Raw genomic sequence first — 57,671 nt, 5'->3', positions numbered from 1 at the left:
CATCGGCGGGCGCGGCCTTCTTCTCATGGCCCGGCTCGTCCACGACTGGGGCGTCCGCCTGCTCAACGAAGGAGGGAAGATCACATGGGCTCGCTGCGCCCGCTGACCGCGTGGACCCGGCGCTGCCTGCTGCGGGGGCGCACCCGGCACGGACGCGCCACCGCGATCCGCTACCTGGACCTGCTCGCCGTCGCCGTCCAGGCCAAGGGCTACAAGTGCGTCAAGCTCTACCAGGCCGACGACCTGCCCACCCGTTCGCCGGTGCTGTGGGTGTTCGCCTTCAGCCCGGCCGACCACGTCCGCGTCGCCGTCACCGCCCGAGCCGTCATCGGCGGCGCCTGGGCCTACCACCGGGCCGGACGCGGCAGGCACGGGTACCTCGCGCCGTGCGGCGACACCAAGTACGCCGCCGACCAGATCGACGGGCTCCTCAAGCACCGCATGTACCCCGCCACCTGGTAGCCGCCGTGAACATCCACCACCCCGGCACCCGGCACGGCTCCGCCCGCACGTCGCCGGCGTCTCCCCTGGAACGGGACCTCGACATCGACCGGGCACTCGACGAACTGCGCCGCGCCTTCCCCGGCCTGTGCATCTGGCACGGCGAGTTCAGCGGATCCTTGTGGGCCCTGCTCCCCGACCGACTGATCGAAGCCAGGACGGCCGCCGACCTGGCCCGGCAACTGCAGGCCGCCCTCGCCCGTCCGCGCGTCCAGATCACGCGCCGCCGCGTCCCGTCCGCCCGCCGGCCGGACGGCACCTGGACCACCCGGCACCTCCCGGGACCCGCATCCCGCAGCAGGTCCAGAGGTCGTTCCCGACGCGTCCTCCACTGGCTTAGGAGGGTGATGCTGGGAACTCGAACGTTCAGGCGTCGATTCGTCCGGCCGCGCGGACGTCGGCACGGCCGGTGTGCAGGTAGCGCGCACGACCCTCGCCGTCGTCTCCCAGAAACGCGACGGGGCCGCGGCCGGGCTCCGCGGGCAGCAGGGAGTCGCCGCGCCAGCCGAGCAGCTCCGTCCGGTACGGCTCGTCGCCGGCCTCGACCGCGAGGCCCAGGGGGACCTGATCGAGCCACAGCCGTCCGCGTTCGTCCCCGCTCACGGTGGTCTCGCTCGTGCTCGACAGATAGACGCCCTCGCAGCGCCGGGCGTCCGGACGCGCCGCGGGGTCCGGGACGGGCTCGGCGGGCGACTCGACGACCCTGCCGAGGATCTCCTTCATCAGCGGCTTGCGGTCGCCGCCGTTGGTGAAGACCGCCACGGACACGTCGCGGCCGGGGTCGACCCGCAGGACGGCCGACTGCCCGATGGTGTTGCCGTTGTGGCCGAACACCGGGCCGCCCGGGAGGTCGTAGAGCTCCCAGCCCAGGCCCCAGGCCGTCCCCCAGCCGATGTCGGGCAGGACGACCTGCGGCTCCCGCATGGCCCGCAGCCCCTCGTCGGCGAGATGCGCGCGGGCGAAGGCCAGCAGGTCGCGCGGGGTCATGGCGAGCATCGACCCGGCGGGGGCGTTCGAGCGCGCCATCGCCCAGACCGGAGCGGGCGTCCCGTTGAGGTGCCCCACCGCCGCGCGATGCAGGATCGCCTCGTACGGATCACTCGCCGCGTGCGTCATACCCAGGGGCGTGAACAGGTGGTCCCGCATGCACCGGTCGAACGGCTCGCCCCGCACGACCTCGACGATCCGCCCGAGCACGCTGTAACCCGCGTTGTTGTAGGAGAACATCTCCCCGGGCTCGAAGATCTGCGGCACGTCGGCCAGCAGCTCCACGTACCTCTCCAGGCAGTCGTCGCCCTTGCCGGTGTCGGTGAAGACGTCCCCCTCGAACCCGGCCGTGTGGCAGAGCAGCTGCCGGACGGTCGCCTTCCGGAACCCGGGAACGTAGCCGTCCACCGGGGCGTCGAGCTCCACCAGCCCCTCCGTGACGAGCCCCATCACCAGCGTCGCCGTCAGCACCTTGGTGACCGACCCGATCTGGAACACCGAGTCGACCGTCGCCTCCACGCGTGTCGCCGTGCTCAGGACCCCCGCGGCCGCCTCGACCACCCGCCCCCCGGTGTCGACGGCGACCGCGACCCCCGGCACCCCGTGCTCCTCCGCCAACCCCGGCAGCCGGTCGCGCAGCCACCCCTCGATCTCATCGATCCCCATTTTCATCCGCCCCACCGTAGACGGCGCTGCGGGAACACCTGACCGGTGAGGGCAGGGTGGCGGAGCGTGGAGCCGGTCAGCCTCTGAGGAGCGGGCGCAGGTGGGCGTAAGCCCAGGCTGTGAGTGGAGTGGGGGTCGTGGTCAGCAGGTCGCGCGGTTGCTCGGGGGTCAGGTCGCGTGTTCCGGCGGTCATGCCGACGATGCCCTCCACGGCGCTGGAAGGCATACCGGCCGACAGGAGTGCGGTACGGACGTCGTCGTCGCTGACGGTTTCGAGCCGGATCGGCCGGTCCAGCGCCCCGGTGAGGATCTCCGCGATCCGCTCATAGGTGAGGTCCTCGGGCCCGTGAACGGCCTGCACCACACGGCCTTTCCACTCGTCGTTCAGCAGCCGCGCGGCCACGATGTCGCCGATGTCGCGCGGATCGACCCACGGCATGGGCATGTCGGGCCGGGCCGACGTGGTCAGCACACCGCCGGCCAGGCCGTCCAGATCCATCAGCAGGTTGGTGAAGAAGTAGCCGCAGCGCAGGTGGAGCGTGTCGGCGCCGGTGGCGTCGAGACGCTCCTCGATCCGGGCCAGTGCGTCGATGTGGCCGACGCCGCCGCGCTTCTCGGCGCCGACGCTGCTCAGCAGGACGACCCGCGCAACGTCGCCGGCGCGGGCCGCCTCGACGATGCCGGAGGCCGTCCGTTCCGAGGTCTCGATCGGGTCCTCGGCCGTGTGCGGAGTCGGATCGACCCAGAACACCGTCCGCGAGCCCGACGTCGCCTCGCGGACGAACGCGGCATCGGTCAGATCACCGCGCCGCACGTCGACGCGCTCGCGGGTCGCCTCGTCCAGCCGTGCCGGGTCGCGGACCAGCACCCTCGGCCGGACGCCGGCCTGCAGCAGCAACCGGACCACGCGGGACCCGACGTGTCCGGTCGGAGTGGTGACGACGATGGTCATCGTGGTGCCCCCTTGCTTGTGACGTTGCCTGGGCCGCCCACGCTACGAACGAAAGGGGTCAGATGATGGCCGCTTTCCCGGCGGGTGCACTCCAAGCAGCACGCCGATGTGAGCGTGCCTGATGTCCGGAGCTAGCTCAGGGGCGAAAGGCCGGAGAGGTCTCGGGGGACGACGGTGTTGCGGTCTGTGTGGCGGTTGCCCAGGGAGAGTTGGGGCCATTGACCGGCCAGTTCCTGGCGGCTGCGTTCGCTCCACGCGCGGGCTTCATCGCTGCGCGTCTTGTAGAAGTTCAGGGCGTAGCCGCCGGTGTGGACGCGGAGAAGGGTGAAGCCGCCCGGGTACTCCTTGACGGCGCCTATTTCCTGCTGGACGACGCGCGGCGCCAAGGGAAATACCGAGCGTTGGTTGCGGTGGGTGTGGCCCGCGTGGTGGAGGAAGACTCCGGGCGCTCGGTTGTAGGCCGTGAGGATGTTCAGGGATTGGCCCGCGTCCAGGGAGCGGGTTCCGGTTATGGCGAGCGGGTCGTTCTCCACGAAGAGGGGGTGGTGGCCGAAGACGAGGGTGGGACGGTCCGGGTCCTTCTTGAGTTCGGCCTCGAACCATGCCTGCTGGGAGGCGGACAGCCCGCCTGCATCGCCGCCGTTTCCGGGCTTGTCGTAGGTGTCGAGGCCGATGACGCGGAGGCCGTTGAGGTCGCGGGTGAAGTACGTCTCGTCGGACGTGGAGAAGGCGTCCTTGAAGCAGTCGTTCCCCTGGTGCTCGCCCGGGGTGCAGGAGGCGTAGGGATCGCCGGAGTGGGCTCGGTCGTGGTTGCCCCGGGCCACCAGATAGTCGGTCCCCAGGGTGCCGAATGTGTCGAGGATGTTCTTGGCGCTCTGCAGGTCGGCGGGTGCCGCTTCGCTTGTCACGTCACCCGCGGCCAGGAGGTAGTGCACGCCTCGGGCTCGGGCGTCGGCGATCAGGGCCTTCGCCATGACTTCGGGGTAGGGCGGGTGGCCCGGAAGTTGCTCGATGCCTTCGATCCAGGGGAGCTGGCCGACCAGTCCGGCGACCGTTTCCCCAAGGTGGAGGTCGTTGCATAGGGCGACTGAGAAAAGGTGGCGGCCCGGGGGCGGCTGCGGGGTCGTGAAAGCGAAGACGTCGCCGTGGGGGGCGCCTGCCGATTGGCCGAAGGCGAGGAACGTGGGAGTGGCCGCTCGGCCTCTGGAAAGGGCTTTGTAGTAGTACGTCCGGCCCGGTTCCAGGCCGGTCAGTTCCACGTAGTGGTACGGGGTGCCCGAGAGGCCGTGGGCCGTGGACGTCAGGCGGGACGGGTGCGTCCCGTAGACCACCTCGGCGTCGGACGGGGCGGGTTTCATGCGGCCCAGGCCGTCGTCCGTGCCGGGAACGCCGGTGTACCAGGTGAGGACGGCCGTCGTCTCGGTGACGGTGACCAGTTCCAGGTTCACCGGCCGGACGTCGTCGGCCGCGCGGGCGGACGTCCCGTCGAGGGCGGGCACGAGGGAGGCGCTCGCGACGATGGCGCTCCAGCGCATGACGTCTCGGCGGCTGGGCCGGCAGCAGATCATGGCCGTTACGGTGGCACCGGCACGGCCGGACGGCCAGACCCAAAGAAAACTGTCGCCGAGGACGAATCCCCGGCGACCGGTCCTGCGCGTCGGCTACGACAAGCCGGCCACCACGAGCCGGCCACCACGAGCCGGCCACCACGAGCCGGCCACCACGAGCCGGCCACCACGAGCCGGCCACCACGAGCCGGCTGCGGCGGATCAGCCCGCGACGGCCTTGAGGCGTTCGTCGCGGAGGCGGCCCGCCCAGGAGTCGTCCAGCGGCTGCAGTTCCGTGCCGGTGGCCCAGCGGAGCAGGAGGTCGGCGAGGCCCGGGTTCCGGACGAGGGCCGGGCCGTGCATGTACGTCCCGAGGACGCGGCCGCTGTAGGCGCCCTCGAAGCCGTCGCCGTTGCCGACGCCGTGCACGACCTGCGCGAACGGCTGGGCGTTCGGGCCGAGGCGGGTGACGCCCTGGTGGTTCTCGAAACCGGTGATGCGGGGGACGTTCAGCTCGCCCGCGACGTCGCCGACGATCTCGCCGACGGCACGCTGCTCGCCGCGCCCGGAGCGGATGTCGAGGAGGCCGAGGCCGGGGAGGAGCTGGCCCTCCTCGCCGCCGAACTCCCGGCCGAGGATCTGGTAGCCCGCGCAGACGCCGAACACGACGGCACCGGACTCGACCGCGCGGGCGAGGCCGCCGTCGCCCGCGAGGCGCTGCGCCGCGAGGATCTGCGGACGGTCCTCGCCGCCGCCGAGCAGGTAGATGTCGCCGTCGGCGGGGACGGGCTCGTCCGAGCGGAGGTTCACGGTCTCGGTCGGGATGCCGCGCAGGGCGGCGCGGCGCTGCAGGACGATCGTGTTGCCCTGGTCGCCGTAGGTGCTGAGGAGGTCCGGGTAGATCCAGACGATCTTGATCCGGTTCTCTGCTTTGCGGTCAGACGACACGGCCGTACCTCGTTCGGATGTTCTGGAAGGCGGTGTAGTTGGAGATCACGTCCAGGTGTCCGGGCGGGACGGCCATGACCGCCTCGTCGATGTCGTCCACGACGGTGAAGGACACCTCGGCGGCCTCCAGGCGGGCGGCGAGGTCGATGCGGCGTTCGCCGGTGACCCACACGGGACGGCCCTGCAGGATGCGGTAGTCGACGTCCCACAGCCACGACGTGTCGCGGCCGTCCGGGCCCTGCGCGTTGATCGACAGCGCGACGGGGCCGGGCTTGGGCTGCAGGACGTCGAACGCCTCCAGCCAGCCGGCGGGGTTCTTCGACAGCAGCAGCCGGATCTGCCGGCCCTCGTGCTCGACCGTGGTGTAGCGGCCGGCGACGGAGGTGACCTGCGACAGCAGCGGGAGCGCCTGCTCGGGCGGGACGCCGAACTGGGCGGTGACGGCGAGCGCGACCAGGGCGTTCGAGCGGTTCGCGCGGCCGGGCAGGGACAGGCCCGTCAGTGAGAACGTCCGGCCGTCCGGGGCGGTGACCGTGTCGCCCTTCAGCGTCCAGTCGGGACGGGGGCGGGCGAAGGTGCACTGGCGGCACCGCCAGTCGCTGTCCTCGTCGGTGTCCTCGCGGTCGAGGGGGCCGCCGCATTCGGGGCAGCACCAGGAGTCCTCGCGCCAGTGCTGGCCCGCGGCGACCCACGTGACGCTCTTGGCGCTGGACGCGCCCCAGGTGACGAGCGGGTCGTCGCAGTTGGCGATGACGTGGCTCTGCGGGGACGCCTCCAGGGCGCGGCGCCACTTGCCGGCCAGCAGCCAGATCTCGGCGGCACGGTCCATCTGGTCGCGGCTGAGGTTCATCAGCGCGACGACGTTCGCGCCCGTCTCGGCCAGCACCATCGGGACGTATTTCTCGTCACATTCGAGGACGCCGTACCGGGCGGTGGGCGCCGAGGCGAGGGCCGACACGTGGCCGGTGGGCATGTTCGCGCCGAACGCGTTGGTGGCGATCTCTCCCAGCGGCGTCATCGCCGAGGTGATCAGCCGGGTCGTCGTCGTCTTGCCGTTGGTGGCGCTGACGAGGACGAGCTTGCGGTCCTTGGCGAGTCTGGTCAGCAGTTCGGGGTCGAGGCGGAGGCCGACCCGTCCACCGATCACCGAGCCGTCCCCGCGGCCCGCCATGCGGGACATCTTGGCGGCCGTACGACCGAGCGCGACGGCCAGCTGCGAACGCAGCGGAAGATCGCTCATGGACTCCGTCTTCTCTGGATGCGCCGGGAAACCGACTTGAGCCTAGCCGTTCGGCGCGTCGCTCGCGGCGCACCGGCGGCGGGGTTGCGGGCGTTCCGCCGCCCGAGGGACCTTGATGTGATAAGCATCACAGCAGTTCGGGTAAACCGGCATGGTGAATCTTGACCAGTACCGACATGTCGTGATTCGGTGCGACCTCCGACTGCGGTGTGCCAGATTGCCAACCACGCGTCTGAGAACGGCGTCACCCACTACTTTTGTCGGGAGCCCTGCGGATTTGCGGGGAAGCGAGGGCCGCCCGGTTCGGCGGCCCCGATCGCAAGCGTGGGCAAAGCGGCTATAAGGCGAGGTCTGAGCGATGCAGTGTCCGACGTGCGGGAATGACACGCCCGGGACGCTCGGCAAGTGTTCGCACTGCGAGGCCCCGATCGACGTGTACTCGGTCGGGCCCGCCGTCCCGCTGTCGGCCCCTGTCGCGGACGCCCCCGCGGCCGGCTCCGCCGACGCGCTCGGCGACCGGACGATGATGGTGCCGCCGCCCACGCCCTCCTGGGCCTCCACCGCGAGGCCGCCCGTGACGCCCGACTTCGGGATGCCGTCGCAGCCCTCGCAGCCCTCGCAGACGGCCCCCGAACCCCCGGCCGGCATGCCCCCGACTCCGTCGGCGCCATCGCCCGGGGCAGGGCAGGCGCCCGGAGCAGGACACCTGCCCGGGGCAGGGCAGGCGCCCGCGTCGACGCAGTTGCCGGGGGCGGGGCAGCCGCCGCTTCGGCTGTCCGCGGAGCCGCCCGAGCCGCCCGTGCACCAGTCCGCGGCCCCCTTCGAGACCGCGGCGTCCTTCGAGGCCTCGGCGCCCGTCCAGCCCGCGGCGCCCGTCCAGCCCGCGGCGCCCGTCCAGCCCGCGGCGCCCGTCCAGCCGTCGCCGTTCGGCCTGCCGTCCGAGCCGCTCGGCGGGCCGCAGGCCGCCATGCCGACACCGCAGTCGGGTACCCCGACGCCGCCCGCGTCGCCGCTTCCGCCCGCCGACCCCGAAGACACCGCCGCGTGGACGTTCAACCCCTATGAGGACGACGACGAGCCGGAGGCGTCCGCCCCGTCCGGCGGCTTCGGCGCTCCGCCGTCGCCCGGGTGGGGAGGCGGGCTTCCGGCGCTGCCCGCGAACGAGCAGCCCGCGCTGCCGGCCTCCGGCTCTTCGGAGCACATGCCGAACGCGTTCGGGCTGGAACCGCTGCCCGAACCCGCGGAGTCGATCGTCCCGGAGTCGTGGTTCGCGCAGCCGCGCAAGCCCGACGGCCCGGACGCCGAAGCGACCCAGATGTGGGGGCGGCAGCAGCCGGGCGCGGACGCCCAGCCGCCCACGATGCTCGACGCGGACGCGACGCAGATCGCCCCCGGCCAAGGGATGCACAGTCCCGGCATGCCCGGCGGCCAAGGCTCGCCCATGGGCTTCGGCGGCGACTTCGACCAGACGCGCATGGACCCGGGCCAAGGCATGGCCGCACCCCCGATGGGCCAGGGCCCCATGGCCCAGGGGCCGCCGATGGGCGGCCCGGCCGGTGGCCCGATGGGCGGCCCGATGGGCGGCCAGGGAATGCCCATGGGTCCGATGGGGCAGGGCGGGCCGGGCGACCCCGCGTACGGCGGCTACCCGCCGAACCAGGGCGGACGTCCCGGCGGCGGGACGAGCAAGCCGCTCATCGCAGCCGTCGCCGCCCTCGTCACGGTCGCGGTCGGCGCCGTGGTGTTCGTCGTGTGGCCGTCCGGCGGCGACTCGTCCGCCGGTGCCGACCCCACGACGTCGCCGTCCAACAAGCAGGTCGCGCAGAAGAACGAGATCCCGACCGAGACCAAGCAGCAGGCCCAGGTCGTGAACAAGGTCCTGGACGACAGCGTCGCCACCCGCCGCGTCCTCGCCGGCGCGCTCGGCCGGGCGGGCAAGTGCCAGACGCTGCCGCAGGCGATCCAGGGGTTCGAGAAGGTCGCCCGGCAGCGCCAGAACCAGCTGGCCCGCACCAAGAACCTCCAGGTCGACAAGCTCGCGAACGGCGAGCGCCTGCGCGGGTCGCTCGCTCAGGCGCTGACGGCGTCGCTGCAGGTCGACCAAATCCTGCTGCGGTGGGCGCAGCAGAACCAGGCCAACTGCCGGGGCAAGCCTCGCCCGGCCGCGGCGAAGGTTCCCGGACGCGCGGCCGGTGAGCGGCGTGCGACGACGGCCAAGCAGAAGTTCGTCGTCCTGTGGAACCCCGTCGCCAAGAAGACGGGCCAGCCGACGCGCAGTTGGAAGCGGGTCTGACGGCCCGGTCACGACCCGGTTGCGATCTTCGGCCGAGCCGGTCGGGCCGTGTGACGGCGCAGTATCTTGTCCCCGTTCGGGACGTCACGGGGTAGGGGGACCTCATGCGGTGTCCGGGCTGCGGAAACGACACCAACCCGGCGTTGCCCCAATGCACGCACTGCGACGCGCCCCTCGGCACCCCACCTGACGTCGCCCCGCCGGGCGTTGCCCCACCGGGCTTCGGCGCGATGGCCTCCGACCCACGCGGCGACGACGACGCGACCTCTCATGATCCGCCGGCGGGCGACGCGACGTCCCATGACCCGCCGGCGGGCGACGCGACGTCCCATGACCCGCCGGCCGGCGACGCGGCCAGCCGTGACCCGCTGGGCGGCGCGCCGCGCCCCGATGACCCGATGCCGCCGCCGTGGACCGTGTCGCCGCAGGAGCCCGCCCAGTGGGAATCCCCGCCACCCGGACCCCCGCCCGACCACACGACGCACATGCCTCCGTCGGGCGAGACGTTCACGCAGCTCTCCCCCGAACCGTGGGCCGACCCGGTCTCCCCGGAGCCGTGGGCCGAACCCGCGATCTGGCAGCCGCCCGCGCCACCGAAAAGGAGCACGGTCCCGTACTTCCTGGCCGCGGCGGGTGTCGTCCTGCTCCTCGGGGTGGCTCTCGGCATCGTGTTCTGGCCGAGCGGGTCGGAGACGCCCGCGCAGCCCGGTGGCGGCGTCCCGTCCGCGCAGGGGCAGGGCACCGGGCCCGCGACCGAGGAGTCCGGCGACGGCGGCGACAGCGACAGCGGCGACGTCGAAGCACAGGCCAAGGCGGTGGACGACCTCCTTGAGGACATGGGCACCACCCGTTCCGAACTCGGCGGCGTGGTCGTCGACGGCTGCCCCACCAACGGCCTGCGACGCATCTTGGAAATGCGCATGGGCCAACTGGAGAGGGCCCGCGAACTGGACGTCAGCGCGCTCGACAACGGCGTCCCGATGAAGGACGCGCTCGTCCGCGCGCTGGAGGCGTCGACCGAGTCGAACCAGCGCTACGTGGACATCGCGCCCGGCTGCCCGACCGAGGAAGAGGTCTCGGACGTCAACCAGCGTGCGAGCAACGCCAAGAGCGAGTTCATCGGCTACTGGGCTCCCGTCGCCGAACAGGCCGGCCTCCCGGCCCGCACCGAAAGCGACATCTGACGCGGCGTCACTCCGCGTCGCGGGACTGGCCGAGGAAAGGGAGCCCCTTTGAGGGGTCCTCGAACGGGGCGACGAAACGATCGAACCAGCTCAGGACGGGTTCCAACCACTGCGTGACGCGCATCGTCTCGGCGACGTGATCGACCTGCTCGTCCTCCTCGAAGCCGATCGCGACGAGCATGAGGTCCTGGTAGAAGCCCGCCTGGTCGTCGGCGCCGTAGAGGGCGGTGAGGGCGATGGGCCGGTTGCGTTCCAGTTCCATCGACAGCGGGTGGCGGCGCAGGGCGCGGAGGCGGTGGCCGAGCTTCGGGTCCGGCGGCTGTTTCAGGCCGGGGAGCTGGTAATCGAGGGGCGGCGCGGCGGCGTGCTTGTCGGGGACGCCCTCACCGTAGGGGAAGAGGCGGTCGAGTTCGTGCAGCCACCTGACCTGGGGGATGACCCAGTTCGGGCCGGGGGCGGTGCCCGGGGAGCCGCCGTCGAGGAGGCGTCCGGCGACGTCGGCGACGGCGGCGGTCAAATCGGACGGCGGGTAGGCGGTGCGCAGCGACCGTGAGCGCCGCGTCACCGACCTTTCCACGACGGTCGCCAGGGCGCATTCGCGCAGCCGAGGCGTGAGCCGCGACCAGGCACGGCGCAGCTCGGGCGGAACCGCCGGCATCGGGCGGTTCACGACATGGGAGAGGACCAGCGTGTCGGCCCACAGCCGGAGCCACGCCCAGTCGGTGTGACCGGCGATGAGATCGGCCTCGCGCAACTCGTAGAGGGTGCAGGCCCGCCCGGAACGGCACTCGCAGCCGCAGGCGGCCGAGCGGCGGCCGTCCACCGGCGGCGGTGGCCCCGGCAGCTCCGCCTCCCGGCCCTCCCCCAGCGGCACCCGCACCCGCAGCGGACGGTCCATGCCGTCCGCGAACACGGCCGCGACACCCGGGCGCAGCGACACGACCTCCCGGGACTGGTCGACGTCCAGGTTCATCGCCGCACCGACCTGGTGCCGGTCGTCGTAGGCGGGCAGCCGGTGCACGACCTTCAGCGCCGTGTTCTTGATGACGTCCGGGACGAGCTTCGTCGGGATCTGCTCCGCGACGATGATCCCCTCCCCGTACGCGCGGATCTCGGCGAGCATCCCGGCGAACAGCTCGACGGCGTGCGAACTGGTGCGCTCAGGCCCCCGGTTGCGCAGCAGCCGGTGCGCCTCCTCGATCACGATGACGTGCCGGAGCGCGGGCCCGTCGCCCCGGTCGCGGCGCCGCTCCCGCATCCGCAGATGCTCGACGATGCGGATGATGAGCGTCCCCATGAGGAATGCCTTGTCCTCGTCGTTCGCGACGTCCTCGATGGCGAGGACGATGTTGTCGCGGAGCATGCCGCCGATGTCGGCCGGGTGACCGCCCTCGAAGAACCGTCCCGCCGACCCGATGCGCAGCGAACGCAACCGCACGTCCACGAAACCCTGCACGTCGGCCATCAGCTCACGTCCGTAGCCGACGTCCGAGATGACTTGAAGCGCAGCGTTCTGCAACTGCTCCAACGTCGGAACGGCGGGCTCGATGAGCGAACCGGGAACACCCCCGCCCGTCACCACGTCCCACCCGTTGTTCTCGTAGACCCGCTGCAGGGCCTGCGCCATGATCTGCGGGAACGGCTCCTCAGCATCGAAAGCCGCCTGGAACAGCGCCCGCACCATGTCAATATGCGCCTGCACCGGGTAGCCGGGCTCGGGCGCAAGCGGATTCACCGACAGCGGCACCGACCCCGGATCGGACGGATTCACCACCGTCACCGGCCCACCGAGATCCCGGATACGCCCCGCCATCGCCGCGTACTCCGACTTCGCCGGCTCGATCGCCAGCCAAGGAATGCCCGCACGCGTCAACTGCTCCAGCAGATGCCGGACGGTCTGCGACTTGCCCGCCCCCGTCGCGCCCGTCACGAACACATGCCGGTTGATCGTCGAACGCGGCACGGTGAGCCGCCCCACCCGCCGGTCCTGCCCGTCCAGGATCGCGCCCAGCTCGATCTGCGCCTCGCCCTGCCCATCGGTCTCGGACGTGACGTCGAAGTACCCGGCGTCCAGCACCCGCAGCCCCGGAACCTCCCGCCGCGGCAACCCGGCCAGCGCCGCAAGCGCCCCAGCCGTCGCCACGAACGGAAACCGCTGCTCCGGCTCGGACATCCCGCGCACCGGGACAGGCGCCGCACCGGGGCTCAACATCTCCCCGAACGAGCCACTCCCCTGCCCCGACCGAAGCCGGTACGGGTGATGCCCCAGTTCCATCGACCCGACCAGCACCGGCGCGATCTGGCTCAACTCGTCCTGCGTGGCGGCCCCCGCCACCACCCGGACCTGCCACAGCCCCGCCTCGCGGAACGCGTCCAACTCGGCAAGCCGCTGATCCGCCCGAGCGACAGCAAGCCGCGCCTGCTCGTCCTCCCCCCGCCGCAGCATCCGCAACTCGTGATGCAGCTCCCGCATCTCCGAATCGATCAGCCGCTCGTCACCCGGCTCCGCGACGACGAACCACCCGAACGGCCGCTCCATCAACGTGACGAGCGTCGCCTCGAACAGCCCAGGCCCGCCGTCCACCCCCGCCCCCTGCGGCGCGAGCCGCCCGGGACACCGCGTCCACGCCATCCGTCCGGCCTGCCGCAACCACCCGTCCCCTACGGGAACCCCACGGGCACCACTCGGAAACAACAGCCCGTACGACTCCGCCCCAGGCTCCGGCGCCCCGATCGGCCCCGCATTAGTGATCAGCTCCAGCGGAGCCCCACCGCCCGCCGACAACCACCCGACAACGAACGGCCGCCCCAACCGCGCCGCCGACAACGCCGCAGGCAGCACACTGACAAAATCCCACTCAGCAGACGCGTCCCGCTGCGGCGCGGGGATGGCCAAAATCCGATACCAGGGCCCCGGCAGCACGAACTCCCCCACCTCACGGCGCCCCCGCGCCTCCGGCACACTCCGCGAGCCGCCCGCCTGCATCCCCGCAGGCGGCCCTCCCGGCGGCGGTGCTCCCGGAGGCAGCCCAGCCCCCCTCCGGTAGGGCGGCATCCCAGGCGACGGCGAACCAGGGGAAGAAGTCACCCCAGCATCCTGACGCCCCACCCCACCCCAAGCCAATGCCCCACCAGGAAGAGCACTCCACCGCGGCATGACCTACGACCGTTGACGATGATCGTCACCGCCACAAGCGCAACGGCCACCGGTCGTGGAATCACCACCACGGAAGCGCAAGCCCGGTTTCCGAGACGAACGCAGGCGGAACTATTGAAGTTCATACATATTTCCGGTGATCGTGGCGATGAGTCCGTTGTGATGCACGACCACCATGCGACCGGCGCGAGGCGAAATGATGACGACATCGCCCGCGGTTATCACGTCCTCAAATACCTCGGCATAGGAATGCACAAATTCCGAAAAGCCTGTGCCATGGACGAAAAATGGCCCGTAATTCGACTGGAAACTGTGCATCGTTGTTACGATCAGGATACCGGTCGAAACGGGCCGGCAGTAGTCGACCAGCCTCTCGGCGACATCTCGCGGATCGCGATCGTCGGTCGGGAACTCCGTCCAGGCCGCCGGTGAGAGCCCGACGATCTGATCGGGCTCGAACCCACCCGAGCCTGGATTGACCCCTTCCAGTACACGTTCGGCGAGCCTCCAGTTCGGATGGACGAACAAGTTCACCTTCACCCCCATTCCCCCATTCTTCTTGACCTTCGATGAAGGCCTTCTTGATGACCTTCCAGCCACTCTTGGGGCCCACCGATGGATCCTTGGGAACTCGCACCGTAACATGCGGGCCCTCATTCGTCGTGGGATGCCCGCGCGTCTCCCATTCGATCTTCACGGTCGTACCATCTGGCCGTTCGCCTTGCCACCACCCGGGCTTGATCTCTCTCAGGTTGTCAAGGTCACCACCGGCGGCTTCCATGGCTATTTCAAATGAGACCCAAGGACTCCGGGAGGTCGAGTGCGGTCGTCCTTCGCTCGGGCAGAGTCTCCTCCTCAGCGCAGGCCAGGAGCAGATCAGCCAAATGTCGGCGGTCTGCACTGGGCATCTCTTGCAGGAGAGCCGCTACCGGTTCCAGAAGGTCGGTAGCCACATCCGGGTCGATATCATCGTCGTCGGTCAGATCGATGGCGATGGCGATCTCCATGAAAGCCTTCACCAAGGTGCGTTCCACGTTACCCATCTTGCCTCACCTATACTGTAGCCACGGGATTTCCTTGCCGTCATCACCGGCTACGCGCGAATTGGCCAGATTCCCATGTGAGATGCGCGCTCAGTCGAGCAAGTTCAGTTTGGCTGCAGTCCAGCCGACAGAATGAGGGGAATTCCAGGCCGGCTTCCTACCCTGCTCTGCAAGGAAGCGGCCTTCGTTAAGAATTTCCTCTGCGAATGCGAGATTCCGTGCACGATCGAGAATAGACCGTGCCTGGCCTGGAAGGTCCTTCGAGACCGCATACTCCATGAGATCGGAGGCCGAATCAAGAATCATTTCGTCCCAGACGCTGTCCGCCAGCGATCCCGGCTCCGCCGTGGCTTGAAACCACGGCAGGGCGATCCTTCGGACATGATCGGCCAGCACGGACAGTCGGGCTGGGCGCTCATCGTACACAGTCAGGTTTACCTGATATTCTTCAAGCTGATCGCAAAAATCAATATAACTGCTTGCACAGACGAGATCATCCATGCCACCCGGGCGTTCTAGGGTGAAGTCGGGATGGCGGCGACGCCACAGCAGGAGATCCCTTTCTCTTACCTCGAGCGCCTCAATCCAGATCTGAATATCCTTGTCCGGTCTGTTTCTATAGGATGAACTCAGGGCGATCGACTCCTGCCTCCCGTCCGCCTTGCGCTCAAGACATTTCTTTGACTGGATCCAGGTGAACCCTTCTGGGAGCGCCGTGGCTGCGATCCAACTGGCGGCGGCCCGCATGACGTCTTTGGACTTATAAGCCCGAACAAGATCGCCGTCCGCGCTGCCGTATCCGAGTGCGTGCCGTCCACCGTCTTCACTCATGATTCCACTCTAGTGGCCGCTACCACAGGCCGGGCAAGTCCAGAGATCGATGTGCACATCCATCCTGATGGTCATTCCCTTTGTCAACCCGAAACGCTTCAGCTTATGGGTATCCAGGACGACTCCACTGCCATTCAGTTCCGGGTATCCCAGTTCCTGATTTGGACTGATGACCGAACCCCTTCCGGTCTTGGCGTCGACTGCGATCCAGTTTCCACTGCCATCCCTTGCAACAAAGTCAGCACGGAAGGGCTTTCCTTTGCTGTTCTTGAATTGAACCTCCTTCACAATGTGCCGGTACCCGTTATCGCGCAGCCACGTCCGGGTAGCACTCTCGCCCAGTTTTGAATGCGGGTTACCACTGACAGCACAGTTGTCGTTGTGGACGAGGATCGGCGTGGCGTCCGCCAGCACATGATAGGTGTGGAGGTTGGCGATGGTGAGGTTGTGGACGCGTTGGTGGTGGGCGGTGCGGTGTTCGGTGGCGGTGACCTGGACGTAGGTGCCGGCGCTGGTGCGGAGCCACATGCCGGGCATCAGGTCGGCAGCCTCGACCCAGGCGTTGATGTCGCCGACGACCCAGAAGGGGTGGTTGGCGGTGGTGATGACCACCCCGTTCTGTGCGGCCCGATAGAGCTGACTTGAGGCGCTTTGCTGCGGCTCGTCACCGGTCACACGGAGCCTGCGGGGAGCGTCGGAGTTGATCGTGATCTGGACGAGGTGCTTGTCGCCCTTGGTGGTGATGGTACCGAGCACGGACTGGGAACTGGTTTCACCAGTATCCGGATCGGTGGCCAAGACCTTGTCACCGACCTTGACGTCTTCGATGGGTTTGCGGCTCCCGTCGGCCATGACGACGAACGTTTCTGGGACGAAACTGCTACAGGATCCCAGGTTGGTCGGTCGGCCTGGCTGACCACCTGTCGTCCAGCGGCCGCCTCTGATGCCGGTGATGCCCCCGTCCTTACCGAAGCCGCCGTTCATCGGGAAGCTGCGCATTCCTGCTCCGAAGAACTCCAGCCCGGACATACGGTCACATCTGAATCCGCCGATTTTGCAGAGCAGTTTGGCGAAGTTGCCGAGTCTCCCCAGGTCCCCTGGGAAACAGGCACTGCCGTCAGTGGCACAGGTCGGCATGATTTGCGGGTCCAGCGGCCCCAGAGTGCCTGCGTACTTCATGTACACGTGCTGCATCATCTTCTGCAGGGCGGCTGTGTAGGCAATGGAATTGGGGGCGTGGACCGTAGTGTCGCCCCAGCGCGCATGGACTGGCCGATCCAGCGATGCCAGGAAACCTGCGGGCGGGTTGCCGCAGTCGTGACCGCAGCCGCCGGTCATCAGTGGCTTCTTGTGGCCGACAGGGACGTAACCTTTACCACAGATATCTGGTGGGCACAGGCCGTCGGGGTCGGCGTGCGTGACGGGGCTGTTGTTGGCGTAGGTATACCCGTTCATCTGCTGGGGGTCGGCCTGGTCCATGACCGGGTCGACGGAGACGAAGCGTCCGGTGTCGGGGTCGTATTCGCGGGCGCCGAGGTGGGTGAGGCCGGTGGGGTCTTGGGTGCCGCCGACGAAACCCTTGTCATTCGGCCATGTCGCGTCCTCGTCCATGCCGCGGATGGAGCCGAAGGGGGTGAAGCGGCGGACGGTGACCTGCTGGGTCGACGCATTGATGGCAATCTGGTCCGTGCCCTGATGATCACCGGTGAGGTGGGTGACAGTGCCGTCAGAAGTACGCATCGCGATTGTCTGGCCGGCGAAAGTGTAGTAGCGAATCCCGGTCGCAGTGGAGGCACCGTTGAAGGCGCGCAGTTCGGTACCGGGGAGGTACAGAGTCGAACCGGACGGGTCCCGGCGAATCAGGCGGTTGCCGTCAGCGTCGTAGATGAACGTAGCGTCATTGCCGTTTTCGGTGACCTTGGTCAGCTCGCCCGCAGCGCCCCACTCCAAAGTCTGGCCGACGGCCGGGCCGGAGCCGATGGCACGGGTGGTGACGTTGCCGGTGGCGTCGTAGGTGTAGGTGTCGGTGCGCTGACCGGCGGGCCCGCTCTGGGTGACCTGGTTGAGGCGGTTGCCCTGTCCGGGGGTGGCGTAGGTGTAGGTACGGACGGTGTCGGCGACAGCGCCGATTCCGTGCCGGGTTTCGCCGGTGCGATTGCCGGCCTTGTCGTAGGTAAAGGTCTGCCAGTAGGGCGCGGGACCACCGATCAGCGCATCAGTGGGTTCGGTGGCGCAGGCGTCGGTGGTCCCTTGCGTCCAAGCCTCGGTGAGGCGCTGCAGGTGGTCGTAGGTGAAGCACTGGTTGTCGATGCCGTCACGGGAGGTGTCGGTGATGGAGGTGATGGTGCCGTCGTCGGTGTAGTGGTAAGTGGCGTTGCGGTCGTTGCCGTTAATGCCCTCGCGGAGCGTTTTGGCGGTGTCGAGACGTTGGGTGCCGTACTGGTAGGTGAAGGTCTGCCAGGCGCGGGTCCCGCCTGTGCCGAGTTCCAGGATGGTGGGTTTACCGGTGGGGGTGTAGACGGTGTCGTTGACGTAGGTGGCTTTGTTGCTGGTCAGCCGGATGGGCCGCATCCAGGCGTCGTAGCTGTTGACGGTGCTTTCAACGGGCAGTCCGCCAGCCGCGGGCAGGCCGTTGCCCTGCACGGTGCCATCGAGGTTGTAGCTGGTGGTGAACAGGTAGGTTCCGGCGAGCGGGCCCTGTTGTGCGGGGATGGTGATATTGGTGGCCTCGACGCGCCCCAGGTCGTCGTAGCCGAGGACTCGCTTGGTGTAGGCGGCGCCGTCATGGTGGCGGGTGGCGGTGGCGAGTTTGCCCTTGCCGTCGGTGACGGTGTCGTAGGTGAACGAGGTCAGCAGCGGCCCGCCGGCGGCGCCGTCGTGGGTGGCGGTCTTGCGCCCGATGCCGTCGTAGGTGGTGAAGATCTGCTTGCCGCGGGCGTCGGTGGTGGAGACCATGCGGTCGAGGTCGTCGTAGGTGAAGGTGGTGGTGCCCTTGTCGGGGTCGGTGGTGCGGGTCTTGCGGCCTCGTAGGTCGTAGGTGGTGGTGAAGGTGTTGCCGGACGGGTCGGTGACCGAGGCGATCTCGCCGGCGGGGGTGTAGGTGTAGGTGGTGGCGTCGTAGGCGCCGGTGGGGGTGTCGGCGTGGTACTGGCGGCGTTCGATCACCTGCCCGCGGGCGTTGGTGATTTCGGCGGTGGGGGTGCCGCCGTCGGGTGGGGTGACCGAGACGCGGTTGCCGCCGCCGTAGGTGTAGGTGGTGCGCCACAGTTCCTGCTCGGGCTGCGACCCGTTGCCCTGGGTGAGCTTCTCGACAATCTTGCGGCCCAGCCCGTCATACTCGGCGCGGGTCTGGGTCTCGATGTTGCCGGGGGTGCCGACACCGAACAGGGTGGTTTCGGGGGCGCCGGTGGCGGTGTAGGGGGCATAAGTCTTGATGGGCTGGCCGCGGTCGTCGTAGAAGGTGTCGCTGATCAGCCGGCCGTCCGGACCGGGGGCTTGGGTCTGGCGGGACCGCAGCCACCCGTCCAGCAACTCGATCTTCGCCACCCGCTGCCCACCCGTGGCGGTCAGCGTTTTGGTGGTGACCGCGACGATCTGTCCCTCGGTCACCCGGTAGGCGAACTCGCGGTTGGGGTTCTGGCCATTGACCTTGGACCGGTTGGGCAGCCACACCTTCCGTAGCCGGCCCAGCCCGTCGTACACCAGATCGGTGTGGTTGCCGTTGGCGTCGGTGGTACGGGTCGGCTGCTCCCACGCCGGATCCAGTACCTGGGTGGTGGTCAGCGCCGTGGCCCCATCACCAGGCGTGGCCGGAGGGGTGGTGGTTTGTGTCTGGGTGGTCAGGCCCTGGGTGTCGGTGTAGGCAGTCGTGGTGGCCTGCCCCAGTACGTCCTTCGCCTGCGTGACCCGTCCGTACGAGTCGTAGGTGGTGGTGGCCTGTGTCACGTACTGCGGGGTGCCACCGTTGTACCCGGAGACCTTCTCGACCTTGGTGATGTTGCCCTTGGACGGACCGTCACCGAAGCCGCCATTGTCGTAGTACGTACGCGCGTCCGAGACGACTTGCGCAGGACGGTCGGGGGTGACGGTGCAGGCGGCCGAGACGGTCTCCACCCGGGATGGGAAAGACACCATCCATGCGCCGGTGTTGTCGGCGTAACTGGTCCGGGTGCATCTGTCGTCGGTGGCGGTGGCGAGGTCGCCCAGGTCACTGATGGACGTGACGCGGCCGACACCCGCGCCGGAGCCGGCGTAGTCGGTTTGGGTCTTGGTCTCGGTCCAGCCGCCGCCGTCCTTGGCCGTCCACGTGTGGGACGAGTCGGTGTGGACGGCGTTTGCGGTAGTGGTGCCCCATGAACGGGTGCGGGAGGCGGTTTGCACCCGCCACGGGGTGTTGACCGTCTTGACGTGGATACTCCCGCCCGGTTCGGTGTACTGGACGGTTTTGAGGGTGAAACCGGCGAACGCGTCGTGGTCGGTGTGGGTGCCGCCCTCACCGTCGGGGACGGTGACGCTCTTGGTGCCGCCGGACTCGTTCTGGCGGTCGCCGTGCATGCCGCGCAGGTAGTAGGTGTCGGCCTGGGTGGCCGGGTCGGCGGGGTCGCCGGTGACGGTGCGGACGTGGCCGTAGCCGCGCCACTGCGACCAAGTCTTGTTCTTCTCCTTGGTCAGCCCGTCATCGTCGTCGAAATGCCAGGCCGCATCCCCCAGGTATTGGTAGGTGGTGGCCATGTCGGGGGCCAGGCCGGTGCGGTCGGTCTGGATGACGGAGGTGACCACGTATTTGTGGAACCAGTCGGTGATCGGATCCTCGCGGCCCGGCGGCGTCCAGATCACCGGCATGCAGCGGGTGGTGTTGGTCTCCGGGGTCGGCAGATTCGCCAGGGTGCAGTCGGTGTTGGAGTAGGCGATGTCGATCTGCCCGCCGGACTCGTCGTAGATCGCGCCGAGCCGGTACCGGATGTAGGGCAGGATGTCGTCGCCGGTCTTGTCCAGCCGGTTCGGCAGCTGCACGTGGTTGAACGTCACCTTCGGCAACGTCACCGCCCCGCCGCCGTCGGTGGCGGCGTGCCCAGTGTGGACGATCTCCTCCAGCAGCAGATCCCGCTCGACATCGGCCAAACCCCACTCGTGATCCATCGACCACGAATCCACCGGCCGATAGGCCGAGCCGTCCGGCTGGAGGATCTGGGTGGTGACCTTGGTCAGCCGTTTACGGGACCAGAACGTGGGCGCGATGGTGCCGTGGGTGTCCTTGCATTCCTGGCCGGAGTTGCAGTTCAGGTCCCAGGGAACGTCCCACCATTTGTCGGGGTTGGCGCCGATCTTGGACGGAGCGCAGTCGAAGGACGCGTCCGGGATGCAGCGCTCGGAGGTGGTGAAGGTGACCTGCGCCGGCGGCTTGGCGAACAACGCGTCCGCGCGCAGCCCGTAGGAGATCGTCTTCAGATACCCGCCACGCACATACGGGGTCTCGTCCTCCGGCTTGAGGTTGCGGCCGTAGTGGTTGGTCTCCTGGCCGTAGGTGTAGTTGATGGCGTTGCCATTGGGGTCGACGACGTAGTCCAGGTTCCAGCGGTAGGCCTGCTGGCACCACGAGCTCGCGAACGACGAGGCGTGGCAGGGTTCACCGGAGTCGTCGCCGAACACCGGGGCCGTCCAGGCCGAGTTGGTCTCCGGTTTGCCCGACGTCCAGCCGGGGAGGCGGTTGAGGCCGAAGAAGTACTGGGTGCCGTCGGTGGTGGTGACCTTCCAGTACTCGCCGTTGTCGTCACCGTTGTGGTTCGACGAACTGGTGAGCTTCTCGTACTTGGTGCCGTCGTCGCCCTTGGCCCGCCACGTCCCGTCGGACGCCTTGATCAGCTCTCCGCCCTTGCCGTTCCAGGTGACCGTGGCGTTGTCGTACCCCCAGCACTGGTCACCCGGCGAGTTGCCCCACTCGTCCTTGGGGGCGCCGTCGTCCTCACATGACTTGTAGCGCCGCTCGATGTAGCCGGGCCACAGATCAAAACCTTCACCGACCCAGGACGGCTGCCCATTGGTGTTGGCCGTCCGGCCGTCCACACTGGCAGACGAATAGGACAACTCGACCTTCGGGGCCAGTTCGCCGGGGACGGGTGGGACCCGCATCGGGTACGACCAGGTGAAGTCACCGGAGTTGCCGCCGGCCTTCCACGTCGCCGACGCCTTCAACGAGGTGGCCTTGTAGTCGCCCTGCGAACTATCGGAGGCGGCGGTGGCGACCAGCAGCGTCGCGTTCTGCCCCGCTGCGGCCACCGCAGGCGAACCAGACGCCGCCGCGGGGGCGGCCTGGATCTCGGCGGTCAACGTCTTGGCCGCCGCATCATTGCTGACCGTCACTGGCTCACCGGTCCGGCATTCCGGCTTGGCCGGTGTGGTCAGCGCGCAGGGCGGCAACTGCGTCAGCCGCAGCCGCGCACCATAAGCACCACCGAACGCCTGCGCAAACTTGGCATAGTCCAGCCGTACCTTCACCCGGCCCGGCGCCGCGGTGTCGGTGCGGGCCACGGTGAACGCCAGCCCGTCCACTCCGGCCGCGCGGCTGGCCCGCTGGTCCAGCACCTGGACACGGACCCGGCCCGCCGCCGGCACTGCTCGGGCCGAACGCGGCTGTTTGCCGGGCGGCAACACCCGTACTGGCAGTCCGCCCGCACGCACCGCCTTCTTGCCGGACGGCACCTGCACCTCAGCGGTCCCCGCATCCGGCCAATCCGCCTTCGCCGCAGGGCCCTGCTCGGCGGCCGGGTCGGCCTTGCGCGGCCGGACCTTCAAATCACGCCCCGCAACCGGGTCCTCGTGGTCGGCGACCTGCGGGCGCGTGGAGTTGGGCGGATCGGCCAACGCCGCCGGAGCCGACAGCAACCCGGCCGGCATCACGAGTGCGGTCGCGGCCGCGGCCACCGTCACCGCGCGGCCCGATCCCAGCACCAGCCTCTTGCGGCCTGCGTTCACAACATCCTCCATCGCCACCACCCCAGCGGGGAGCCGGGGTGCATCACGAGATCAGCAGAAGAGAAGGGACACGGGGTCGAACCGGATAGAAGGGGGTCAGGGGCCGTCGGCGGTGGGCAACTCCACCCCGCCGGCCAGCATCTGGATCTGTTCGGTGGTCAACGCGCCCTGATAGGCCCAGATGTCATCGACGGCGTCGGTCCAGAATTCGGTGCCGCCAGGTGCGCCGAGCTTGGTGCGGCCCACCTGCAGACCGCCGTTCCCGGCCGCCTTGAACCCCAGCACCTGGTCCTCCTGCGACACCCCGCTGGAGGTCTCCTCCAGTTGCCCGTTGACGTACAGGCTGACCCGGTCGCGCAACGCGTCGTACACCACCGCCAGATGCGACCACTCCTGCGGCGAGAACCCCGAATGCGCCGCCGTCAACGGCGCCGCCGACCCGTCATCGGCATTACGCATCGTCACCTGCCAGCCACCCTGCAACTCAGAATCAGCGCCCGGCACATACCGCAACACCAACGCATCAGTGTTCACACCCGGCTGGGACCACACCGTCGCCGGCTGCAACGGCCGGCCGCTGTTACGCACCCACCCGGTCAGGGTGAAGCTCTCATCGGTGTCCACCACCGGCTGCGCGGTCTCGGCGAACGCCGACTGCGCGGGGTCGAGTTTCAGACCCGCCGGCGACGCCCACTCCCGGAAACCCGCCGCCGGGTCGATGGCCGCACCGTTGTGCAGCACCAGTGGTGAGGCACCCGCGGGCTCACCCGAACCGTCCTGGTTCAAGATCCACCGCGCCTTCAGCGCCGGATGCTGGGTGACCATCTCCTCGACCTCGCGGTCACCCACGATCCGGTCGTACACGCGGACGTCGTCGATCAGGCCGGCCCAGTGGTCGACCGGGTTGCCTCCCCACTGGGAGCGTCCGATCTCCAGGCCGCCGGTGGCCAGCCAGCGCGAGTCCACCACCGGGCTGTCGGTGCCTCGCTCACCGTTGACGTAGATCCGCAACCGCTGGGCCACCGCGTCCCACACCCCGACCACATGCGTCCACTCATCGGTCTGCGCCGGATCCTTCGATGTGGCCTGATACCAGCCCGGATCGTCGCTGTCCTGCGCGGTTCGCGCGAAAACCCACCTGCCCGTGGCCTCCACATACTTGAGGTAGAAGCCGCTCTTGCTGTCGCCGCGCGCCGACACCGCCGTGAAGTTCTGGGTGGGTGAGGTGGCCGGCCCGTCGGCCTTCAGCCACGCCGACACGGCGAAGCTGCGCAGAGTGTTGACCACCGGGCGGTCGGTGGCGGCGTACTGCTGGGCGGTGTTGTCCAGTTGCAGCGCACCGTCCACCTGCCCCTCGGCGCCCAGGACGGCCCCATTGTGCACAGTGGCCGTGAACGGCGCGACCGGGCTGTACACCCGGGACTTGCCCGCCGCCTCATCCATGTTCCAATGCGCCACCAGGCCCGTTCCCGACGGAACGGTTCCACCCGCCAGCTGCTGGGCCTGCGCGTCCGACAACGGCTGGGTGAACACCCGCACATCGTCGATCGACCCCGGCCAGTGGTTCACGAACCAGCCGTTGTAGAGACTCCGGCCGATCTGCAGCGCACCGTGGGCTTCCAGGGGCGTGACTCCACTGGCGGTCGCTTGCAGTTGCCCGTTCACGTACAGCCGCATCTGACCTGCGGCCTTGTCGTACACACCGGTCAGATGACTCCACTGGCCGAGCGGAAGCGGCGCATCATCCACAGCCCACTGCCAAGTACCTCCGCCATTGTTGTCGTCAACGGTTGGCCACTCGAAAATCGCTGCTCCATTAGCGTGCATCCCCAAGACGAAACCACTTTGGGACGTCCCTGATTGGGCCAGCAGTTCCCCCTGCCGGTGCTGAGTCGGTTTGGCCCAGGCCGACACCGTGAAACTCCCGGTGGTGTCGACGATCGGCAGCGTGCTCTCGGCGTACCCATCGACGCCGTCCAACGTCAACGCCGTGCCGTTCTTACCGGCATCACCCAACGTCGCCGACCCGCGTACCGACGCCGACCGCCCCGGACCCGTGGACGTCACCGCCGTCGAACCGGCACCCTCGTCCAACTTGAATTTGGCGACCGGATCCGCGCCGGCATTGGCGCGGAACTCATACGACACCGCCGGGCCATTCTGGTCAGACGGCGCGAACGCCTGCACTGTCAGCACATTGGGGCCCGAGCGGGTCGGCGGGATCTGTACCTGCCGGGCCGCGCCGGCGGTGGTGGCCACCGTGGTCACCGGCTCGCCGTTCATCGCGATCTCGTACCGGTCGGCCACCCCCTCGGAGTCGGAGATGGTGAACGTCCCGGGCTCGCCCACCCCGCCGTGCCATGCGCCGTCCTGGGGGTAGTCGGCCGAGGTGATGGCCGGCTCTCCCGGTACCGCGGGGTCGTAGTAGAAGTAGCAGCCGGTCTGCGCGCCGTCGTAGCTCCACGGGCCCCATTGCTCACCGTCCCAGGCCCGCACACCCCACCCGATCAACGTCCCCTCCGGGATCGTCGAGGGGAGCGGCTGCTGGAACTGGCTGCCCGAGGTCTTGGCCGGAGTCAGCGCCGAGGTCCACTTCGCACCCCAGTCCGACCCGTCGGCGTTGTCGGCCCAGTACAACGTGAACTGGCCGCGCACCTTGTTGCGGTCCTCGGTGTCGGGATCCCACAGGTAGGAGTACACCGTGGGAATGTCGTTGACCGTCTTGGCCTGACTCGCGGTCACGCACTTGGTGCCGGGGTTGGCGTACATCGAGTCGGTGTTGGGCTGATACGGCGGGTTGTTGTACTGCACCTTCAGGTACGCGTCATCGGCGAACCGCTTCCACCAGTCCATCGTCGACTCGCTGTAGGCCTTCAACCCGAACGTGATCGACCCGTGCCCCTTGTTGACCGCGTCCTGCACATGCGCGCGCAGCTTCGACCCGCCGAACTCCACCGGCGTCTTGGAGCAGTACGCCACATCACGCGAGGTCAGATGCTCATCCCACACCGAGGAACTGTTGGTGTTGTTCCACGTCGCATACGACCGCAGCGTGTTCGTCCGCCACAACTGCACCGACGTCGGATTGGAGCAGTTGTAGGCGTAGGTCTCGAACGCGGTGAACTCCACACTCTGGATATAGCGGCCCTTCACCGCCGGCAACGGCATCCGGAAGAACAACCGCTTGGTCTGGTTCTTCACACAGTTGGGGTCCTTGGCCACCTCACAGCGGCCCATCCCCTCGGTCGACTTACCATCGAACTTGTAATACGACTCATCCGGCCACCCCGACGACACCATCCCCCAGCTCGACGCCTTGTTCGTCGTCCACACCGGATCGATGTACACCGGGAACCGGGTCCCGGGATCCGACAGCAACCCCTCGTCCGGAGTCAGGATGATCTTCCCGCCGCCGACCGCCACATCGATCGACGCGGTCCTGGCACCGTCCACCGGTCCTTCCGCCGGATCCTCGGCCGGGCCGGCGGGCGCGGCGGCACGGGACTGCTTGTCCGGCGCCGGCTCAGCACGGGAGGAATCCCACATCTTCGGCGACGGCGCCTCGAACACCACCCGTCCCGACCCCCGATCAGCGGCTTTCAACACCCCGCTGCCCGCCTCTTCGGCCACCGCCAGGCGGGTGGTCGACAACCCCAGCGCCAGCCTGGCCACCCGCGGGTTCCTGGCGGCCTGCGCGGTCTTGACCACCAGCACATGCGCGAACCCGTCCGCCCGCGCCCGCAACCGCAAATCCACATCCGGGCCCGCCACACCCCGGTAGACGGCGGTGTCGCCGTCCAGCACCGGCTCAGGCAACGACCCCGGCCACGACAACGCCAACCGGCGCCCGGCCCGGGTCATCCGCACCATCGGGCCGTCCCCGCCACCGGAGAACTCCAGCCCCACCGTCGAGGCGCCCGGCACCACCGCCCCACCCGCCGAGCGCCGCAACGTGGTGTCGATGTCCACCCACTTACCGTTCCGGCGTGCACGCACCGGCTGCACACGCTCCTCGACCTCGATACGGCCGTTCGGCAACGCCCGCACCGTCCGGGTCTCCCCCCGCCGGGAAGTGATCTCCACCGGCTCACCCGACCGCTTAGCCTGCGCCACCGCCTGCTGCTCAGTCGCCGCCGCCGTCTTGGGTTCATCGGCCAGCGCCGTCACCGGCGCGACCGCTGCCGGGACCTGCAACAGACCGGCGGCCAGCACCAACGACACAACCCGCGCCGACCACACCGGACGCCGCCACACCAACGACCGCACAGCACCCGCACAACGCGACACGGCACCAAAACCCATGAAAACCCCAACGCGGAAGGGTCACCAAAACGGCCATAACGTAACTCGGCGTCCAGAAACGGGAAAGAGCCAATATCGAACTTCTGAATGTGATCTAGATCACTGCACTTCCCGGGATGGTCACGTGATAACGTGAACGGCTTTTCGCCGCCTTCTCCCGAAAAGCGCGACGATCAGTGACGACGCATACCCGAAACGAGATCAGACGACTGACCAGATGTGGCCTCAGAACTTCTGAAACGCCGACGCTAGGAGCACATCTGCCCCCGCGGACAGATAAGACGGGCTTGACGCGACACATGAAGCCGACATATGACCTCGGCTCTCCGCTGTCACGAAGAGGACGGAGGGTCCGCCTTGTGCCTGCCGTTCGGCTTCAGCGGGGGAACGATCCGGACGGGGCGCGTCCCCGCGCCTCGCGGCAACGCATGGCGGGCGCGGGACGGCTGGGGGAAGCGCGGGGCGGGGACGTCCGGCGGGGCGGGCTCGGGCGCCGCGGCTTCCGGCCCGTCCTGATGGGCAGCGTCGCTCGCCTCGTCCAGAACCTCCCTGTCCCGGCGTTCCTGTTCGCGCAAGTACTCCTCGAACTCCATCGAGTGCGCGGTCGGCAGGGTGATGATGCCGGGGTTGGCGTCGACGAGCAGTGTGCGGCGGCCGGTGGTGCCGGAATGGGTGAAGACCATGGCGGTCGGCGGCAGCTCCTGAAGCTGCGGCGGCTCGACCAGCAGTTCGCGGAACCGCTGTTTGGCCGGGGTGTCGCGGGCGCGGTGGCGGCCTTCGACGGTGCGGCCCCACGCGGTCGCGGAGCTGATGCCCTCCACGAGGGCGGAGTCGTCGGCGGCGGGTGCGGGCAGCGGCGACCAGACCGGGTCGGTGAGGCCGTCGCCGCGTGGGCGCGCGAACGCGACCGTGCTGGCGTAGGTCTCCCCCGCGACGTCGAACAGCGTCTCGCCTGCGGAGTCGGTGATCTCGGCGACGAGGAGGGGCTGGCCGGCGCCGATGTGCTCGGCGGCGACGCGGGCGTCCTCGGGGTTGCCGAGCCGCATGAACCCGACGGCGGCGTGGCCGCGGCGCCCGAGCCTCTCGCGGACGTGGCCGGGGATCGACCGGTACATCAGGACGAGCCCGGTCCCGGTGGCCTCGCAGGCGTCGATGAGGCGGTCCAGGACGTCCCCGCGGAGCTTCTCCGAACCGCACAGGAAGAGGGTGTGGTCCCAGCGGCCGCCGGGCGGGGCCTCCCTGATCCGGTGGGTCAGCGCGGTCGTGACGTAGGTGCCGAGGATGCGGTTGGTGAGGACGCCGGCGCGCCGGTCCATCGACACCACGTGCAGCCGGGACGGCGGTAGCCGCACCGGCTCGGTGGCGAGTTTCTCCAGTTTGCGGAGCTGGGCTTCGAGGGCCCAGGCGCGCCGGACGACGATCCGGTCGGTGGCGTCCCGGCCGAACAGCGTCGCGATCCGCTCGACCTGCTCGTCGGTGAGGAGGCCCTTGCGGAGGTCGTCGCGGGGGTCGCCGACCTGGGCGAGGACGCGCAGCGCCGCGGTGATCCGCGGGATCGTCGCGTCCGGGCCGAGGACCTCGATGAGCCGTTCCAGGATCGAGTTGTCGAACGACAGGTCGCGGGTTCCGCCCTCCTCCTCGCCCGCGCCGACGACCAGGGACAGCACGTCGGCGAGCGCCTCGGGGTTCAGGCCGCGGGTGACGTCGAGGCGCGGCAGGTCGGCGGGCAGCACCCAGACGAGCGGGTCGTCGCCGCGGTCGGCGGCGAGCCGCAGCAGGTCGTGCGCGATCGCGCCCTCGGACAGGTCGATGACGGTGAGGCGCGCGCCCACGGCGAGCCGCGCCGCGCCCATGGTGGTGACTGCCGCGGACCATCCGGCGAGCGTCCCGCCGACGACGTCCACCCGGTCGACGCCGGGCGGGACGGCGACCGGATACCACTCGCGCTGGCCCTCGTACGCCGACTGGCGGCGCTCCCACTCGGACCTCGCCTCGGCGTAAGCCCTCTCCGCCGCGTCACGCTCCCGGTCGCTCTCGGCGCGCCTGCGCTCCTCCGCGTCGCGCTCGTGCGCGAGCCTCTCGCGGACGCCGCGCTCGTCGCGCCACAGCGTCCCGCCGGTGATGCCGATGATGAGCGCGCAGGCCAGCATCGCCACCCCGGCGAACGGCCAGGGAACCACGCCGACGACACCGCAGAGCAGGAACAGCACGATGCCGCAGAGCGCGCCGCCGAAGACGATCCGCAGGGGCAGGGCCGCCATGTGCTCGCCCGGTTGCCGCGCCGGCTGCGGGGCCGGGGCGCGGTCGGGCTGTGCGGGCCTGTCCGGTGGCGGCCCCGGGTCGGGGTGCACCTGCGCGTAGCGCCAGCCCACATAGACGCGGTCGGCCTGTGTGAGCCGCGCCATCGCGGACTCGCGCGCCATGTCCGTCACGTCGAGAGACCCCTGGGAGTTGCGGGAATGATTGGAACGCCTGGGGGTTGCCGGGTTGGTCTCCTACACCACACAGAGTAAAGAGCTTGCCGCGTTCGTGCGCCACGTTCAACGGAACAGGACCACAGATGACCGACTGACCCCGCCAATTCGGTCACCAAGTCCACCTGCGGTAAAGATCGGACACCCCCCTTTCCGGCCCCTGACCGCATCCGGCCACTCCTGTACGGCGCGTCCCGGCTCCGGTTGGGTCTCACCCGCCGCCCGGTCAGAACGGTAATGTCCGATGCCGGGGGGGACGTCCACCAAAGGTGAGGAGCCTGTGTGTCGTTGACCGGCCGGCCGGCGAGACGCGGGCGGCCGTCTCGGGGACGCGGGCGGATCGCGCGCGCCGCCGGCCCACCACTCGCCGCCGTCCTCGCGCTCACCGGCTGCATGGCGGCCGAGGACGGCACCTGGAGCGGCGGTGGCGCGGCGGCGGGACACCCGGGCGGCCCCGCCCGTTCCCCCGCCTTCGCGCCCTTCGGCGAACGGCGGGTGGACGATCGCCAGGCCATGTACCCGAGGCTCGTCCGGCTGCGGGACGGCCGGATCATCCTCGGGGTCGCGACGTCCACGGGCGACGGCGTCACCGACATGGCGCGGTTCTACGAGAGCACTGACGGGGGCCGCACGTTCCGGACGCTGTCGGAGATCCTCGACCCGGCCGCCGCCGGGGAACGCGGCGGCTGCTGCGGCAGCCTGCTCGAACTCCCCCGGAGGCTCGGTGCCCAGCCCGCCGGGACGCTGCTGTGGGCGGGAACCGTCGGCATGAAGAACCACGCGCCCGGGCGCCGCCCCGAGCTGCGCGTATGGAGCAGCGCCGACGGCGGACGGCACTGGAACTACCTGTCGAGCTGCGCGACCGCCGACGAGGGGACACCCTGGAACCGGGGCCTGTGGGAACCTGAACTGGCCGTCGACGCGCGAGGCCGCCTGGTCTGCTACTACGCCGACGAGACGCACCACGGCCACGACCAGGTCATCGCCGAGGTGGTCTCCACCGACGGCGGCGTCACCTGGGGATCGAGAACGGTGATCGTGGCTCCCGGCGGGCACGACCGGCCGGGCATGCCCGTGGTGCGGCGCCTGCCGGACGGCACCTACTTCATGGCATACGAGGTGTGCGGCCCGTCCGCGTCCTGCAAGGTGCACTACCGCCGCTCACCCGACGGCTGGACGTGGGGCGACGCCGCCGGACGCGGCACTGCCGCCCGCACCGCGGACGGCCTGAGCCTTTACCACGCGCCGACGGTCACCTGGATTCCCGGCGGCGGCCCGCACGGGACGATCCTGCTCATCGGCGGGCTCGTCCGGGACGCCGAGGGCGGGCTCTCACACGAGGCCAGCGGCGCCACCATCTTCGCCAACACCGCGAACGGCGACGGCGTGTGGCACACGGAACCCGCGCCGGTCCATGTTCCGTTCCCAGCCCACCCGGAGCATTCGGACGTCGTCTGCGCCAACTACAGTTCGTCGCTGCTCCCGATGGACGGCGGACGGGGGCTGCTGGAGGTGGCGACCAAACGCGGCGAGGACGGGACGTGCCGGGCCTACGTGGGCGCATCGTTCCGTGCTCAGGCTCCGGCTCCCGCCGCGCCCAAGACCGGCGCGTAGGCCACGCAAGACGGGGCCGCCGGGCGATTCGCGCGGCCGGGATGCCGATACGGCCGGGAGAGCTCACGTGGCCGGGACGTTCACAGGTCGCGGCATTCGGCGCCGGAGCAGGTGCGGTATGAGGTCACCAGCGACTTCAGCTCGGCCTTCCGCGCCTCGGGCGCCTGCCCCCACATGTTCCCCAGCTCCCAGGGGTCCCGCGCGAGATCGTAATACTCGCGGTCGCCGTTCTCATACTCGACGTACAGCTCGTTCGCCGTACGGACGGCCTGGTAGGTCGGCGGATTGCCCCCGTACTTCTTCGGCAGGTCCGGGTCGTCGTCGCTGTAGTTGGGGCCGAGATGCTCGATGAACGCGGTCGTCCGCCAGCTGGAAACCTGCCGTCCGTGCAGCAGCGGCACCAGGGACCGCCCGTCCACCGGCTCCGGCGGCTTGAGCCCCGCGAGTTCCTCGAACGTCGGGCAGATGTCGGTGTTCTGCGCGAACCTCTTCTCGGTCTTCCCGGCCGGGACGCCGGGGCCCGCGACGATCAGCGGTACCCGGATGTCGGTGTCGTAGGCGGTCAGCTTTCCCTCAACGAGCCGGTGCTGTCCCAGGTGGTAGCCGTTGTCGGAGTTGAAGACGAAGTAGGTGTCGCCCCCCTCTCCCTTGGCGTTGACGGCTGCCTCCAGCGCGCCGACCATCCGGTCGATCGACTGGACGGCCCTGACCCGCTTGCGGAACGCCTCGTCGATGGCGCGGATCTTCTGTGGCCGCAGCCTGGGATATTTGCGCAGCCAACCCGGCTTGTCGGAGATATCCGGCTCATTGAATCCGGGTGTGCGGGGCGCCTTGACCGTGGGGAACTTGCGGGCGTCCTCCGGCGCGGGCGTCGCCGGGGCGTGCGGCGTGAAGGTCGACATCTGCAGCATGAACGGCTGCTCGGCGTCGGCGGACCGGTTGATGAAGTCGACGCCCTTGGCGCTGATCACGTTGGTGAGATAGTCCTTCGGCGACCGCCCATGGTGGGTGAGCGTGCCGTTGCTGTTCAGGTAGTAGTTGTAGTTCGCGTACCCCAGCCCGGTGACCTGCCATTCCGTCCAGCCTGGCGGCACGTAGGTCCGAGAGGAGCCCTGCTGCTTCGTGGTCTCGTAGCCGTTGAGGTACTTGCCCATGAGCGCCGTGCGGTAGCCGGCCTTCTGCATCGCCACGGCGAACGTGTTCTGCTCGTTGCCCCGGTCACGGAAGACCTTGAATCCGCCCTTGGGCGGGTCGTTGCTGCGAACCCCCGTGTTGTGCGGGTACTTGCCGGTCAGGATCGTGGCCCGGGACGGACAGCAAAGCGTGTCGGCGACGAAATAGTTGGAGAACGTCATCCCGCGTTTCTGGAGCCGCTTGACGTTCGGCATGTAGTCGACCAGATCCCACGACAGGTCGTCGGTGAGGATGTAGACGATGTTGGGCCGGTCAGCCTGCTTCCCGCCGGTGGGCGACACCTGTCCGCCCTTGCCGTCATTGGCGTCGCCGGGGCTCCCGCCGGGCGCGCATCCGGCGAGCACCAGCGCACCCGCCAGCAGTACCGCCGGCGGCGATGCGGCCCGCCATCGTCGTCGCGGCTTGGCGCCGAGCATCACAGTCCCTTCAGGCCGGCGGCATGTCGATCAGCGGTACGTCGATCACCGAACGGGTTGATCAATGACCTGATCGATGATGATCAGGCTAAGGCACGGACGCACGCGGAGCCTGCGCGGCATCGTGGCGGACGCCCGGGGCGTCGGCGTCATCCGAGGGATCCGCGTTGGACGGGGCATCCGGCGGCGCGGCGGGCGGCGGCGGTGCTCCGTTGCGGCGGATCTGCGCCATCGCGGACGCGAGCCGCGGACGCATCATCGACTGGAGCGGACGTTCCACGAACCGGTGGACGACGAACGCCGACACCAGCACGGAGACCGTGATGACCGGCAGGATCGTCAGCCGGTCGAGGATCGGATGCGGGAAGAACACCTTGACGATCGTCCGCGCGACCGTTTCGTGCATCAGGAACAGCGGGTAGGCGATGGCGCCGAGGAAGGTGAAGCCGCGCCAGTTCACCCTGGAGAGCTTCCGCGACGCGACCAGGGCCATGGTCATGTAGAACACGGTGACGACGACCGGGATCACGATCTCGTGGACGCCCTTCCACGCGTTCAGCGGATTGATGTCCGCCACGAGGTAGTGCACCGACAGCGCCCAGGACGCCGCGATGATCAGCCAGAGCGCGAGGTTGGACCCGAACTTGTAGATCAGGAAGAACGCCATCCCGGCGATGAAGAACGGCGCCGTCTCCGGCAGGAACACGGCGCGCATCAGGTCGTTGCCGGCCTCTTTGGCGTAGGCGCCGACGATCAGCCAGGAGACCATGAAGGTGACACAGCGCCCATAGGTGATGCCGACGCAGGCGAAGAGCGCGATGAGCACGTAGAAGTGCAACTCCACCCACAGCGCCCAGTAGACGACCTCCAGCGGAGCGACGTGCATCCCCTGCTGGAGCATCGTGAGGTTGGGCAGGAGTCGCTGGACGGGGTCGTCGCCGTCACCGTAGGGCACCGCCGAGCCGCAGACCAGGAAGAGCACCAGGCTGAGCAGGACACTGAACCAGTACGCAGGATAGAGCCGGACGACTCTCGCGATGGCGAAGTCGCCGGCGCCCCGACCCCACACGGCCATCAGGATGACGAATCCGCTGATCATGAAGACCAGGTCGACGCCGAGGTAGCCGAAGTGGGCGACCGGGGCCAGCTCGGGATAGATCTTCTGGGCGTCCCGCCCGGCCCAGATCGTGCTGCGCACCCCGGCGAAGTGGTGCAGCACGAGTGCGCCCACGGCGAGGAAACGCAGCAGATCCAACTCGCGCAGCCGCGACGGCACCGGGCGGGCGAGCACGTCGTCGGCGGGCGGCGGGCCGGCTGATCCGGAAGGGGCGGGAGGACGGGTCATCGGATGGCCTCCGCAGGGCTGCGGGACGGGGTCTGGTTCCGGGTGAGCGGGAGACGGTCCTGACGCAGCCTGGCGAGCGCGGTCTTCAGCCTCGACCGCATCCAGCGCTGCGCGGGCTCCTCGACGAGCCGTTGTACCAGGTACGCGAAGCCGAACGCCACGGCGCAGGACACGCCGAGGAGCGTCCATCGGCCGAGCTGGGAACCGATCAGCTCGTACAGCACCCGCCCGACGGTCTCGTGGACGAGGTAGAGCGGGTAGGTGAGCGCGCCGAGGACGGTGAAGCCCCGCCAGCGCACCACCTCGAACTGGTGATTGGCCACCATCGCCATGATCAGGAAGCAAAGCGTGACACCGCCGGTGATGGCGGCTTCCCACATGAGCGGCCATGCCAGATCGTCGTTCACGGTCGCGATCCGGTAGGGGACGACAAGCGCCCAGCACCCGGCCACGATCAGCCACAGGAGAAGGTTCGGGCCGAACCTGTGGATGAGGTAGAAGGCCATGCCGGCAACGAAATAAGGCGCCCACGGCGGCATCAGGATCGCGGCTAGCGGCGCGAAGTCGGCCTCCTGCGCGAAGAGGCCGAGCACGATCCAGAGAACCATGAACGCCACGCAGCGCCCGTAAGTGATGCCACGCCAGACGAGCAGGGAGATCAGCACGTAGAAATGCAGCTCGACCCAGAGCGTCCAGTAGACGTTCTCCATACCCGGCACGCCAATGCCCATCTGCAGCATCGTCAGGTTCGGCAGGAACGGTACGAGCGGGCTGTGCCCCGCCATCGGCGTCTGACCGATGGCGAGGAAGCCGACGAGGGCGAATACGACGCCGGCCCAATAGCCCGGGAAGATGCGCACCGTCCGCGAGACCGCGAAGTCGCCGACCTTCCGCCCCCAGGCGCTCATCAGGATCACGAAGCCGCTGATCAGGAAGAACAGGTCGACGCCGAGATTCCCGAAGTGGGTGACCGGCGCGAGGAACGGCATGTTGTGGTGATTCTCCACGCCCCATCCGCCGATGCGGCCCACGTAGTGGTGCAACACCACAAGGACGGCGGCCAGGAACCGGAGCAGGTCCAGTTCACGCAGCCGTGGCCGGTCGACGGGTGGTGCCGATGTCATCGGCCCGCCTCGGCCGCCTTCGCCGGACGCGCGGCGGCGCGATGGCGTTCCTGCCGCTTCTTCAGCAGCAGGTCGGCGGCGGTGTCGATGTCGCCGTCCCACAGCACACGGCCGCTCTCAAGGAAGACCCCGCGCGTGCAGAGCTGCCGCAGCAGCTTCGCGTCGTGCGCGACGATCACCATGGTGCGGCCGCTGTCGCGGTACTCGTGGAGACGGTCGATGCACTTGCGGCGGAACAACGGGTCCCCGACGGCCAGAACCTCGTCAATGAGGAAGACGTCGGGTTCGGTGTGCACGGCGATGGAGAACGCCAGCCGCATGAACATTCCGGAGGAGTAGAACCGGACGGGCTGGTCGAGGAACTGGCCGATGTCGGCGAACTCCACGATCGAGTCGAACTTGCGGACCGTCTCGGCACGGTCCATGCCGAGGATGGCGCCGTTCAGGAAGACGTTCTCCCGACCGGTGAGGTCCGGGTGCAGGCCGGCGCCCACCTCGATCAGCCCGGCGACGCGCCCGCGGATCCGGACCGAGCCCTCGTCCGGCGGCATCACCCCCGAAATGATTTTCAAGAGGGTGCTCTTGCCCGAGCCGTTCACCCCGACCAGCGCGACGGCCTCGCCGACCCCGATGGTGACCGAGACGTCCTCCAGCGCGGTGAACCGGTCGCGCAGACTCTCCCGGCGCAGCGCCCGCACGGTCATGTTCTTGATCGAGCGGGCGTGCCGCAGCGTGAACCGCTTGGTCACCGCGTCGACGACGACCGCGCGCCGCGTCCCGTCCATCGGAGCCGTCCCGTCCATCAGAGTTCCTCCGCGAAACGGCGCTGGAGCCGGGAGAACACGAACTGGCCCGCCCCGAGCAGCAGCACCGCCAGCGCCAGCAGGACGAGCGCGTCACGGGTGAGGTGAGCGGGGAACTCGAACGTACCGTCGGTCGTCGGCCACCAGAAGGCCCGTTCGAACAGCAGGACCCCGACAGCCATGGGGTTGGCCAGGTAGAGGTCCAGCGCCCAGCCCGGCAGGGTGTCGCGCACCATCGTCCACGGGTAGATCATCGGGACCGACCAGGTGACGAACAACGTCGTGATGTCGACGACCTTGTCGGTGTCGCGGTAGAAGACGTGCAGCGCCGAGCAGATCAGCCCGAGCCCCATCCCGAGCACGGCGACGAGTGCGAACCCGAGCAGCGCCGAGGCGAGCGCCGCGGCCGACGGCGTCCATCCCCAGAGCACCGCGACGGTCAGGACGATGCCCAGTCCCGGCAGCAGGTGCACACACGACACCAGCAGCGACGCGACGGGGAACAGTTCTCGCGGCAGGTACACCTTCCGGACGAGCGGGGCGTTCCCGAGCACCGAGTGAGTCGTGTTGATCAGGGTTTCGTTGAAGAACGAGACCAGGACCAGCGCCGAGAACATGAAGATCGGGAAGTGCTGGATGTACTCGCTCATCCCGAGGAAGACGCCGGCGACGAAGTAGAAGACGGAGAAGTGCGCGGCGGGCCGCACGTACGACCACCCGAGGCCGAGCAGCGACCCCTGGTAGCGGGCGCGCAGTTCCCGCCGCACTATGAGCCTCAGCAGGTAGCGGCGCCGGAAGACCTCGCCGAGCCCTCCTCCGCGTCCCGGCTCGACCAGTTCGGGATCGACCGGGCCGGCCGGCGCCCCGGATACCGCGGTCATTACTGCCGCCGCGCCTTTTCGAAGGTCTCCAGCCACTCCTCCTGCGACGTGAGGCCCGGCAGCGCGTCCCGGTACCGCTGGCTCAGCGGCGCCCAGTCCTTGCCGAGGCGGGCGTGCAGTGCCGACGCGCGCCGGATCAGCGACCAGAACCGCTGCGGGTCGCGCTGGTACCAGGAGACCTTGGTGCCGTCCGCGGACGAGACCAGTGCGCTGTTGAACTTGGTCAGCAGCCACCAGGTCTGGTCGACGTGCGGGACGACGGCTTCAGGGTGGATCTTCGGGTACGGGCCGATCGGCTTGATCTGCCGGGCCGCGCCCATCAGCGCCGTCTGGAACATCGCCCGCCTGTTCTTCGGCGGGACGACGTCGCGGCCCTTGCGCGGCGGCTTGCGCCGCCGGACGGCGGGGAACTCGTCCAGGTCCGCCTTTGCCTGGGCGTCCACGAACTCGGCACGCAGTTCCCGCAGCTCACCCATCTTCGTGACGATCGACGGATGCAGGTCCTCGGGCCCCTTGAGCGCGTCCTCGATCGCCAGCAGCATCAGTTCGGCCGTGGAGTACTGCATGGCCAGTGCGTGCTTGACGGTGATGAACAGGCTTTCCTTCAGCATGTTGCCACCGCGCTCGTACGGGGAGTACAGCAGAGCGGTGACGACCCTGTTCCGTTCGGTGAAGTACGCCTGCCAGTCGGTCATGACGTCCTTGGAGTGCCACGGCACATGCCACACCGCGGCGCCCGGGAGCGACACGGTCGGATACCCGGCCGCCTTGGCACGGAGCCCGTACTCGATGTCGTCCCACTTGATGAAGAACGGCAGCGACAGCCCGATCTTCTGGATGACCTCGACCGGGATCAGGCACATCCACCACGCGTTGTACTCCACGTCGGCGCGGCGGTGAAGCCAGGGGGTGTGGCGGAGCGGATGGGCGGCCAGATCGTGCGAGAGCTCGGTGTGCGGTGCCGGGACCATCCACCAGCGGTACCGGGCGATGGTCTCGCCGAACACGTGCAGCACCGACCGGTTGTACAGATCGAGCATGTGCCCGCCGACGAGAATCGGGCCGCGCGCCAGGTCGGCGAACGTCACCGCGCGCAGAATGCCCTCCGGCTCGAGGATGACGTCGTCGTCCAGCAGAAGCGCGTAGGTGCTGCGCCCGGCCTCGACGGTCTCGTGCATGACCCGGGAGAAGCCGCCGGAGCCGCCGAGATTGGCCTGGTCGATGACGCGCAGCCGGTCACCGAGCGCCTCCGCCGCCGCGGCGAAGTCCGGGTGGTCCTCGACCCGGTCGGTGCCCTGGTCGACGACGAGGATCTCGTCGACGGCGTCCAGCACGTCGCCGGCCGCGGCCAGCGCGGTGAGCTGCTCGACGCAGAATTTCGGCCGGTTGAAGGTCGTGATGCCGAGGGTGGCGGTGCCCGGCTCGGTCCGCTCGGTGACCGCGCACCAGTCCGCGCTGTCGAGCACGGCGGTGCGGCCGTCGGCGACGATGTCGAACCAGTACCAGCCGCCGTCGATGAACGGGGCGAGCGGCAGGTCGACGGTCTCCTCGACGGAGGAGTCGGAGTCGATGTGCAGCGACTTGATTCGTTCCAGGTGGCCCTTGCCGGTGGACCGGTAGATGAGGATCGTCGCCTCGCCGCGGACCCGGACGCGCAGCCGGACGTCCTCGACCGTGCTCCAGCGGCGCCAGTATCCGGCGGGGAAGGCGTTGAAGTAGCTGCAGAACGACACCCGCGTGCCGGACGGCACGACGATGCTGCGGCGGCCGACGATCTCGGCGCTGTCGTCCTGGGATGCGGGCCTGAACGCCGCCGCCGCGCGGGCCGCGTCACCGTCCTGCTCGGCCAGCACCCGCTCGGCGGCGCTCTTGAGGTCGGCGGTGCGGCGGCCGAACACCGCGTTCCCGTCCACGTACAGCTTCAGGACGTCGAAATCGCGCTCGCCGGGCATCACGACCCGGTGCAGGATGCGCAGTCCCTCGCCCGGCACGGCCGGCCGGAGCTGTTCTGCGGGCTCCGTGGGGAGCTCTGGCTGGGTGGCCCGCTCGGTCATCGGTCAACTCCTCCGCTGATCAGCCGCTCGCCCCGTTCGAAATGGGGCCGCAGCCGGTTGTCGACCATGCCCAGGGCGCTGGCGATCGCCATGTGCATGTCCAGGTACTGGTAGGTGCCGAGCCGCCCGCCGAACAGGACGCCGTCCTCGCACCGGGACATCTCCCGGTAGCGCAGCAGGCGCTCGCGGTCCTCGGCGGTGTTGATCGGGTAGTACGGCTCGTCACCGCGTTCGGCGAACCGCGAGAACTCCCGCATGATCACCGTGCGGTCGTCCGGGTAGTGCCGCCGCTCCGGGTGGAAGTGCCGGAACTCGTGGATGCGGGTGTACTGGACGTCCTCGTCGGCGTAGTTCATCACGGCGGTTCCCTGGAAGTCGCCCGTCGGCATGATCTCCGTCTCGAAGTCCAGCGTCCGCCAGCCCAGCTCGCCCTCCGCGAAACCGAAGTAGCGGTCGAGCGGCCCGGTGTAGACGACGGGGACCCGTCCGACGAGATCGTCGCGCAGGTCGAAGAAGTCGGTGCCGAGCCGGACCTCGATGTTCGGATGGTCGGCCATACGCTCCAGCCACGCGGTGTAGCCGTCGACCGGCAGCCCCTCGTGGGTGTCGCTGAAGTACCGGTTGTCGAAGGTGTACCGCACCGGCAGCCGGGTGATGATCTCTGCGGGCAGGTCAAGGGGGTCGGTCTGCCACTGTTTCGCTGTGTAGCCCCGGATGAACGCCTCGTACAGCGGCCGTCCGATGAGGGACACCGCCTTCTCCTCCAGGTTGCGCGGCTCGTGCCCGGCGGCGATCTCCGCGGCCTGCTCGGCGATCAGCGCGCGGGCCTCGTCCGGGGTGAAGGCTCGGCCGAAGTACGCGCAGATCGTTCCGAGGTTGATGGGCAGCGGGTAGACGCGACCCTTGAAGGTCGAGTGGACGCGGTGCTGGTAGCCGGTGAACCGCGTGAACCGGTTGGCGTACTCCCACACTCGCTCGTTGGACGTGTGGAACAGGTGCGCGCCGTACCGGTGGATTTCGATGCCGGTCTCGGGCTCATCCTCGCTGTAGGCGTTGCCGCCGATGTGGTCGCGCCGGTCGAGGACCAGTACCCGCAGCCCCAGTTCCGCCGCGCAGCGTTCCGCGACGGTGAGCCCGAAGAAACCGGAGCCCACCACTACAAGATCAACGTTCACGGTTCATCTTCCTGCGACGCCCCCCGCGTCGTACGCGCGATCCGTCCCCGGCGACCGGCCGCGGGCCCGCTCTGTCCGCAAGGGGATTGACTGAGGATCGACACTGGATCGACAATGCTGCGCGGCCAACATACCGACACATTGATCCCGGTTGTGGAGATTGACCCTCGTTGGCCGGTTGTACTCTGCCTGTGATCCGGAACGGCGTCTTGCGCGTCCCACCCCGCGACCGGCAGAGGAGAACCTGGTGGCAGCGGACCCCGGCGGCCCCCCGCCCACCGTTTTCCTCCATATCGGCGCGCCCAAGAGCGGGACGACGTTCCTGCAGGGCCTGCTGTGGGACAACGCCGAGGCGCTGTCCGAGGCCGGCGTCCACCTGCCAGGCGGGTCTTTCAGCGCGCAGGTACGGGCCACCCGCGACCTCCGCCGGCTGGAACCGGAGCCGGACGAGCCCGAACCGGGCTGGGACGGCGCCTGGGACCTGCTGGCCGACAGCGTCAAGACGTCCGGCCATCACACCGCCGTGGTCTCACACGAAGTGCTGTGCGCGGTGGACGCGGAGGGCGCCGGACGGGCGGTGCGGTCCCTCGCCCCCTGCGAGGTCCACATCGTCTACTCCGCCCGTGATCTCGCCGGGCTGCTGCCCTCGGAATGGCAGGAGTACGTCAAGCACCGGTTCCACCACGACTTCGGTCACTGGCTGCGCGAGGTGATCGACGGTCCTCCCGACGGCGGCGCCGCCTCCTGGTTCTGGCGCGTGCACGACATCCCCGAGGTGCTCGGACGGTGGGCCCCGCACGTCCCGCCGGAGCACGTGCACGTGCTGACCGTGCCCGGCCCGGACGCCCCCCGCGAGCGGCTCTGGGAGCGCTTCACCGGGCTGCTCGGCATCGACCCGGCTGTGGCGGACCTGTCGGCGGCCCGCGCGAACGCGTCGCTGAGCTGGACGGAGACCGAGCTGCTGCGCAGGCTGAACGCGGCCGTCGACGAAGACGCCCCGATGTGGCTGTACCACCGGCTGGTCACCGACGTCCTCGCGCTCAAAGTCCTGCCTGGCCGGGGTGAGCCCGGCAGGGTACCGCTGCCTCCGGACCGCCGCGCATGGGCGGGAGGCAAGGCCCGGGAACTGGTCGAAGGGGTCCGTTCCGCCGGCTACGACATCGTCGGCGACCTCACCGAACTGCTGCCCCGCGAGCGGCCGCCGGAGAACGGTACCGCCGCCGCGCCAGGGGACACGGAGTTGCTCGACACGGCCGCCCACACCATCCTCGGACTCCTCGATCGCGTCTCGATGCTCCGCGAGGAGATAGCCGAGCTGCGTGACGAACGCCGGGAGCAGCGGCACACCGCACTGCCCAAACTGATGGCCCGCCATCTCAGTGAACGCAACGAGGCCGTCTGGAAGATGCGGGTCGGGTACTGGCACCTGGTGGAGCGGCTGAAGGGCATCGAGCCGCCGCCCGAACCCGCGGCGGAGGCCGAGGACGAGGCGGCCGGCGGAGCCGGCGAACCCGGTGGGCCCGGTACCGTCCTGTCCCGCCGGGCCGACGCGCGATGAGCTCCGGCGCTGCGGACGCGCTGGTCACCGCCGTCGTCGTCACCTACAACAGGCGCGACCTCCTGACCGAGGCGCTCGACGCGCTCGCCGCCCAGACGCGGCGGCCGGACGTCGTGATCGTCGTGGACAATGCCTCCACCGATGGCACCCCCGCCCTTGTCCGCGAGCGGTTCCCGGACGTCGACCTGGTCGAGCTCGGCACCAACACCGGCGGCGCGGGGGGTTTCGCGGCCGGGATCGCCCGCGCGCTGGACACGTCCGTCCCGGAGACCGCCAGTGCGGGCGGTGTCGCGGGCGGGCGGACCCCGCTGATCTGGCTGATGGACGACGACACCGTCCCCGAGCCCGGGGCCCTCGCAGCGCTTCTGGATGCCCGGGAACGGGCACCCGGCGATCCTGTCCTCGTCGCCAGCCGCGTCCTGTGGACCGACGGCGGCGATCATCCGATGAACACCCCGCGCGTCAAACCCGGCGTGTCCCGGGCCGAGCTTGCGGCCGCGGCAGAAGCCGGCTGCATCCCCGTCCGGTCCGCGTCGTTCGTGTCCGTGCTCGTCGATGCGGCGGCCGTGCTGGACCGAGGGCTGCCGGTGGCGGACTACTTCCTGTGGAACGACGACTTCGAGTTCACCACTCGGCTGCTTCGGGGGCGGACCGGGCTGTACTGTCCCGCAAGCATCGTCGTCCACAAGACCAGGACGTTCGGCGGCACCGACGCCGACCCCGGGGAGCGTTTCTACTATGAGGTTCGCAACAAGCTCTGGCTGTTCACACGCAGCCGCGGGCTCGCACCGGCCGAACGCGTCCTCTACGCCGGATCGTCCGTTCGGCGCTGGACGCGCACCTATGCCCGCTCGCGGGACCGGGCCACTCTGCGCCGCGGGTTGCGGGCCGGTGTACGCGACGGCCTGCGGCGGCGTCCACGCCCGACCGAGGAGGTCATTTCGGCTGCCATGCGTCGATATGATCCCTGACAACGCAAACGACGCAGGGCCAAGGGGAGGGCGGGTGTGACTCCGAAGGGGACGCCGGACGACGAGCACGGGGACGGCCTGCCCGAGGAGGGCTCGCCGTCCCAGCACCTGCCGGGGCCGCCTCCGCCGCCGCAGTGGCTCAACGAGGTCGACGACGAGGACGACGAGCAAAGCGGCACGGGCGACCGGGGCAGCCAAGGCGAGGACGACCTGGCCGGGCGAACCGAGGTCTTCCGGCGAGACGCGGCGCCGGCAGCGCCGCCGCCGACCGAGTCGGCCGGCAACATCGCCGACCTCACCATGACCGACTTCTCCCGCGGCACAGCGACCGGCGCCCCGGACACCGGCGAGCCGGAGGCCGACGAGGACGAAGGGCAGGACCGCACCCGGGTGGAGCGCCTCCCAGGGGCTGCGCAGCAGGACGCGCAGGCTCCGCCGGCTCCCCCTCCGTTCCCGTGGGCGCAGCAGATCCCGGGCGAATCGCCAGCACCACCGGCACCAGAACCTCCACAGCCTCCCGCGGCGCAGTATCCCGCGCCCGTACCCCAGCCACCGGCACCTCAGCCGCCCCTACCTCAACCACCGGTACCTCAACCACCGGCATCCCCCGCCCAGGCGGCGCCACCGCCGTTCCCATGGGCGCAGCAGATCCCTGGCACGCCGAGCCCTCCGTCCCCCGGGCCGTTCCCATACGCCCAGGAGATCCCCGGGCAGTCACCGGCGCCCGCGCCCCAGCCGTTCCCATGGGCGCAGGATGTCCCCGCCCCTGGAGCGTCCGGCAACCCGGTCTCCGGTACACCCGTCGCACCGCCGCCTCAGGTCGAGGAGCCCTGGCGGACGACGCCCGGGCCCAGCCGTAAGGGGATCAACAAGAAGATCCTCTTCGGCGTGATCGGCGGCGTGGCCGCCGCCGCACTCGTCGCGGGCGGAGTGGTCGTGCTGCTCGGCATGGGTGACGGCCCCGCCGGGAGCGGCGAGGACGCACGGCTCGCCGGCAAAGTGTTCGCGGCGGATCCGGCCGCCCGTTCCGATGGCCGCGACCAGGAGCTCACCGGTGTCGCGGCCTCCGGCACCACCGTGGTCGCCGTCGGCGGCGAGGCCGACCCCGGCAACTACCGGGGCGTGTTCTTGGTGTCCGCCGACGGCGGCCGCACCTTCGAGGCCGCCCGGGTCGAGGGCCTGGACGGCGGCGAGCCCGGCTCGACGGAGATCCCGAGGGTGGTCGGCGGCGGCCCCGGCGGCTGGGTCGCGATCGGCACCCGGCCGGGCGGCGGCGCCGTGTGGACGAGCGAGGACGGTCGGACGTGGCGACGCCAGCCCGACGCGGCGGGCGACGTCTTCGGCCCCGGCAACCGTGTGTCGCAGGTCATCCGTACTGACAAGGGTTTCCTCGCCATCGGCGAACACTCCCGCAAGCGCGACTTCTCCGACTCCGTTCCCGCCATCTGGCTGTCGGCCGACGGACGGAACTGGGACGCGCTGACCGGCAAGCAAACCGGACTGCCGCTGCGCGGGAAGGTCGTGGTGGAGGAGGTCGCGTTCAGCGGCGGGGTAGTGCTGATGGAGAGCCTGCACGCCCCGGATCCGGACAAAGCCACGTTCCACCGCGCATGGCGATCGACCGACGGTGGCCGCACCTGGTCACCCGCCAAGATTCCCGCCCCGAAAGGCACCCGCGGACTGAAGATCGGCGGCGGTCCGACGGGGCTGGTGGCGGTCCGCGAGGTCAAGTCCGGGAAGTCGTCCTACGGGCAGGTCTACACCTCCAAGGACGCCGACGACTGGACCGAGGGCGGGAAGCTGGAGTCGGCCGACTACAAGCGCGTCCACCAACTGCTGGCCACCGGCACCGGCTTCACGGGCATCCTGCAACGCGAGCGCGACCTGCTGATCTCCCGCTCGGCGGACGGCGAATCCTGGCAGGAGGCGGGGACGCTGCCTTCGGCCTCGGGCCGCATCCTGCTCGGGGCGTCGGCCACCGGCGAGCACACCGTCCTGGTCGGCCGTGACCCCGGCAACGGCGACCTGAACGCTTTGCTGGCGGTGCGGGGCGCGAACGGCACCGAGATCCCCGTCGACCCGCTCAAGATTCCCGGCGCGTTCCGCAACGACCGGGCCGTCACCGCGGTCGCCGCGGAGGGCGCTCAGGCGGTCGCGGTCGGCAGCACCGGCGGCGACGCCGCGATCTGGACGTCGGCGGACGGTTCGGCGTGGAAGCGCGCCCGTTTCTCCGGCGGCATCTCCCGCCCGGCCCTGCAGCGGCTGCTCGGCGTGACGCGCGGCGGCGCGGGCTGGCTCGCAGTCGGCGACGGGGGCGGCGCACCGCGCGAGCCCCTGGTGCTGACATCGGCGGACGGCAACATCTGGAAGCCCGCCGACACCGATCCGGTGTTCGAGCAGAAGGGTGAGCTCCACCTCGCCACCCATGGCGTCGCAGCCGGCCCGTCCGGCTATGTCGTCGTCGGCGACGACGGGCTGTCCGGCGCGATCTGGTTCTCTCCCGACCTGAAGACCTGGCAGCGCGGCAGCGGTGCCGGGCGCAACGACCTCACCGCGGAGAAGAACGGCAACCGCTGGATACGTTCGGCCGCCGGAGGCGACTTCGGCTTCGTCGCGGTCGGCGGCATGCGGAACCCGGACACGCCCGGTCCCGGCCTCCCGGCCGTGTGGACGTCGCCGGACGGCAAGAAGTGGAAGCTGCAGGAGCTCAAGCTTTCCTCCGGCCTGTCGCAGGGATGGCTCACGCATGTCGCGGTCAAGGGCAACGTCCTGGTCGCAGCAGGCGACGCGGCGGGTACGTCCGGGACGACGGCCCTCGCCTTCATCTCCAACGACGGCGGTACAACCTGGCGCGAGAGCCGGCCGCCGATGCCCGACTCGACGGAGTCCGTCCGGGTGACGGCCGTGACGACCACGCCGCAGGGCTTCACCATCTCCGGCGCCGCCGGAAGCACGGGCGCGTCCAACGTCGTCACGTGGACGTCGGCGGACGGGTCGTCGTGGGAGCTGCAGACACCCGGCGGGGACGTTCTCGCCGGGACGGGCCGGCAGGAGATCACGGGCCTGACGCCGTTCAAGGGCGCTCTGCTCGGCGTGGGACGTAGCGTCTCCCGCTCCGGCGAGCAGCCCGTCCTCTGGAGCCGCCCGCTTTCGTGACCGTTCCCGGCGCGGCGGCTCAGCCCTCCTGGCGCGGACGGGCGGGGTCGCGGCCGGGAATGCTCTCGTGGCCGTCGGCGGCGCCGGTCGCCGGGCGGGCATGGCGGGGTATGTATCCGGGCTGTACGGCCACCGTCACCCGGCGCGCGTCCTCGCGGTCGCGGGACCGGTTGCGGCGCGCGCCATAGGGGGCCACGACGCGGCGGTAGAACGGCTTGCGGATCATGGTCGGGACCAACCGGTAGCCGCCGCGCACCATCACGTTCCGCAGGTACTGCGGCTGTGAGATGAAGCCCTCGCGCAGCATCTGGCGTTGCAGCCGCAGTTCCGAGCGCAGCAGGTCGCGGCCGCCGCGCCGCTCGTACGCCCCGTCCCCCACCCGGTAGTAGACGAGAGGCTCGGCGATGTTCACCACCCGTGCGCCGTTCACGATCATCCGGACGAACAGCCAGTAGTCCTCCATCAGCGGCAGGTCGCCGTAGCCGCCGGCGGCCACCACGGCGCTGCGGCGGTAGACGACCGTCGGGTGGTTGAACGGGTCGTGCAGCCGCGAGTAGCGGGCGATGTCGTCGGGGTCGCTCGGCGGGGTGCGCTGACCGACGATGTCGGAGATGTCGGTACTGAATTCCAGCAGGCCGGCGCCCACGAGGTCGGCGCCCGCGCGCACCAGCGGGACCTGGGTCTGGAAGCGGTGGGGCATGGCGACGTCGTCGGCGTCCATCCGGGCGACGATGTCGTGGCGGGCGGCCTTGAGGCCGGCGTCCAGGGCGGGTCCGAGGCCGCGGTTGCGCTCCAGGCGGACGAACGACACCTCGACGGGGCTTTCGGTGACCAGTTCCCGCAGGCAGTCCGCCAGTTCGGTCGGGACGGGGCCGTCCTGGACCAGGACCACCTGGTCGGGCCGGAGCGTCTGCTCGTGCACCGCACTGCGGAAGGCGCCCCGTGCGTGCTCCGCGCGATCACCGCCGTAGACGGTCATCAACAGGGTGAAGGCTTCGGGCTGCATGCGTCCGTTCCGGGGGGGGCGTGGGCGCCCGGCAGAGCCCTGTGCGGGGGCGGCTCCTGGGGGCAGAGGGTCGGAGGGATCGAGTGCGCTGTCTTACATGTGACGCTTTAAGGCGGTTGCTGGGTTACCCGCCGACACGATACCGATCGGCGGTGCCGGGTGTGGCCCCGGTGGCCCGGATGCGGCCTCGGTGGCCGGGGTGCGGCCCCGGTGGCCGGGATGCGGCGCGTCAGGTTCGGGCGCAGGCGTCGCGGTCGGCGCGGATCTCGCCGGCGACCTTGGGGACCGCCTTGTTCACGCCGCGCAGGTCGGCGCCGTCCTTGCCGATGACGAGGTAGACGTAGCCGGGTTTGGCGGACTGCCAGGCGCGCGGTTTGTGGCCGGGCACCGCGATGGCCATGCGGGCGGCCTGGCGCTCGGCGCCCGCGCCGTACAGGATCCGGGTGCGGGCGTACTGCTTGCGGCTGGTGCCGACCTTGACGACCTGGAAGCCGCGCTCGGTGAGCTGGTCCGCCGTCCGCTGCGCGAGGCCGTGGACGCCGGCCGCGTTGTAGACGCCGACCCTGACCTGGGCCGGAGGGACGGGCTTGACCTGGTTCTGCGCCGCCACGGGCGTCGGCGGGGCCGGCTCGGGGAGCTTGTTGTCCTCCCGGACGGCCCGGAACAGCGGCTCGGCGCGCGCCCGGTCGAACTGGACGCGGTTCCTGTCCTGCGGGTACGCCTGCACGGGGACGGTGACGAACCGGACCTTCCCGGCGCTCATGCCGCGCAGGCTGCCCGCGAGCTTCTGCATCACCGAGAGGGTGAGGTCGTCGTCCGCCTTGATCGAGCTCGCGGCGGCGGAGAGGAAGTCGTAGGTGCGTCCGGGGTCGGTGAGCATGCCCTTGTCGGTGGCCTTCTTGACCACCGACGCCATGAACGCCTGCTGCCGCTTGATCCGGTCGAGGTCGGAGCCGTTGCCGAGCACGTAGCGGGTGCGGACGTAGCCGAGGGCCTGCTCGCCGCGGACGACCTGGCGGCCCGCCTTGAGATGCAGTTCGGCCTTAGGGTCGTCGACGCGCCGCGGGACGCAGATCTCCACGCCGCCGAGCGCGTCCACGACGCGTTTGAAGCCGGCGAAGTCCACCTCGACGTAGTGATCGATGTGGATCTTGGTGAGGGACTCGATCGTCCGCCAGGTGCAGGCGGGGCCGCCGTTGGAGAAGGCCGCGTTGATCATCCCGAACTGGGCGGGGACGGTGCTGCCGTCCTTCTTCTTGCAGGGCGGCATCTGCACCATCGAGTCGCGCGGGAAGCTGATGCCGATGGCGCTCTCGCCGCCGGGCGAGATGTGCAGCAGGATCGTGGTGTCGGAGCGCTGCCCCGCCTCGACGCCGTAGCGGGCGTTCTCCCCCTGCCGGCTGTCGGAGCCCATCAGCAGGATGTTCAGCGAGTTGTTGAGTTTCTCCGGACGGTCGTCGCCGAGCCGGCCGTCGACGTTCTCGCGGTCGATCTGTCCGTCCAGCCGCCGCCAGAACCCGTACGCGGTGAGGCTGCCGGCCACCAGCACCACCGACATCACGATCGACAGCCCGCCGAGCACACGCCACAGACGCCCCCGCACCGGCGTTTCCGGTGACGGCGGGGCGGTGTCCGCGTAGTAGACGGAAGACGGCGCGGCGGCTCGCTGCATCCGTAACATTTCAGCACAGATTGGACACAGGCCACCCTCGTCACAGGAAAGTCGGCCCCCCCACCGGGCCGTCCGCCCCGGCGGCCCCTGGCACTAGACTCCGGTGAAGATGAGCACAGTAGACGCGCTGACCGACCAGGCCATGGTCGTTCTGCAGGACCGCCCCCTGGTGGCGCTGAGCGCCTGGCTGAACAAGACCCTCGGCGACTGCACCGCGAGCGGCCGCACCCTGCAGCTGATCACGCCGCTGGACTCCCGGCTGTCGCTCCCGCTGCGCACCGCCGCGTCGGGCGACGACGTGCAGTGGGTCGTCCGCAACGGCGACGCCTACTACGAGGGCCTGACCGGACGGCCGCTGAAGTGGAACGGCACGACGTTCGTGCCCATCCCCGAGGCCCGCGACTACGCGCCCGGATTCACCACCCGTCCCACCGCCCCGGTCGGCTCGCAGCTCACCCTCGTCTACCGCACCAGGCACGGCGCGGAGGGCGACCTCGGCGGGCCCGTCGAGCGACTGCTGCAGCTGCTCACCGGCAAACCGCCCGGCGCGCTCGGACCGGCCGAGCCGCTGGAGCACCCCTGGCGCAGCGACCGGTTCACCGAGTACGCGCGGGGACGCGCCACCGCGCGGCTCCTCGTCGGCGGCGATGGGCCCCGCCCCGCCCAGGCGATCTGCGACTTCACCTCCAGCGAAGGCGGCGCCGTCGCCGAGGTCAGCACCGTCACCATCGGCTACATGCCCGCGGACCCGCCGCCCCTCCAGCACCTGCCGACCCTCGTCGGCGCGCTGGCCGCCGAGCAGACCATCGCCTCCCTGTTCGTCCAGCTCACACCCGGCCGCGCCGACCTCACCACCGAGCCCCGCTGGACCGGCGCGCCCGCACCCGTCGCGCTGGCCGTCGCGGGGACCGTCACCGGGCCGAACGGCATCCCCGGCCAGCAGGTCGGGCCCCCTCGCGCGCCGCTGACGTTCTTCCCCCTCGGGGACGGGCGCTCCCCGGACGGCTGGCAGCGGCACAGCCACCTCATGCAGCACCTCCAGTCGGGCTGAAACGCCCGCGCCGGCCGCCCCTCCCGTACCCGCCGCGACAAACGGCACAAAGAGCCGATGATCTACCGGTAAGGGATGATGTACGGTCCTGCCCATGGGACAGGCCGCTCAGCTCGACGCGCTTGAGCGGGCCGTCGAGGGGACCCTCGCCGAGGGGTCGTTCGAGTTCGACGGCGACAGGGCGGTGCTCCGCATCGAGGGGTCCCTCGTCCTGACGGCGACCTGGTTCCTCTCCCTCGGTACCGGCGGCGTCGCGCTGCTGCTCGCCGGGGCCGTGCTGTCCCTCACCGGCCTGCAGGACGAGGCGCGGTGGGCGCTGGCACCCGGCGCCGGGCTGCTCGGCTGCGCGCTCGGCTTCGTCCTGCTGCGCTTCACCCCGCTGTTCGACCTCAAGGCGATCTACCCGCCCCCGGCGCTGGAACTGCGGTTCGCCGAGCAGGCGATGGTGCACCGGCGGACACGCGTCCCCTTCGGCGAGCTGCGGCCCGAACACCTGGTGTGGAAGAACGGGCGGTTCTTCCGGCGGCTCTACGTCCGGCACCCGTCCCTGCGCAAACAGCTCGCCGGGTTCTTCGGCAGCGAGGAGCGCCAGGCCGAGGAGTTCCGGCGGCGGCTGTGGGAGCTGATCTCCGCGCCCGATCCGGCCGGCGCCCTCGCCCGCGGCGACCTCACCCCCGTACAGCACTGGATCATCGCGGCCGGCGCACCCTACGGCGCGATCAACGGGTTCCGGCTGGACCGCCTCGGCGCCGCCCCCGGCGAAGCCGCCGCGGCCGCCGACCGCCGCACCGCCCAGGAGCTCCTCCAGGACCCCTGGGGCGCCTACGACCTCGAACAGCTCCTCGGCGCCGTCAACTGGCTCGTCCAGGACGGGCACCGCGCCGACTTCACCCAGGACGCCGTCCTCGCCGCCCGGCCCCCCGCCGCGCAGGAGGAGTACGGGACGCTGCTGCGCGAGGTCGACGACCTCATCGCCCGCGACATGCTCGAACCCCCGTTCGTCGAGCGGCTGATCGAGCTGGTGCGCGTCCGCTACGGCGACGAGGGCGCTTCGTACGCGCGGCTCGTCCCGCGGCTGCTGCGCGACGAGCCCGGCGCGGACGTCAGCGAGGAGGGCGCCGAACTCTCCCAGTTCCTCCACCGCCTCTTCAACGACCGCAACCACGTGCAGGAGGAGCTGCACCGCCTGAAGGCCCTCGCCGACCCGGCGCTGCGCGCCAACGTGGGACGGTTCCTGATCTGGGACTACGGGCGGGCCCTGATGCTCTACCGCTGGGGCCACATGATCGGGTGGCTCACGGAGGAGTACTGCTGGGAGCGAATGCTGCCGCTGGCGATCGACGTCCAGCGGCGCTACTCGTCCTGGCGGGACATGGCCACCTGCTACCTGCAGGGGCGGCTGCTCTGGTCGGGCGGCGGCGGGAAGGCGCAGGACGAATACGAACGGCTCATCGAGGAGCTCGCCACCGAGCCTCGCAGCCCCTGGAACCTCGTCCCCTGGGACCTCGATCTGACGCGCGACTGGGCCTGAGCGCCCGGCGGCGCGCCCTGCGTCCGGCGGGGCTCAGCCTCCGATGACGCCGCCGTGGTACGCGGCGCCGTCCTGGCCCGGGGCCCCCGCCGCCTGGCCTCCGCCCTGGCCGGACGCCCTCCAGCTGCGCGCCGGGGCCTCGCTCGCCCCGTCCGGGTAGACGACGCCGCCGGCCCAGTGCACGAGCGACTCGGCGAACCTGCGTGCCACGCGCATCGCGTCGGGCAGGTCGGCGACGGCGCGGATGTCCACCCACCACACCGGCGCGCTGACCCGGTCGGCGAACTCGGCGCCGAGGAGCCGCCGGATCTCGCTCTGCGCCGACACCTGCACCGCGTCCTCGATCGAGACGAGCAGCCGGCCCTCGGCGTCGTACATCAGGGTCGGCTCCGGTTCCCCGCCGCGCAGTTCCAGCGGCTCGCCCATGGCGATCATGCCGTCGGCCACGGCGTGCACGTCCGGACGGCGGCGCACCAGCGCCACCAGGTCACTGCTCATCGGGTCACCCCGGCATCGGGTGGACTGAGCGGGCCGTCGCCGTGCGCGGCGACCGGTCGCCGGCTTGTGTCAGACACGTGCCTCCCCTCTCCATCGCAACCCTATGAGACATCCGCACGCGCCGCCGCCGTCCCTGGCACGCGCCATCACGAGACATACCTACCATCCCCTGCGAAACCGCCAACGTCTGCCCGCTACTCTGGTCCGATCTCACCCGGCACCCCGCACGGATCAGCTCGGAGCGTTCCATGAACTCCCCCCAATGGCCCGGCCAGCCGCCCGGCGGGCCGGGATTCCCGCCACCACCGGCGCCGCACGGCCCCCCGCCGATGCCCGGCGGTCCCGGTTTCCCGCCACCCCGGCGCGGCGGCGGCGGACCACTCGTCCCGCTGCTGATCTTCGGGCTGGTCGGGGTCCTCGCCCTGCTGGGCCTCGGAGCGTTCGTCGTCCTGGAAAGCAACGACGACGACCCCGACGGGACGACCACGTTTCCGACCTACACCCCCGCCACCCCGTCCTACTCCCCCGAGCCCAGGCCCACGGAGTCCAGGACCAGCGAGACGCCGTCGACCCCGGCCTCGGTCCTGTCCACGACGATCCGGACCGCGAAGGGCAACACCTTCACCCGGGCGGGCACCCGCACCTCGTCGTGCACGAGCCGCGCCAACACCAAGCTCCGTGCCGCACTGCACTCACACCCGTGCGTCGGGGTGATGCACTCTGCGGTCTACGCGAACCCGACCAAGAAGATCATCACCGCGGTGTCGATCGCGAAGTTCTCCAGCCCGTCGGCGGCGAGCAGCGTCAGCCGCGTCACGTCCGACAAGGGCTGGCCGAAGCTGCTCACCCCGTCCGACGCCAGCGGCCTGCGGCAGCCCCGGCCCGACCCCGCCTACTGGACGCGGTCGTGGACGCAGGGCTCCAACGTGATCTACGCCCAGTCGTACTGGTCGACCGGTGCCGCCACCGGCGGCCGCACCAGCAGCGTCTTCGCCACCGCCGGTGAACTCGGCGTCGAAATCACCAACACCCTCGTCTGGACCGACTGACCCCGCGGCCGCCTCGCCTCGCCTCGCCGGACCGCCGGGGGCGCCGAGGTCGGCTCAGCGGACGCCGCCCGCGGCCAGCGACCGCGAGAACACCTCGTGCACGATGCGGGTGATCGCGGTCCGGGCGGCGGCGGAGACCTTGGACAGGTCCACCGAACTGCCGGTCGCCAGGTGCCGGTCGTAGGGGACGAAGATGACGGGCAGTCCCCACGCGGCCAGCATCTGGTGCGCCCGCTGCAGGTCGGCGCCCACCTGGGGGGCGTGCGACACCATCGCGATCACGGTGCGGCTCAGCGGGCCCCCCTGATCGTTGTTCGCGTACCACTCCAGCGCTCCACGCGCGCTCAGGGCACCGTCGACCGTGCCCGGGGTGACGAGCACCAGGCCGTGTGAACTCGACACGACGCCGCGGTTCACCTCGGTGAGGATCCCCGCGCCGCAGTCGACGACCGTCGCGGCGACATAGCGGCTCACCGAACTGAGCGCGGTCTGGAACATCTCCAGCGTGAACTCCCCGGCGATGCGCCCGCCGCGCGTGGACGACAGGACGTACAGGCCGTCGGGGGTCCGCGTCAGGAAGTGCTCCGCCTCCTGGAACGTGTTCGGGTTGTGCGCCGCCAGGTCGAACAGCGACAGCTGGGGGCGGACTCCGAGGCGCAGCGGCAGCGACCCCAGCTCCGCGTCCGCGTCCGCGGCCAGCACACGGTCGGGCCGGTTCCGGGCCAGCTCCGTCGCCAGCAGCGCGGCCATCGTCGTCTTGCCCGCGCCTCCGCGGACGCTCGCGACCGCGATCTGCCGGGCGCTCGGCACCGACCGCTGCATCAGGTCGGCGAACGCGGCCCGCTCCCTGGCCTCCCGAGCTCCGCCGCCCATCGCGTTGCGGACGCCGCGTCCCATGCGACGGGCGAGAGGGTCGCCGTGCTGGTTCTTGCGGACGAGGTCGTCCGCCGGGACCGGCTGCCCGGGCCCCGCCTGCTCGGGCGCGGCGGGATGGGCGGGCGCCGGCGGCACGGGCATGCCGGACGAGGCGTCCGCCGGCCCCTGCTCCGGCTGGACGGCGTCACCGGAGGGCACCGCGCCGAGCACGGGATTGACCGCCGCCGCCCAGTCGAACTCGGAATGAACGAACGGCTCGGCCTGCTGCGGCTCGGCGGGGGCGTCCGCCCCTCGCTGCGGCGCCGCCGGCTGCGGGGCGGGCTGCTGGGGGGCGGGTTGCTGCGGGGCAGGCTGCTGGGGGGCGGGCTGCTGGGGGGCGGCCTGCTGGGCCGCCGGCTGAGCGGCATCCGGCTGAACCGCCGGCGGGGGCGGCTCCGGCGACTGCGGGAGCAGCGGCTGCGGCTGCGGGGCGCCGGACGAGGACTGCGCGAACTCCGCGGGCGGAGCGAACGGGGGCGCCTCGGGGGACGCCGACGCCGCTTCCGGGGACGGCAGCTGTGCGGGGGCGGCCGGGGGCGGCGGCTCGGGCGCCGGGCGCGGCGGAGCCTCGGCACCCCACGACCCTTGCGCCACGCTGGTCGGGGCCCCGTCGAGCGACTGGAATCCACGCCCCGAGACGCCGATGTCGCGCAGGACGGCCTGCTGCCAACTCGAGTCGGTCACCTGCCTCCCCTCTCACCGGTCAGCCTACGAGAGGACCCGCCGCCCCATGTACCGGGACCGGGCGCGGACCCGCCCTCAAGGCGCAGAAACATCACCGCACAAGGATCTCACCGAACCGAAAGTCCCATAGTGGCGTCTAAACCTGAAACCGCCAGGAGCCTCCAGCTAATCTGTCCTCAGCACCGACCGCGCCCCGCCGCGAAACCTCCCCGGAGCGACCATGCCCCCCACCTCGGCCCGGCGAAGGACGCACCGTCCCCACCGGCCGGGACGCGCACCGAGCCCGGCGTCGGCCACACGGACTTCCCGCCTGCCTCGTGCTTCCCGCCTGCCTCGCGCTCGGCCGGCCCGGCGGCGGGGAGGGAACGGATCAGCCGCCCTGGCCCGGCCCGGCGTTCTGCGCGTCCTGTACGCCCTGCCGCCGGGCGATCGACGCCTCGTACGCGGCCAGCGCCCGCTCGCCGCCGGGACGCAACTCGAACCGGATGCCCCGGTCGCCCTCGAACGGGTTCCGGTGGTCGAACCCCGCACGGTAGATCTCGTTGGGCACCCGCTCCGGGAAGGCGTCGCAGTAGGGGATCCAGCGGTCGAGCGACGACTCCGCCCCCGGGTTGGACCTCTTGTGCAACCGCACGCAGGCGTCACAGATGTTCGGCTTCCTGCGCATCGTCCATCCGCCCCTTCCCGGTCTTCGGCTCGGACCGTGCGGCGCACCGCGCGGTCCTCGCAGTGTTCCACAACGTCAGCGGGATTCCCCACACGTCGCGGACACTCCGGAACAGGTTGCGGAAGAGCCGCGAAAACCTCTATAAACGGTCAATCTATGCATACCTGTGATCGTGCGCGGTCGCGGGCTCTCCAAGCTCCCGACGAACAGAGGGGTGCCTGTGCGCGCTGAATGGCGGGCGCATATCGACGAACTCCTGCAGACCTATCAGGAGAAGCGCCAGCAGATCCAGGAGATGCAGTCCAAGCTCGAGGCCATCGAGGCCGAAGGGGAGGCCGCCGACGGCATGGTGCGGGTCAAGGTCGACCGGCAGGGCCGGACGACCTCGCTGGAACTCGATCCGCGGGTCCAGCGCAGGCTCGGCATCACGGAACTCGCCGAAGCGATCATGGAGGCGACCAAGGACGCGCAGTCCCAGGTCACCGACCAGATGCGCGAGGCGATGCGGGGGCTCGCCCCCGAAGGCGCGGCGGATGAGGGCTTCGACATCGCCAAGCTGCTGCCCGAACGCCCCGACGACATCAACGCCGTGCGTGAGCGACTCGGGATCCTGCCGCCATGACCTACGAACACCTGGAAGTCGACACAGAGGAACTCAAGCGCGCCGGCCAGGGATTCCAAACGGGCGCCGTCCAGCTCAAGGGAATCCACGACCGGCTCACCGCCGCGCTCAGCAGCGAAGGCGAGTGCTGGGGTTCGGACGAGACCGGCAAGACGTTCGCCGAGGGCTACAAGGAGCCCAGCACGAGCGTCGAGGAGTCGTTCCCCAAGCTCAAGGACGGCCTGGAAGGCATCAAAAAGGGCGTGGACCAGATGGCCAAGACCTACAAGGCCGCCGAGGACGCCTCAGAGCTGAAGTGAGCTGATCCGTGGGTCTCGAAATACCTGAACCGGTCCAGTGGCTGGGCTGGATCATCGGTGCCGACTGGCCGGAGGGCGACGAGACGGCGATGCGCCGCTGCGCCGAGGCGTGGCGGACCGCCGGCACCGAGGTCACCGAGCTGATCGAGGAGCTGAACCAGACGGCGGCCGACGTGCGCGCCGCCCTCGACAGCGGCGCCGCCGAGGCGTTCAGCCTGAAATGGGAGCAGTGGGTCTCCACCGACCCCCAGATCCTGACCAAGCTCGTCGAGTCGTGCGGCCAGCTCGCCGAGACGCTCGACGGCGGCGCACTCGACATCGAGTACGCCAAGTACATGTTCATCGCCCTGCTGATCATCACGGCGATCGAGATCGCCTATCTGATCGCGGCGGCGTTCGCGACGTTCGGCGCGTCGACGGCGGCCATCCCGGCCGTGGAGGCCGCGGCACAGGTCACGGCGAGAACCATTGCCAAGGAACTGCTGGAGCGGCTGAGCCAGCGGTTCCTCGGCGCTGTGCTGAGGGGCGCCTTGGTCGGCGCCGTCGAGGGCGGCGGTCTCGACCTGCTCGTCCAGGGAATCCAGGTCGCGCAGGGCAACCGTGACGGCATCGACTGGGCGAAGACCGGCGCGGCCACCCTGGACGGCGCGATCGGCGGCGCCATCTCCGGCGGCGTCTCGCACGGCATGGGCAAGATCCCCGGCCTGGGCGACGGCGCCGACACCGCGCTCGGCAGTATGACCAAAGGCATGGTGCGGGAGGGCGCGTCCGAGGCCATCGCCGGCGTGGCCAGCACGGTCGCCACGGCCGCGGTCCATGGCGACCCGCTGACCTGGGAGGCCATCGCCAAGGGAGCCACTTCGGGCGCCTTCGGCGGTGCCGTCGGCGGCGGCAGGGACGGCCTTGAGGGCTACAACTCGTCTGTCCCCGGCGCGGACCCGCCGACCCCCAACCCGACACCGGTCGGCGACCCGAGCCCCTCGCCTTCCCCTTCGCCTTCGCCTTCGCCCTCACCCTCGCCCTCCGGTGACGGTGAAGGCGGCGGCTCCCCCTCCGGCGGCGGAGGAGGAGGCGTCGGTTCCTCCTCCGGCGGCGGGGGAGGCGGCGGAGGAGGCTCGTACTCCGGCGGCGATGGCGGCGGTGGCTCATCGTCCGGCGGCGGCGGCTCATCCGGCGGCGGCGGTGGCGGCGGCGGCTCGTACTCCGGCGGCGATGGCGGCGGTGGCGGCAACCGCATCTCCACACTTCTGGGCGACACCGGCGGCGGTGGCGGCGGATCCTCTCTGGCCGGCTCGGGTTCCGCCGGCGGGTCCGCTTCCGGCGGAAGCCTCGGCGGCAACCCGTCCGGGTTCGGCGGCGGAGGCTCGCCCGCCGGCCCGTCCGGGGCCGGTTCTTTCGGCGGCCCCACCCCGTCAGGCGGCGGTGCCGCCCCCGCGGGCGGCGGCGTCGTCGGCGGCGGAGGAGGCGTCGTCGGCGGCGGAGGCGTCGGCGGCGGAGGCGCGGCTCCAGTGGCCGGTGGCGGCGCCCCGGCCGCGGGCGGAGGCTCCCCGTCTTCGTCTTCCGGCGGTAGCTCCCCCTCGTCGTCGTCCTCGTCTTCTTCCTCCTCATCTTCTTCAGCTTCTTCCTCGGCGGGTACCGGATCCGGCACCCGAGGCGGCTCCCCGAGCGGCAGCTCGTCCTCCGGCGGCTCCTCCACTCCCGGCACGCACACTCCCAGTGGCGGAACCCACTCGCCGGGCGGCGAGGCGCCACCCCCCGGCGGCGCCACACCTGGCTCCGGTACCCCGTCCCCCGACGCCGCCTCCCCCACTCCGGGGTCCACGGACAGCGGCACGCCGCCGGGCACCACCCAGACTCCCGGCGCCACCCAGACCCCCGGCGCCACCCAGACTCCCGGCGCCACCCAGGCTCCCGGTGACGGAAGCACGTCCCCGGGCGGCGGCAGCTCTCCACAACCCGCTGGCGCCTCTCCCACACCCGGAACCGGCACCGGTTCACCCACGCCCGGGAGCGGGAGCAGCGGGGGCTCGCCGACACGCGACAGCAGCCCGTCCTCCGGCAGCGGCACGCCCTCCCCCGGTGGCGGCACGCCCTCCTCCGGCAGCGGCACGGACGGCGCCACGCCCGGCGGTGACGCGCCCGCCCCGAGGACCGACCCCTCCTCCGGTTCCACACCCGCCGACGGGACCAGCGAGACCGCCGGCGACCCGAATCAGCGCAGTTCGGACGGAGCCTCCGAGGCTCAGGACGCCATGCAGCGGCCCGAGGGCGCCGGCTCCAGCGGCCCGT

At 70.3% G+C, this 57,671-nt stretch carries 38 protein-coding genes (2 of these 38 cut by a window edge); 14 read left to right on the top strand and 24 right to left on the bottom strand.

Features of this window, described 5'->3' with window-relative positions:
* Together ACGFIS_RS01925 and ACGFIS_RS01920 are read left to right on the top strand one after the other, a co-directional pair.
* Positions 1-106: the 3' end of an ATP-binding protein gene (locus tag ACGFIS_RS01925; RefSeq protein ID WP_392969033.1), read on the top strand. It extends 293 nt beyond the left edge of the window; only the last 106 of its 399 coding nucleotides appear in the window; its start codon lies off the left edge, out of view; its stop codon occupies positions 104-106.
* Complete coding sequence (locus ACGFIS_RS01920) at positions 85-462, top strand: hypothetical protein (protein ID WP_392910662.1); 378 nt, start codon at positions 85-87, stop codon at positions 460-462. The genes ACGFIS_RS01925 and ACGFIS_RS01920 overlap by 22 nt, the downstream gene beginning before the upstream one ends.
* A 405-nt stretch (positions 463-867) precedes the next feature.
* Here the strand turns inward: ACGFIS_RS01920 and ACGFIS_RS01915 are convergent, their stop codons facing one another.
* The 5 genes from ACGFIS_RS01915 to ACGFIS_RS01895 all read right to left on the bottom strand — a co-directional run bounded on the left by ACGFIS_RS01915 (position 868) and on the right by ACGFIS_RS01895 (position 6,841).
* Positions 868-2,160: a serine hydrolase domain-containing protein gene (locus ACGFIS_RS01915; RefSeq protein WP_392910664.1), complete on the bottom strand. Its 1,293-nt coding sequence runs from the start codon at positions 2,158-2,160 to the stop codon at positions 868-870.
* Between the two features lie 70 nt (positions 2,161-2,230).
* Complete coding sequence (locus tag ACGFIS_RS01910) at positions 2,231-3,106, bottom strand: NAD(P)H-binding protein (RefSeq protein WP_392910666.1); 876 nt, start codon at positions 3,104-3,106, stop codon at positions 2,231-2,233.
* Positions 3,107-3,237: 131 nt separating this feature from the next.
* A complete protein-coding gene (locus ACGFIS_RS01905; protein WP_392969031.1) occupies positions 3,238-4,641 on the bottom strand; it encodes a fibronectin type III domain-containing protein in 1,404 nt (467 codons plus the stop codon).
* Between the two features lie 234 nt (positions 4,642-4,875).
* The gene (locus ACGFIS_RS01900; RefSeq protein ID WP_392969029.1) at positions 4,876-5,601 is read right to left on the bottom strand and encodes a type 1 glutamine amidotransferase; all 726 of its coding nucleotides are present in this window, start codon (positions 5,599-5,601) and stop codon (positions 4,876-4,878) included.
* On the bottom strand, positions 5,591-6,841 hold the full coding sequence (locus ACGFIS_RS01895) for a MurT ligase domain-containing protein (RefSeq protein WP_392910672.1): 1,251 nt from the start codon (positions 6,839-6,841) through the stop codon (positions 5,591-5,593). Before ACGFIS_RS01895 ends, ACGFIS_RS01900 begins: the two co-directional genes overlap by 11 nt.
* A 358-nt stretch (positions 6,842-7,199) precedes the next feature.
* Here ACGFIS_RS01895 and ACGFIS_RS01890 point away from each other — a divergent pair, with 358 nt between their 5' ends.
* Together ACGFIS_RS01890 and ACGFIS_RS01885 are read left to right on the top strand one after the other, a co-directional pair.
* Entirely contained in the window at positions 7,200-9,134 is a 1,935-nt protein-coding gene (locus tag ACGFIS_RS01890) for a hypothetical protein (protein ID WP_392969026.1), read from the top strand.
* Positions 9,135-9,364: 230 nt separating this feature from the next.
* Positions 9,365-10,318 carry a hypothetical protein gene (locus ACGFIS_RS01885; protein WP_392969023.1) on the top strand — a complete coding sequence of 318 codons (954 nt, stop codon included), beginning with the start codon at positions 9,365-9,367 and terminating at the stop codon, positions 10,316-10,318.
* Positions 10,319-10,325: 7 nt separating this feature from the next.
* Here ACGFIS_RS01885 and ACGFIS_RS01880 read toward each other — a convergent pair whose 3' ends face one another.
* From ACGFIS_RS01880 to ACGFIS_RS01850, 7 genes are all read right to left on the bottom strand, one after another.
* On the bottom strand, positions 10,326-12,902 hold the full coding sequence (locus ACGFIS_RS01880; protein ID WP_392969020.1) for an ATP-binding protein: 2,577 nt from the start codon (positions 12,900-12,902) through the stop codon (positions 10,326-10,328).
* A 684-nt stretch (positions 12,903-13,586) separates the two neighbouring features.
* The gene (locus tag ACGFIS_RS01875; protein ID WP_392969017.1) at positions 13,587-14,021 is read right to left on the bottom strand and encodes a hypothetical protein; all 435 of its coding nucleotides are present in this window, start codon (positions 14,019-14,021) and stop codon (positions 13,587-13,589) included.
* Between the two features lie 242 nt (positions 14,022-14,263).
* Positions 14,264-14,518 carry a hypothetical protein gene (locus ACGFIS_RS01870; protein WP_392906967.1) on the bottom strand — a complete coding sequence of 85 codons (255 nt, stop codon included), beginning with the start codon at positions 14,516-14,518 and terminating at the stop codon, positions 14,264-14,266.
* 90 nt (positions 14,519-14,608) lie between these two features.
* Positions 14,609-15,349, bottom strand: coding sequence for a hypothetical protein (locus ACGFIS_RS01865; RefSeq protein WP_392906968.1), 741 nt, complete (start codon positions 15,347-15,349; stop codon positions 14,609-14,611).
* Between the two features lie 9 nt (positions 15,350-15,358).
* Positions 15,359-22,333 carry an RHS repeat-associated core domain-containing protein gene (locus tag ACGFIS_RS01860; protein WP_392906969.1) on the bottom strand — a complete coding sequence of 2,325 codons (6,975 nt, stop codon included), beginning with the start codon at positions 22,331-22,333 and terminating at the stop codon, positions 15,359-15,361.
* Between the two features lie 84 nt (positions 22,334-22,417).
* Entirely contained in the window at positions 22,418-26,542 is a 4,125-nt protein-coding gene (locus ACGFIS_RS01855) for a LamG-like jellyroll fold domain-containing protein (protein ID WP_392969013.1), read from the bottom strand.
* A gap of 413 nt (positions 26,543-26,955) precedes the next feature.
* Complete coding sequence (locus ACGFIS_RS01850; RefSeq protein WP_392907597.1) at positions 26,956-29,046, bottom strand: hypothetical protein; 2,091 nt, start codon at positions 29,044-29,046, stop codon at positions 26,956-26,958.
* Between the two features lie 333 nt (positions 29,047-29,379).
* Here ACGFIS_RS01850 and ACGFIS_RS01845 point away from each other — a divergent pair, with 333 nt between their 5' ends.
* A complete protein-coding gene (locus ACGFIS_RS01845; RefSeq protein WP_392906970.1) occupies positions 29,380-30,711 on the top strand; it encodes a sialidase family protein in 1,332 nt (443 codons plus the stop codon).
* 80 nt (positions 30,712-30,791) lie between these two features.
* Here the strand turns inward: ACGFIS_RS01845 and ACGFIS_RS01840 are convergent, their stop codons facing one another.
* The 7 genes from ACGFIS_RS01840 to glf form a co-directional block, all read right to left on the bottom strand.
* The gene (locus ACGFIS_RS01840) at positions 30,792-32,321 is read right to left on the bottom strand and encodes a sulfatase (protein ID WP_392906971.1); all 1,530 of its coding nucleotides are present in this window, start codon (positions 32,319-32,321) and stop codon (positions 30,792-30,794) included.
* An 88-nt stretch (positions 32,322-32,409) separates the two neighbouring features.
* Positions 32,410-33,666 carry an acyltransferase family protein gene (locus tag ACGFIS_RS01835; RefSeq protein WP_392906973.1) on the bottom strand — a complete coding sequence of 419 codons (1,257 nt, stop codon included), beginning with the start codon at positions 33,664-33,666 and terminating at the stop codon, positions 32,410-32,412.
* Complete coding sequence (locus ACGFIS_RS01830; RefSeq protein ID WP_392906975.1) at positions 33,663-34,790, bottom strand: acyltransferase family protein; 1,128 nt, start codon at positions 34,788-34,790, stop codon at positions 33,663-33,665. Before ACGFIS_RS01830 ends, ACGFIS_RS01835 begins: the two co-directional genes overlap by 4 nt.
* Positions 34,787-35,593, bottom strand: a complete 807-nt coding sequence (locus ACGFIS_RS01825) for an ABC transporter ATP-binding protein (RefSeq protein WP_392906977.1) — start codon at positions 35,591-35,593, stop codon at positions 34,787-34,789. Before ACGFIS_RS01825 ends, ACGFIS_RS01830 begins: the two co-directional genes overlap by 4 nt.
* Positions 35,593-36,474 carry an ABC transporter permease gene (locus tag ACGFIS_RS01820; protein WP_392906979.1) on the bottom strand — a complete coding sequence of 294 codons (882 nt, stop codon included), beginning with the start codon at positions 36,472-36,474 and terminating at the stop codon, positions 35,593-35,595. Before ACGFIS_RS01820 ends, ACGFIS_RS01825 begins: the two co-directional genes overlap by 1 nt.
* The gene (locus ACGFIS_RS01815; RefSeq protein WP_392906981.1) at positions 36,474-38,528 is read right to left on the bottom strand and encodes a glycosyltransferase; all 2,055 of its coding nucleotides are present in this window, start codon (positions 38,526-38,528) and stop codon (positions 36,474-36,476) included. Before ACGFIS_RS01815 ends, ACGFIS_RS01820 begins: the two co-directional genes overlap by 1 nt.
* A complete protein-coding gene (gene glf, locus ACGFIS_RS01810) occupies positions 38,525-39,703 on the bottom strand; it encodes a UDP-galactopyranose mutase (protein WP_392906982.1) in 1,179 nt (392 codons plus the stop codon). Before glf ends, ACGFIS_RS01815 begins: the two co-directional genes overlap by 4 nt.
* Positions 39,704-39,950: 247 nt before the next feature.
* On the opposite strand from glf, the gene ACGFIS_RS01805 reads away from it, so the two are divergent.
* From ACGFIS_RS01805 to ACGFIS_RS01795, 3 genes are read left to right on the top strand one after another with little or no spacing between them, the layout of a single operon-like run.
* On the top strand, positions 39,951-41,261 hold the full coding sequence (locus ACGFIS_RS01805; protein ID WP_392906983.1) for a hypothetical protein: 1,311 nt from the start codon (positions 39,951-39,953) through the stop codon (positions 41,259-41,261).
* Positions 41,258-42,232 carry a glycosyltransferase gene (locus tag ACGFIS_RS01800; protein WP_392906984.1) on the top strand — a complete coding sequence of 325 codons (975 nt, stop codon included), beginning with the start codon at positions 41,258-41,260 and terminating at the stop codon, positions 42,230-42,232. Before ACGFIS_RS01805 ends, ACGFIS_RS01800 begins: the two co-directional genes overlap by 4 nt.
* Positions 42,233-42,268: 36 nt before the next feature.
* Positions 42,269-45,388, top strand: a complete 3,120-nt coding sequence (locus ACGFIS_RS01795; protein ID WP_392906986.1) for a WD40/YVTN/BNR-like repeat-containing protein — start codon at positions 42,269-42,271, stop codon at positions 45,386-45,388.
* 19 nt (positions 45,389-45,407) lie between these two features.
* Here the strand turns inward: ACGFIS_RS01795 and ACGFIS_RS01790 are convergent, their stop codons facing one another.
* Positions 45,408-46,394 carry a glycosyltransferase gene (locus ACGFIS_RS01790; RefSeq protein ID WP_392906987.1) on the bottom strand — a complete coding sequence of 329 codons (987 nt, stop codon included), beginning with the start codon at positions 46,392-46,394 and terminating at the stop codon, positions 45,408-45,410.
* 229 nt (positions 46,395-46,623) lie between these two features.
* Positions 46,624-48,066 (bottom strand): LCP family protein, encoded by a 1,443-nt coding sequence (locus ACGFIS_RS01785; protein ID WP_392906988.1) that lies wholly within the window; start codon positions 48,064-48,066, stop codon positions 46,624-46,626.
* 109 nt (positions 48,067-48,175) lie between these two features.
* On the opposite strand from ACGFIS_RS01785, the gene ACGFIS_RS01780 reads away from it, so the two are divergent.
* Together ACGFIS_RS01780 and ACGFIS_RS01775 are read left to right on the top strand one after the other, a co-directional pair.
* Positions 48,176-49,117 (top strand): DUF6177 family protein, encoded by a 942-nt coding sequence (locus ACGFIS_RS01780; RefSeq protein ID WP_392906990.1) that lies wholly within the window; start codon positions 48,176-48,178, stop codon positions 49,115-49,117.
* A gap of 94 nt (positions 49,118-49,211) precedes the next feature.
* Positions 49,212-50,648, top strand: a complete 1,437-nt coding sequence (locus tag ACGFIS_RS01775) for a DUF1266 domain-containing protein (RefSeq protein ID WP_392906992.1) — start codon at positions 49,212-49,214, stop codon at positions 50,646-50,648.
* A 33-nt stretch (positions 50,649-50,681) separates the two neighbouring features.
* Here the strand turns inward: ACGFIS_RS01775 and ACGFIS_RS01770 are convergent, their stop codons facing one another.
* Positions 50,682-51,146 (bottom strand): hypothetical protein, encoded by a 465-nt coding sequence (locus tag ACGFIS_RS01770; RefSeq protein ID WP_392906993.1) that lies wholly within the window; start codon positions 51,144-51,146, stop codon positions 50,682-50,684.
* Positions 51,147-51,394: 248 nt separating this feature from the next.
* On the opposite strand from ACGFIS_RS01770, the gene ACGFIS_RS01765 reads away from it, so the two are divergent.
* Positions 51,395-52,195 carry a hypothetical protein gene (locus ACGFIS_RS01765; protein WP_392906994.1) on the top strand — a complete coding sequence of 267 codons (801 nt, stop codon included), beginning with the start codon at positions 51,395-51,397 and terminating at the stop codon, positions 52,193-52,195.
* A 54-nt stretch (positions 52,196-52,249) separates the two neighbouring features.
* Here ACGFIS_RS01765 and ACGFIS_RS01760 read toward each other — a convergent pair whose 3' ends face one another.
* Together ACGFIS_RS01760 and ACGFIS_RS01755 are read right to left on the bottom strand one after the other, a co-directional pair.
* A complete protein-coding gene (locus ACGFIS_RS01760) occupies positions 52,250-53,794 on the bottom strand; it encodes a MinD/ParA family protein (RefSeq protein ID WP_392906995.1) in 1,545 nt (514 codons plus the stop codon).
* A 370-nt stretch (positions 53,795-54,164) separates the two neighbouring features.
* The gene (locus ACGFIS_RS01755) at positions 54,165-54,461 is read right to left on the bottom strand and encodes a hypothetical protein (protein WP_392906996.1); all 297 of its coding nucleotides are present in this window, start codon (positions 54,459-54,461) and stop codon (positions 54,165-54,167) included.
* 220 nt (positions 54,462-54,681) lie between these two features.
* Between ACGFIS_RS01755 and ACGFIS_RS01750 the strand changes: the two genes are divergently transcribed.
* The 3 genes in view from ACGFIS_RS01750 to ACGFIS_RS01740 are tightly spaced (at most 8 nt apart) and all read left to right on the top strand, a layout consistent with a single transcriptional unit that may run on beyond the window.
* Entirely contained in the window at positions 54,682-55,083 is a 402-nt protein-coding gene (locus ACGFIS_RS01750; protein WP_392906997.1) for a YbaB/EbfC family nucleoid-associated protein, read from the top strand.
* Positions 55,080-55,382, top strand: a complete 303-nt coding sequence (locus ACGFIS_RS01745) for a WXG100 family type VII secretion target (protein ID WP_392906999.1) — start codon at positions 55,080-55,082, stop codon at positions 55,380-55,382. Before ACGFIS_RS01750 ends, ACGFIS_RS01745 begins: the two co-directional genes overlap by 4 nt.
* Positions 55,383-55,390: 8 nt before the next feature.
* Positions 55,391-57,671 carry the beginning of an ADP-ribosyltransferase gene (locus ACGFIS_RS01740; protein WP_392907001.1) on the top strand. The gene runs 6,083 nt beyond the window's last position, so 2,281 of the gene's 8,364 nt are visible here — the first part of the coding sequence; it begins with the start codon at positions 55,391-55,393; the stop codon falls past the right edge of the window.

This window comes from Spirillospora sp. NPDC048824 (assembly GCF_043198455.1).
Taxonomy (GTDB): Bacteria; Actinomycetota; Actinomycetes; order Streptosporangiales; family Streptosporangiaceae; genus Spirillospora.
The sequence above is the reverse complement of the archived record's forward strand: the minus strand, read 5'-3'. Positions and strand labels throughout refer to the sequence as shown.

Bases quoted from the DNA above. Each gene is read 5' to 3' on its own strand.
- ACGFIS_RS01920 (WP_392910662.1), top strand. From the start codon at position 85: ATGGGCTCGCTGCGCCCGCTGACCGCGTGGACCCGGCGCTGCCTGCTG.
- ACGFIS_RS01915 (WP_392910664.1), bottom strand. From the start codon at position 2,160: ATGAAAATGGGGATCGATGAGATCGAGGGGTGGCTGCGCGACCGGCTG.
- ACGFIS_RS01910 (WP_392910666.1), bottom strand. From the start codon at position 3,106: ATGACCATCGTCGTCACCACTCCGACCGGACACGTCGGGTCCCGCGTG.
- ACGFIS_RS01905 (WP_392969031.1), bottom strand. From the start codon at position 4,641: ATGCGCTGGAGCGCCATCGTCGCGAGCGCCTCCCTCGTGCCCGCCCTC.
- ACGFIS_RS01895 (WP_392910672.1), bottom strand. From the start codon at position 6,841: ATGAGCGATCTTCCGCTGCGTTCGCAGCTGGCCGTCGCGCTCGGTCGT.
- ACGFIS_RS01890 (WP_392969026.1), top strand. From the start codon at position 7,200: ATGCAGTGTCCGACGTGCGGGAATGACACGCCCGGGACGCTCGGCAAG.
- ACGFIS_RS01885 (WP_392969023.1), top strand. From the start codon at position 9,365: ATGGCCTCCGACCCACGCGGCGACGACGACGCGACCTCTCATGATCCG.
- ACGFIS_RS01875 (WP_392969017.1), bottom strand. From the start codon at position 14,021: ATGGGGGTGAAGGTGAACTTGTTCGTCCATCCGAACTGGAGGCTCGCC.
- ACGFIS_RS01870 (WP_392906967.1), bottom strand. From the start codon at position 14,518: ATGGGTAACGTGGAACGCACCTTGGTGAAGGCTTTCATGGAGATCGCC.
- ACGFIS_RS01865 (WP_392906968.1), bottom strand. From the start codon at position 15,349: ATGAGTGAAGACGGTGGACGGCACGCACTCGGATACGGCAGCGCGGAC.
- ACGFIS_RS01860 (WP_392906969.1), bottom strand. From the start codon at position 22,333: ATGGAGGATGTTGTGAACGCAGGCCGCAAGAGGCTGGTGCTGGGATCG.
- ACGFIS_RS01850 (WP_392907597.1), bottom strand. From the start codon at position 29,046: ATGGCGCGCGAGTCCGCGATGGCGCGGCTCACACAGGCCGACCGCGTC.
- ACGFIS_RS01840 (WP_392906971.1), bottom strand. From the start codon at position 32,321: ATGCTCGGCGCCAAGCCGCGACGACGATGGCGGGCCGCATCGCCGCCG.
- ACGFIS_RS01835 (WP_392906973.1), bottom strand. From the start codon at position 33,666: ATGACCCGTCCTCCCGCCCCTTCCGGATCAGCCGGCCCGCCGCCCGCC.
- ACGFIS_RS01830 (WP_392906975.1), bottom strand. From the start codon at position 34,790: ATGACATCGGCACCACCCGTCGACCGGCCACGGCTGCGTGAACTGGAC.
- ACGFIS_RS01825 (WP_392906977.1), bottom strand. From the start codon at position 35,593: ATGGACGGGACGGCTCCGATGGACGGGACGCGGCGCGCGGTCGTCGTC.
- ACGFIS_RS01820 (WP_392906979.1), bottom strand. From the start codon at position 36,474: ATGACCGCGGTATCCGGGGCGCCGGCCGGCCCGGTCGATCCCGAACTG.
- ACGFIS_RS01815 (WP_392906981.1), bottom strand. From the start codon at position 38,528: ATGACCGAGCGGGCCACCCAGCCAGAGCTCCCCACGGAGCCCGCAGAA.
- ACGFIS_RS01800 (WP_392906984.1), top strand. From the start codon at position 41,258: ATGAGCTCCGGCGCTGCGGACGCGCTGGTCACCGCCGTCGTCGTCACC.
- ACGFIS_RS01790 (WP_392906987.1), bottom strand. From the start codon at position 46,394: ATGCAGCCCGAAGCCTTCACCCTGTTGATGACCGTCTACGGCGGTGAT.
- ACGFIS_RS01785 (WP_392906988.1), bottom strand. From the start codon at position 48,066: ATGCAGCGAGCCGCCGCGCCGTCTTCCGTCTACTACGCGGACACCGCC.
- ACGFIS_RS01780 (WP_392906990.1), top strand. From the start codon at position 48,176: ATGAGCACAGTAGACGCGCTGACCGACCAGGCCATGGTCGTTCTGCAG.
- ACGFIS_RS01775 (WP_392906992.1), top strand. From the start codon at position 49,212: ATGGGACAGGCCGCTCAGCTCGACGCGCTTGAGCGGGCCGTCGAGGGG.
- ACGFIS_RS01770 (WP_392906993.1), bottom strand. From the start codon at position 51,146: ATGAGCAGTGACCTGGTGGCGCTGGTGCGCCGCCGTCCGGACGTGCAC.
- ACGFIS_RS01765 (WP_392906994.1), top strand. From the start codon at position 51,395: ATGAACTCCCCCCAATGGCCCGGCCAGCCGCCCGGCGGGCCGGGATTC.
- ACGFIS_RS01755 (WP_392906996.1), bottom strand. From the start codon at position 54,461: ATGCGCAGGAAGCCGAACATCTGTGACGCCTGCGTGCGGTTGCACAAG.
- ACGFIS_RS01745 (WP_392906999.1), top strand. From the start codon at position 55,080: ATGACCTACGAACACCTGGAAGTCGACACAGAGGAACTCAAGCGCGCC.